The sequence below is a fragment of the Alkalimonas mucilaginosa genome (assembly GCF_036327005.1).
GTDB lineage: Bacteria > Pseudomonadota > Gammaproteobacteria > Enterobacterales > Alteromonadaceae > Alkalimonas > Alkalimonas mucilaginosa.
Map to the genome: position 1 here is coordinate 1 of NZ_JAUGZK010000003.1, position 57,671 is coordinate 57,671.

Genomic DNA, 57,671 nt, shown 5'->3' on the forward strand with positions numbered 1-57,671 from the left:
CAGTCATGCCAAACATGAGTAATAGATGGTGTATATTGAAAATTCAGACTTTATCTTGCTTGGTATTTTTGGAGTAGTATTGTTTTTTGCCGGACATCACGGGTTAAAAACTTATGCTCTCTTTTTCTATAAAGATCCGAAAGCAACAATGACGGCTGACTTGATTGTTACTTTGGCCAGCGGGCCGGGAGTTGTCCCTGTGTTTTTGTGTTTACTCGCAATGTTAACAGGCGCAATTTTTATATTGATACCGATGATTTTTCTTTTTTTTGTCGTCCAAGATTTCATTTTTTGAAATCTTAAAATGGAAGTAGCTCTGTGAAGACTGTTGTTTTAGTCAACCTTGGTGTAGCTGCTAACAAGCAAAGGCAGCCGACGCTAAACAGCAAGCGCAGCAGCTTTGAGCGTTAGGTACCTTTGAAGAATGATTCGAATTTGTTTTGCTTTACTAGTTTTATTGGTATCTGCTTGTGCTCCCAAAGATAATGGCGGCATTGTCTTATCTGTTTCTGATGGTGAGTACCAGGCGTTGACTTGGAGTGATTATTACGAAGCTGGAAATGAATCGTTCACTCTCGAGCTATTGGATTTAAAGCAAGGTTCCGTGTGGGCACCAGGAGCAGCGTGTGGATTAGAGAGTGCCTCTAATGATTTAGACGGGATTCAGGTATATCTTTTCCATGAAATGAAAGAATCAAGCACACTAAAGTTAATTGTTCGACACATTAAAGATGGACAGCCTAAATCAGAGAGCCTATTAAAAAATGGAATCGAGTTAGACTCGAGAATCAGCTTTGATGTAACTTGGCACAGCGGTATCGTAGATATTACATTCGATGATACCACGGAAAAAATAGATACAGATTTTCGCAACTTGAAGCCTTTTTGTTCGGTAAGCTCTGGAACTGCAAAGTTTGTAATCGGTAACTAACAAGTTGCTTAATTCCGTTCCGGCCCAAAATAGGTCATGGGGGGTCAAATCTTGACTATTGCGAATTCGCTTTGGCTTGTCTAAATTTTTACCAAGGTCATGGGGGGTCAAATCTTGACTATTGCGAATTCGCTTTGGCTTGTCTAAATTTTTACCATGACAAGACCGCTACGAATTGAATACGACAATGCTTACTACCATGTGATGAACCGTGGCAGGGGGCGGCAATGGATATTTCACGATAGCCGTTACTATCGGTCATGGGGGGTCAAATCTTGACTATTGCGAAGTCGCTTTGGCTGGTCTAAATTTTTATCATGACAAGACCGCTGCGAATTGAATACGACAATGCTTACTACCACGTGATGAACCGTGGCAGGGGGCGGCAATGGATATTTCACGATAGCCGTTACTATCAGGCATTTCTGGAATGCCTCGAACAGGCGTGCCGACGATTTAAAGTTGAAATCCATGCTTATTGCCTGATGGGGAATCATTATCACCTCCTTATCAAGACACCAAAAGGCAATCTGAGTCGAGCGATGCGCCATATTAATGGCGTTTACACGCAAAAGTACAATTATCTTAAGCAAACCGACGGTGCGTTATTTCGTGGGCGCTATAAAGCAATTTTGATTGAAGCTTCCAGCTATTTACTGGAAGTCAGTCGCTATATTCATCGTAACCCGGTAGAGAGCAAAAAGCCTTTGGTGGCAGATTTGCTGGACTATCCGTGGTCCAGCTATCCGGCCTATTTGAACAAAACACCTTGTCCGGAGTGGTTGGTAAAAGACACGGTATTCGGCGACTTGGGCGCTAAACCTTCCGAGCCAGCCTATCAAAGGTTTGTGGAGCAAGGGCTGGATGAGGAGACTCGTAAGTTCTATGACAAAGGCCATTGGCCCGCTGTGCGGGGTAGTGGCGAATTTGTTGAAGCCGCGCATGCTCAAGCTTTGAGTTATGGTCTGGAAATCGAGAAGCATCCGCTGAAGGATTATCTTGCTATGGATACTATTGTCCAAATCGTAGCCGATTATTACCAGCTTACGCCACAAAGCCTGTTAAAAGCCAAGCGAGGCATCAAATCAAAAAACCTTCCCCGCTGGATAGCGATGAAATTGTGCCAAGATCTATCAGGAGAGCGATTGCCAGCGATTGCTAAGTACTTCAATGTCGATCATTACAGTACGGTTTCAAGAACGGTGCGACGATTGAACGATGAGCTTGAAGTGAATGGAGCTTTGTTTGGGGAATTTGATGAGTTAAATGGTAAAAGTCAAGATTTGACCCCTTAGGCTAAATGGTAAAAGTCAAGATTTGACCCCTTAGGCTATAGGCTAAATGGTAAAAGTCAAGATTTGACCCCTTAGGCTAGATTTGACCTTAGGCTTCTTACGTCAAGTGCCCTAGCAAGACCAATCACAGCGATAGCTTTTTCGTAGCTTCGCTGTCAATTTAAAGCTGTGCGTTGACAGGTTTTATGCAGTTTAAGGAATTCCGATATGGCATTCAGTGAATCAGAAAAAGCAGCGTTGCTCCAAGTGAAGGGGGTAGGGCCTACGGTGGTAAAACGCTTTGAGGAAATCGGTATACATTCATTTGCTGAGTTAGCGCGCTATGAGCCCAAAGACATTGCGGAAAGAGTGGCGTCTATGCTCAGAACTACCTGCTGGAAGAATAGTCCTCAGGCCTTGTCGGCAGTACAGTCGGCAATAGACAGGGCAAGGCAAGGCTTGTAAAGGCAGGGTACCGCTTGGTTTATGGTAACCAGATAACACTTAGGCTATACTGCGTCCCCAAAATTCAGGATGAGGAACAGAGCAGTGGAGTTGTTCGGGGTTATCAAGTTAGTACTCATAATTATTATTTTGGTCGCATCTTTTTCCAGCTACCTGGTGTATCAGGGGCGCCGCAGGGACTCAGTTAGAACCTTATCCGCCATCCGTAATGAGCTCTCGCCTGAACGACGGCTGACGCCGCAGGAAAGAGAGACTCTTTCCCCGCTGTTGATAGACCCCCACAAGCACGAAAAGGCACTGCACCTTGAGGATGATGGTGTCTATGTGTTGGAAGGGGAGTACGCCCGACACGGATTGGATACTAATGGAGCGACCACCTGGCACGATACCATTGCCGGTGTGGAAGTCATTTTGCCTTTTGATGCGGAGCTTTTTCTGGAGCTGCAGAACCGGGCCGAAGTCGTCTTTGCCGGGCAATATGCGATTGTGTTGCGACTCAACAATGCATTTGAGCTGCAGGCCGGCCTGGAGCGGGATAAACAGCGGCAAAAAGAGAACGCAGCCTGGGAAGGTGGCGTGCGGGGCACCTTGCACAACAGTACCGCTGATGAAAATCTGCCAACAAAAGAGTCGTCGTCAACTCAGGAGTCGGCATCGGACCGTGTCACCATACTGAGCCAACGGGATGAAACCCCCGCTGAAATTGAATCCCGGGAAGGCCGTGGTATCGGCATTTTGTCTGCTCTTTGCTGGACTCTGGGCTTTATCGCTCTGGCTATCGCTACTATCTATGATCTGCAATCATCACGCTATATCTGGATGGCTGTGGCGGCACTTTTCATTGGCCTGGGGCTGTGGCAGTTCTGGCGGCGCTGGCGTCTTCCTCCACCACAAAAAGTCAACCAAGTCGTGGGCCCTTTTCACCTTCATGCTCTTGTGACCGAAGCACAGCCTGATAAAGTGACTGTCCAACCTATGTTGGGGGATAAACTGGCCTTTACCATGCCCGAACCCTGGCAGTTCGCTCTGGAAATGCCGCAAGGAACCCGCATTGAAGCAGAGTTGCGGGTAGCGGATTGCAGCGCAGTTCGCTTTGGTAAGCAGCTGTCAATCGATGAGGAAGTACGTCGTTTTCCTTTAGTGTGGTGGGGGCGTCATTTTACCCTGGCGCTGGTGGGAGCGGTGGCTTTGATGTTTGCCTTGTACGCTTCCCCAGGCGTGCGGGCGGACTTAACGCTGGCAATGCATTGGCTCACCAATACCACCCCAGTGCTGTATACGGACCCCGACGCGCTGGCGGCAGAGCTGCCAACAAAAGGCGCGCTTATCACCCTTCAGGGGGAGGGCCGTTGTCAGGTTCAGCCACCTGAGTGGGACCGCAGCAGCATTAGCTGCCAACACCTGCGTTGGGGCGGTGCTATGCCTGTAGCACAAAACACTGTTCTGGAGACGGCTGTCACAACGCTTAGCAAAGGTGATTTCATAAAGACCCGCCGCGACATACGTTTGGAAATGATGATGACGTTGCAAAGCGGGGGCGCGGGGCGAGGCACAAACCAGCCCCGGGTGGTGACCAATATTGAAGACATCGTAGCTATGGTCAATGCTGTTTGCCACCAGGTAAATGGTGAGGACAACCTGCAGGCATTTGGTAACTCCAGGCTACGGGATATTCCGTACCAGTGCCAGCAGTTACGTGATGGCCTGCTCGAAAGTATGCATCTGCCGGTGGATACGGAACCTGCCGACTGGGAAGCTATGCTAGGTATATTGGCTGAACCTTATGCTGATGGGGATGCCTGGGAGGCGGTGATTCTGGCTAATCAGGTGAATCGACTGCACCAACGTGGGAGAGGTTTGGCCAGCACGATAATAGCACACCGGGCAGAAATTCTGGCCAGCGAGATCATGGCCAGTCAGCAGGGTGGCATCCTGCTGGAAATAACCGATAGCAGCCCAACCGCTGAAACTCCTGGCCGGTCCAGAAGAAATCAGCCCGAACTCTGGTATGAGCTGCTTGCGCTGCTGGAACCTGCGAAGGTCGAGTCCTTTCAGATCACTGGCCTTGTGCTGGAGCAGGCAGTGGACTACAGCGATGCTCCGGTGCTGGTGATCGATAGAGCGCGTCAGTTGGACCACCCCTGGCCAGCGACACTTCGAGCGCTGTGGCTGTTATTGGCTATGATGTTGCTGCTGATTCACGGCCCTTTATGTCTGCGTAACTACCTGGCAAAACGGGCGCGCACCCAAGCGATACAACAGCGTTATCAGCGCACCTGATTGGCCTGTTTGCAGCCCCGGCTGGTGATGCCGGGGCTTCTCAACGTTACTTTGTTTACTTCCTGAAAAATTTAGGTATGGGTACGAATGGTGGGTACAGCATGAATGGCTGTGCGAAATAGCACCTTCTGACAGAATTTTATCCGGGTAGTTGTTATACTTAGTATTTTCGAATTGGCTTTGCTTATGCTGCGCTTATCTTTTGTTCTCTGGTATTTTCTTGCTGGCAGCCTTGTTGCCTCGCAGCCGATACAGTTGATGCTGCCGTCTTCCAGCCATGCTGGTTCGGTGCAAAACCTTTACATAGAAAGTCTGTTACGTGAGTCCTTTGCCAGTTTGGGGCTGATGATTGAGATTAGTTATAGCCAGCAAGAAATGAACAGCTCCCGCATTCGTCAATCGTTACAAACCGGGCGGTACATCAACCTGGCCTGGCTGGGGGCACGCCATCAGTCCGATCCTGAGCTTATCGCTATACCTATTGCCCTGTACAACAATGTGCATGGCCATCGTATTTTGCTGATCCAGCAGCAGCGGCAGGACGAGTTTAGCCAGATCACCAGCCTTGACCAACTGGCAGCTTTTGTTGGTTTGCAGCACCACAGCTGGTCTGACTACGAAATCATGATCAAGAATGGTTTAACCGTGGAGGGGGAGCTCAGTTACCCGGCGATGTACAAAGCGCTGGCAGAGGGGCTGGCTGATTACTTTCCTCGCTCTGCCATGACCATAGTGGCAGAGCACAGTCGTCATGCTGCTGAACATGTAGTGATTGAGCAAAGTCTGGTGCTGCGCTATCCAAATGAGTTTTATTTTTATACCCACAAAGCCGATATCGAACTGGCCAAACAGCTGGAGATTGGCTTACGTCACTTGCAGCAAAGTGGTCGTTTTCAGCAGTTATTTGAACAATTTTATGGCGACAGGCTGGATGCACTGGCGCTGGAGCAGCGTCGGGTGCTGGAGTTGCACCCCTAACTTTTTGGCCGAAATGGCTTGATCACATCTTCGTTGCACTCCAGGTAAGGCCCTTCCATTAAATCAATGCAGTAAGGCACGGCCGGAAACACCGCATCCAGGCACTGACGAATGGCTTTGGGCTTGCCGGGCAGGTTGATAATGAGGCAGCTGCCAAGCAGACCGGCCGTCTGGCGCGATAAAATGGCGGTGGGTACGTATTTCAGTGATTCTTGCCGCATCAACTCGCCAAAACCAGGCATTATCCGATCACATACCGCTTCGGTAGCCTCTGGCGTGACATCGCGTTTGGCCGGGCCGGTGCCACCTGTGGTAACGATTAGGCAGCAACCTTCACTTACCAAATCTTTCAGGGTTTGCTCAATCTGCGGCTGTTCATCCGGGACCAGCCTGTACTCGGCCTGCCAGTCGCTGACAAGGTAGTCTCTTAAGGTGTCACGAATCGCCTGGCCGGAAATATCTTCATAAACCCCGGCACTGGCCCGGTCACTCACAGTAACAATACCAATCTTTGCTTGCTGTCCCATCAAATCTCCAAACTAATCATTCAACACTCAACACTCAACACTCAACACTCACCCCGCCACCATCCCAGCCAACTGCAACCAGTAGCCATTGCAATCACGGCCAGGCAACGGCTGCGGCGCCTCACCATGCAAATTGGCTTTAAATTTAGCCAGCCAGTCAAAGGTTCCTTCATGCTGTGGGCTTAACCGCACAATGTCAACCAGACCCTGCATCTGTGGTAACTGGTTGATCAGGTTGTAACGCTCACCGGACTGGGTTTGAATGCCATTGAGTACAAACACCTGCTTGCCATCCTGGCTGGTGACGGTACGTCCCTCGGGGTACTTGATGCAGCAGAGCTCGCACTGATCCTTGCTACGATTTTCCGAGCGGGCGGTAAAACAGCGACCCGACCAGGCCAGTGGCAAATGACCAAAAGCCAGTAGCTCGGTCTGAAAACAATCACGGATATCCTGAATGCAGCTTTGGCCAAGCAAGTCGCGTAGCCACTGTTCGGATAACTCCACTGGCAGCACCCACCGCTGCAGCCCCATGCCAACCAAACGGCGCAGCGCATGCTGGTTGTAGCAGGAAATGGCTGGGCCACAGACAAAGGTGATGCCTTGCTCCTGCAGCATCTGAATGGCGCCGACATCGTTGGCCTCCACCAGAAAATCACCGTTTTCGCAGTAACGGCGCAGTTCTCGCAGCTCCGACGGGGCTTCCAGCAGCGTCATGGTGGACAGGCAAACCTGCTTGCCTGCTTCACGCAGCATATGGGCCAGTTGCAGGTAATCATCCAGTTTCAGTTCACGCCGCTTGCTGCAGACGGTTTCCCCCAGATAGACGATATCAATCGCGGAGTCCGCCGCCTGACGGTAAAACTGCTGCACTTGCGCTTTGGGCCAAAAATATTGGATGGGGCCAAGGGAAAACTTCATCAATAGACTCCTTATTTCCTAAGCTTTTATTTCCAGGAGCGGTGGTAAGCACCGAGCGTGGTCTGGCTGCCTTCGGATAAACCAGCCAGCACCTGTTGCCAGTTGGCCGCGACTTCAAAATGCGCTGGATCCTGCAGCAGTGTATCAATGGCCTGGCGCCAGACTTTGGTCAGCTGGGCAACGTACGCCGGGCTGCGCTGACGGCCTTCAATCTTCAGCGAGACAATGCCTTCTTTGTAAAGCTCTGGCAGCAGGCTCAGGGTATTTAAGCTGGTCGGCTCCTCCAGCACATGGTAACGCTCGCCGGCCACATCGAAGCGGCCTTTGCACAGGGTGGGGTAGCCGGCGGTTTCATCTGGCGCAAAACGATCAATCAACACGCCGTTTAAACGCGATTCCAGCTGGCCGTCGTGTTCATCCCAGCGCACATAGGCCGCAGGTGAGCAGGCCCCGGCGGTATTGGGCGAATCGCCGGTGAAATAAGAGCTTAAATAGCAGCGGCCTTCCGCCATAATGCACAGGCTGCCAAAGGCGAAGACTTCCAGGTCGATGTTGCAGGTACGCGCCAGCGCCCGCACCTGCTGCAGCGACAGCACCCGCGGCAGCACCACCCGGGATACCCCGTACTGGCGGTAAAACTCAATGGCGGCAGCATTGGTGGCCGAGGCCTGCACCGACAAATGCCGCTCAACTTTGGGGTAGCGCTCGGCCGCATAGCCCAGCACCGCCATATCGGCCAGAATTAAGGCATCGGCACCGGCTTTGACCGCACTGTCTACGGCTTCCTGCCAGCGCTGCCAGCTGTTGGGGTGAGCGAAGGTATTAATAGCGACATGCAATTTGCGGCCATGGCGGTGCACATAGTCGGCGGCCTCTTTCAGTTTCAGCTGATCGAGGTTTAAGCCGGCAAAGTGCCGGGCATTGGTTTCGTCTTTCAAACCAACATAGACCGCATCGGCACCATGTTCAATGGCGGCTTTTAAGGCTGGCACGCTGCCAGCCGGGCAGAGTAATTCCATAACAGTTCCTGCATCGTGGGAGCATTAGTTTGGCAGTGATAAAGGCGGCAAACTTTGATGTAGATTAAACAAGCGCCGCTTGTTTTCAGTATGATGAGTGTATCGGATCTGTGCTTTGGAAGTTATTGAATGATAAATAAAAAATGGGTTACTCAGCAGGTGGTAGCGCGCGGGCCTTTGTGGGTAGGCACTGCATTAAAGTATGTGCCGAAGCCAATTAGTAGCTTTGGGCTGGGCCGGCAGCTGAACTGGTTTTTTCGCCAGGAGCTGCAGCAGGGCGAACTGGATTTTCTTGCCGGGAAAACGGTGAAGGTGGAAGTACCTGATGTCAGCTATCAGTTTTACCTGGAAATGCAGCAGAGCCGGTTCAAAGTAAGCAGCGAGCTGGCTTCTGAGGATGTAGTGTTCCGTGCCAACAGCCAGTACTTACTGCAGCTGATCACTCAGCAGGCTGATCCAGATACGCTTTTTTTCCGCCGTAAACTGGCACTGCTCGGTGATACTGAGCTGGCGTTGTCGATAAAAAACTTGTTAGATAGCATTGAGCTTAATAAGCGATTGCCCAAATCCTTGGTAAGGGTGCTCACGCAATTGGCAACAGCTGTACCGGCGATGGAGAAGGGCCATTTAGCAGAAAAACCGGGCTAATTTTTGCACTGTATACCACTGGCCTCTTGCTCTGCGTGCTCCAGGATCACAGGGCCGGTGCCAGATGCACCCAGAGTATCGTCCGGGTTATACAGCGGGCATTGGCTCATACTTAAGCAGCCACAGCCGATGCAGCCGGTCAGGTTATTGCGCAGTGTTTGCAGGTACGCAATGCGGCCATCCAGCATGCGTTGCCAGTTTTTGGAAAGCAACTGCCAATCTTCCAACGTTGGGGTACGGTTATTGGGCAAGGATAAGAAAGCCTGCTTAATTTCTTCCAGGCTAACGCCGACTTTCTGTGCAGCTTTGATCACCGAAATCCGTCGCAACACTTCTGGCTTGAAACGTCGTTGATTGCCGGCATTTCGCCAGCTTTGGATCAAGCCTTGTTGCTCGTAAAAATGCAGGGTACTGACTTTTACCCCGCAACGCTTTGCTACCACACCAACACTTAACACCGCTTCAGCCATCGGTTGCTCCTGAGTCTATTTACTATTTCTTTGCAAAAAAAGCTTTACCTCAACCTTTATTGAGGTTTTATCCTGTTGGTCGACTTAATGCAAGGAGACTTTAATGCAATTAAATGCTGAAAGCTGGCAGAAGGAGATAATGGGATGAAGCTGGCAGTTGTGTTTCACTCTGCATCAGGTACCACCCGGCAGTTGGCACAGGCGGTAGCGGCAGGAGCGGCTGAGGTAGCTGGCGTTGATGTTGTGACGGCAGACATTGTGGGAGCTGATATTGTACAAGGGCGCTTTTGCAACAGTGCTCTGCTGCAGCAATTAAGCAGTGTCGATGCCATTGTTTTTGGTTCACCGACCTATATGGGCTCTGTATCCGCACAGTTTAAGGCGTTTGCCGATGCCACCGGTGAGCTTTGGGCTGAACAAGCCTGGGCGAATAAGCTGGCCGCAGGTTTTACCATAGGGGCGAACCTGAGTGGCGATCAGCTTAATACCATTCAGTATCTGCAAGTTTTTGCCGGACAGCATGGCATGCTGTGGGTTGGTCTGGATATTCCTGGGGCAGGTTCTGCCAAGACTAGTGATCCGACAAAGTGGAACCGGCTAGGTGCTCAATCAGGCCTGATTGCGCATTCAGCGGATGGCAGTGTCCATAAAACCGATCTGATTACAGCGCAGTATCTGGGACAACGTGTAGCACAGCTTGCTACGTCCTGATAACGGCGTGAGAACAGTGTGCTAACTCTGGTGTTTTCCAGCTGGATCCAGTAGGGTACGCTTTTAGCCGTGGTGGCTTGCAAGAGCAATTCTTTACTCAAGAAGATTGGTTTATGGCGTATGAGGCGTTACAGCTGGAGCTGGCGAAGGAAACTGAGTTGGGGATTTTGATGTCTTGGTTTCATGACCTGCAAAGTTGCCGGGACTGGGGTGGGCCAGATTTTCGTTTTCCTTTTAGCAAACAAAGCTTCCAAGCCGATCTTCGCTGGGAACTGTATCGTGGCTATGTGCTGAAAGGCCGGAGCAATACGCTGCTTGGTTTTGGTCAGTTTTATCAGCGCAACGGGCGCTGCCACCTGGCCCGGCTGGTGGTAGCGCCGGATAAACGAGGTCAGGGGCTTGGCAAAGTGCTGGTTAAGGCCTTGATGGCCGAGGGCTACAAGCAATTGCAATTGTCCGGCTGCTCGTTGTTTGTGCTTAAACACAATGCCGCAGCAAAGGCATGTTACCAAGGTCTTGGCTTTCAACCTGCAGAGTATCCGGAACCCATATCTGAGTTGGCGGGTTGTGACTATCTTATCTGCAATTAATCGATCAGCCGCCTGATAGGCTGTTGTAAAAAGGAGAGAGTGATGTACCAGGGCAGTTGTCTGTGTGGGGAAGTCACCTTAGAAGTACTGGGGCCTATTGAGTCCATTATTCATTGCCATTGCAGTAAATGCCGTAAAAACAGTGGCACCGCCTATGCCACCAATGGCTTTGTCGCGACCAAGGATTTAGAGATTCACAGCGGGCAAGCGCATATTCGCTATTATGAAACCTCGCCGGGTAAAAAACGCCATTTTTGCGGCATCTGTGCCTCACCCATCTACAGCAGCAACGACCAGGTACCCGACAAAGTGCGGCTTCGGCTGGGTATTCTGGACTCAGATATTAGCGAGCGGCCCGGCTCGCACAACTTTGTTTCCTCCCGTGCCAATTGGGATGATTTGGATGCCGACTTACCTCGCTACGATGGCCATGAGCCAGGACGTTAAATAAAAGGGTTACCATTGCTATGGAAAGGAATCAACAGGAAACAGCCAACCAACAACCGGCCAGCATGATGGCACTGCTGACACTCATTGCATTGTTGCAGGGGCTGGCTTTACTTTATTTGCATCAGGCCATCGAACTGCATTATTGGCCACACAATCAGCCACCCTGGTTGTTTGCCTGTTACAGTGTGGCTTTTATCTGGCCAACCATGTTGCTGCTGGGGCTTGATGACAGCAACATCGGTACTTTAGTAAAACTCACTTTGCCTTTTGCGCTGCTCAGTGCATTGCTGGGTTACTACGTCGGTCTTCAGGTCGTTCCCCTTGAACACATTCGCTTTAACGCCTTGCTGTTCAGCTTCATAGTCACTATGGCCATCGCTACCTTTAAAGCCTTGATGTATAGCCAGCTGTGGGCCAGTGGTGAGCGCTTCAGCTACAGCGCTTTGTTTCTTTGGTCCTGGCGCAATTTTCTTACTTTGTCGTTGGCGCTGCTCTTTGCTGGCTGCTTCTGGCTGGTGCTGGTGTTGTGGGGGGCCTTGTTTCAGTCCATTGGGATCGACTTCTTCAAGGAGCTGTTTCAGCAGCGCTGGTTTTATTATCCTGCCATTGCGCTGGCGAATGGCTTCGGTGTTATTATCTTTCGCAATCTTAGCCGCATTATCGATACCATCGCACGGCTGCAACAGGCGTTGATGAAGTTTCTTCTGGTGGTATTGTCCCTGGTATCCCTGTTATTTCTCGGAGCCTTACCTTTTACTGGACTAAGCCCTTTGTGGGAGAGTGGTGGCAGCAGCCTGATTTTATGGATGCAGGCATTGATGTTGTTTTTCGTCAATGCGGTTTATCAGAGTGACGCAGACAACAGGCCTTACCCGCTGTGGTTGCACCGTTTTATTTATATTGGTGTTGCGTTGCTGCCTGTCTACAGCCTGATCAGCTTCTATGGCCTGAGTCTGCGTATTGACCAATATGGTTGGAGCCTCAGCCGGTACTGGGCTTACCTGATCTGGTTTTTGCTGGCGTTGTTTCCCCTTGGTTATTGGTGGGGTATTGTTAAATTCCGGGATCGCTGGACACAGCAACTGAGCCGTACCAACGTTGCTGTTGGGCTGGTTGTGCTGGCTGCAATGCTGCTGGTCAATTCACCATTACTGGATTTCAGAAAAATGGTGGTGGAAAATCAACTGCAGCGGCTGGCGGACAACAAGGTGAGCGTTGACGAATTTGATATTCACTATTTCCGTCACCACCTGGCTCGTCCGGGGTACGAAGGTTTGCAAACTCTTAAGGCGCAGTATGGTGAAACTCATCCCAACCTGCTGTTAAGAATTAACGCCTTGTATGCCGATAGAGTCAATGACTTACCCAGCTCCAGCCGTGACGAGTTTATTGCTGCGATTACACTGTTAACCGATAACCCGCCAGATGAGTTGCTGACCGTGATTTATAAGCAGGAAACCAGGTCACACTGGAGCATGCAGCATACACAGCGCTATTTCTTGCATGCCTTGGATCTAAACCAGAATGGTGAGCTGGAGTACCTCTGGATCGAAAAGCGTCGTAGCTACACTGAGATAAAACTGTTTTTCCAGCAAGATAACCAATGGCAATCAGCCTACATCGGTGGCTTTCGAACCGATCAGGATAATGCTGACAAGATGCATCAAGCGATCCTAGCCGGTGAGATCGAGATTGTGCCATCACGCTGGCATGATCTTGTGATAGGTGAACAGCGCTTTCAGGTGAGACAGAATGATTAGTTGGTAGCTTGATGATAACCATTCAACAGCGACAAGACTCAACCCGGTTGCGCCGCCTTGCCTTTAGCGGGTGAGCCTGACAGAAGTGTACCCACAACAGTTGGGGCAGCGTGTACGTAGTGCGTTAGCACAATAAAAGTGATGTTGTTCAGGCTGTTAAGCTGTGAAACTTTTGCACTGAGATAGCAGCCACCTTGGTGATGTTTAGATTGCTGATAACAGTAAGTGTGACAAGCGAATTACGATGCGTAAGCGCTGAAGCAGCGGCTTTGCTGGCAAAACACCAACCACCTCAACACTTGATAGCACATCAACTTGAACTAAGTAGATTCATCTATGAAACACTATGGCTTCTAATGAGCCATAGATGGAGCAAAATTGGCGAAATCGATGGTAAGAAGCTATTCGCGCTTTTAATGCGGCTGTCTTAACGATAAAACGCTTCCACCGTGCCTTTGATTTTCATCAGCAGTGGTTGGCCGCGGCGGTCGACAGCTTTGCCGGCAGCGACTTTTACCCAGCCTTCACTGATGCAGTATTCTTCCACATCAAAACGCTCTTTACCGTTTACGCGGATGCCAATGTCATGCTCGAATATTTCTTTTACATAATGCGGGCTGCGTGGATTGACGGAAAGGCAATCTGGCAATTCCGGGCGTATTGGGGTATCTGACATGGTTTGGCTCTGCTGCAAATTAAAAGTGCGTTATTGTAGGTAAATCAGCTGTGTTGCTCAAGCACTTCGATAGAGCCGTTATATCAGCAGCACCTGAATAATTCGCCCTTGGTCGAATACTTGCCATCTGCTGGCTGCTGTATCATGCTTGGTTAAACGTAACGCCCTGAAACAAGAGGTGCTGGCATGAGTGCGGTCTTTTTAATGCTGATGGGGCTTGGCGCAATGGCGCTGGGTTATTTTATTTATTCGAAGTTTATTTGCGAAAAGATCTTTCAGGTCGACCCTAACTTTCGCACCCCGGCGCACCAACTGCAGGATGGGGTCGATTATGTGCCGACCAACAAATACATTCTGTGGGGCCATCATTTTACCTCAGTAGCTGGCGCTGCGCCGATCCTGGGCCCGGCCATTGCTGTGATTTGGGGCTGGGTGCCAGCTTTTCTTTGGGTGGTGTTTGGCACCATTTTCTTTGCCGGCGTGCACGATGCCGGTGCCATCTGGGCCAGTAGCCGCAACAAAGCCCGTTCGATTGGTGCTTTAACCGGTGAAATTGTCGGTAACCGCGCCCGCAGTATTTTTATGATTGTGATTTTTCTGGTGCTGTTGATGGTTAATGCCGTCTTTGCGGTGGTGATTGCCAATCAGTTGATCAATTTCCCCAGTGCCACCTTGCCGGTGTGGGGCGCAATTGTGGTCGCGCTGATTATTGGTCAACTAATTTACCGCAAAATAATAGGTTTGCTGATGGTGACCATCCTGGGTGTCACCGCGCTTTACGGCATGATCTACCTTGGCCCTATGCTGCCGTTTTCGCTGCCGACAGAAACCGTGCTGGGCTTGACGGATCGCCAAAGCTGGATCGTGCTGCTGTTTGTCTACGCCGCCATTGCATCGTTATTGCCGGTCTGGGCCTTGCTGCAGCCGCGCGATTACATCAATGGCATTCAACTCTTTATTGGGCTGGGATTATTGTATGGCGCTGTGCTGCTGGCCAGTCCGGACGTAGTAGCGCCAGCGTTTAATAGTGACGTGCCAGAGGGCACTCCGTCCATTATTCCTTTGCTGTTTGTCACCATTGCCTGCGGCGCGATTTCAGGCTTTCATGGTCTGGTGGCCAGCGGTACCACCTCTAAACAACTGGATAAAGAGCCGGACCTACGTTTTGTGGGGTATTTTGGCGCCGTGGGTGAAGGGGCATTGGCACTGGCGGCTATTATTGCGGTGAGTGCTGGCTTTGCTACCCTGGCCGACTGGCAAGCCATTTACCATAATTTTGGTGAAGGTGGTGTTGCTGCCTTTACCCGTGGTGGTGCCAACATTTTGGAGCAGGGACTGGGGCTGGATACCGTGATGGCGCAGACGTTGCTTACCGTGATGGTGGTGCTTTTTGCCGGTACCACCATGGATACTGGCTTGCGCTTGCAGCGCTATATTTTTCAGGAGTGGGGCAGTATATACCGTATCGGCTGGATGCAGAAAACACTGCCAGCCACCTTACTGGCGGTGGGCTGTTGTTTGTTGCTGGCCTTTGGGGCCGGCGGTGATGGGGCCGGAGGCATGCTGATTTGGCCGTTATTCGGTACCACCAATCAGCTGCTGGCTGGCTTAACCCTGCTGGTGATTACTGTGATGCTGGTGAAACTGGGGCGGCCGATGTGGTACACCCTGGCACCGCTGCTGTTTTTGCTGTGCATGACCACCCTTGGTCTTTTGATCCAGCTAAAAAGTTTTTATGACAAAGGCGACTGGTTCCTGTTCACGCTGGATTTGGTGATCCTGGCTGCTGCTATCCTGGTAATTTTGGAGGCCAGCTCGGCTTTAACCAAGCAGATCAAGGCCAATAAAGCGGCGGTCAGCAAGCCATGAAACTGGATGCCATCAAAGCCTGGTTTCGCCAGGCCAGCTTTTATGCCGAAGAAGCCTACAACGCGCCTTACCGCTCAGCCATTGCCCGGGCGAAGCGCGAGCAGGATGATCTCTTTATGCTGCTGGTATTCTCGGAAATGATGGGCGTGCCGAATCCGGCCAGTTATTACACCCTGGAGCTGCAACCTTTGTTGCTGGAGCGCTTTCATGACTGGCATCAGCGTATGGGGATGGAGCACTCACCATTGGATCAATTCCGATGCTGTTAACTGGCCAGCGCTTGCTGCTGATAGGCGGCAAAGGCGGGGTGGGTAAAACCACCGTCTCAGCGGCCTTGGCGGTGCTGGCCAGTCAGCGCGGCCAGAAGGTATTGCTGGTTTCGACCGATCCGGCGCACAGTCTGGCCGATGCCTTTGGCCGGGCGCCGATAGGCGATAGCATGACCCGGCTCGCCCCCAATCTGGATGGACTGGAGTTGGATCCGGATCGTGAGGTCGAGCAGCATTTGGCCAAAGTCAGCGCCCAGCTAAAGCGCTTTACCCGCCCTGAGATGTTCGTCGAAATTGAACGGCAGATGCGTCTGACCCGTCAGTCGCCTGGGGCTCAGGAAGCGGCGATGCTGGAGCGGATTGCTAACACCATCGAGCTTGGTTTAAGCGATTACGATCTGCTGATTTTTGATACCGCCCCAACCGGCCATACGCTGCGACTGCTCAGCCTGCCGGAAGCCATGGCCGCCTGGACGCAGGGACTATTGCAAGCCAATCAACGCTCCCAAAAGCTGGGCGATGTGCTGGATCACCTAACTCCCAAAGCCGGCCGTGATCTGGATAACCCCATGGGCGATCCCAGCCAGCATGCCACCGCCGGGATGGATGAGCGCAATAAAGCCATCACCGAAACCTTGCTGGCGCGTCAGCGCTTGCTGCAGCGTACCCGTGAGATCTTACTGGATCATCAGCAAACGGCGCTGTTGTTTGTGCTGACACCAGAAAAACTGCCTATCTTAGAAACCATGCGAGCGGTCAGCAGTTTGCAGCAAGAGCAGCTGCCACTAGCCGGCCTGGTGGTGAACCGGGTATTGCCTGAAGACGCCGATGGCCATTTTCTGGCGCAGCGGCGTCAAACCGAGCAACAGCATCTGGCGCAGATCAACACTGAATTTGCCAAACTGCCGCGTTATCAGCTGCCGTTGCAAGCCAGTGATATTCAGGGGCTTGAGGCATTGCAGCAGATGGCGGCTTTATTGAGCGAAGCCGGGTTTTAGTTGCACTCTTTCTGGTATACCATAGCCATACTTAGCTGAAACCCATAAGGATCTCCATGGAATACTATGTGCCGATCAAGCATTTGCATATGCTGTTTGCCTATTTAACGGCGTTGCTGTTTACCTTGCGCTTAGTGCTGGATGCGGTGGGCAAGCCAGGCTGGCGTCAGACACCGCTGCGCTTTATTCCACACATCAACGATACCTTGTTGCTGACATTTGCTGTGGCGCTTTGGCTGCTTGGTCCCTGGCAGTTGATGGCACACGGTTGGCTAGGGCTGAAAATTGTGCTGCTTTTCGGCTATATTGGCGCAGGTCTGGTGGCGCTGAAACCCAGCAAGCCTAAAGGTTTGCGGATTGGCTTTGCCGTGCTGGCGCTTGGCTTACTGGCGGCGATTTTCCACCTGGCCAAGGCCAAACCAATGCTGTTTGGTTAGGTATCGGCTATCAACTGATTGCGAATTAAGTTGCGCTCGACGCTTTGGCATAGTTTGCCAAAGCGTCGTAACTCATCAAACCTTGGCGCACGGCCTTGCCGGATGGCGCTTTCCCAAAAACACAGCTCCGAATCCACCATTTCCAGCAGCTTTTTCGGGCAACCCTGACAGTCGGTGTTGCGAATACCGCAGACATAAGTGTCAGGCTCGTACAGCGGAAAGCGGTTTTTGACCTCATCGATCAGCTGCAGCATGGCGGTTGCCAAATCAGGTTTTTTGCTCATGACTGTATCTGCATCGCTGCTCTGCGCGAACTGCAAGGCTTACTGAAACTGCAGCAATTCACCTTGCTTATTCACCGCCAGAAAATTCGCCACCTGGCCGGCTTCAATCCGTTGCACCATCAGTTTTAGTGGCTGAACCGCTTCGTCGGAGTTAGGTGCAAAGCCAGCGCGGCCTTCCATGCTGGAAATAAAGGCCAGATCCCAGTCGAGCTCGGTTTTTTTCGACTCATCAACAAAAGCCGCTAAATCCCGCACTTCTTCCGGCAGTTTATCGACACAAAGTACCGACTCCAGATAACCACCTTCGCCTTGCTCAAAGCGTGCTTTTTGCGCCAGGGTTGCGTCTTTGGGCAGTTGGACTTTTGCCAGCACAAACAACAATCGCTGCGGCTCGGCCTGATGGCAGGCCATGTCGATAAACTGAGAATAGGTTGAAAACATAGGGCACCTGATATCGGTTAACTTACTGTCGAGCAGTGTAGCAGCCAAAGCGCGGCTGGCCGATCAGGCAAAAGAGGCAGTGGCTACCCCGAATGGGGTAGCCGTTTGGTGATTAAGCTTCTGCGGCAACGGCCTGAGGTATTGTGGGCTGAGCGCGGAGCGGCTGAGGCGTCCTGTGATAGTGCCGCAGCCCATGCTCTTTTCGCCGGCCGCTGCTAAAGGCCGAGACCCGTTTTAAATAGCCAATCACCCGGGTGCCGTGATCTACATCCAGGCTGCCGCAGTGGCTGCAATGGTGCAGGGTGCGCTTATCGATGGCTTCGCACTGATTGCAGATGGTGATTTTGACATTGACGCAGAAGTAATTGCAGCCGGTATGGGCGGCTATGTTCAGCATTGCCAGGTAGCCGTCTTCATCCAGCTTTTCATCTAAGTTAAGATGCAGCGCCGAGCCGCCATCCAGGTAATCCAGCAGCTCTTTGCCATGCAGCTGAAATTTATCCAGCGCATTGGTCTGCTCGTCTTCCACCACATAGAAGTAGGAGTTGTAGCAATCGCGTGGTACCTGATAGCCATCCTCCCGGTCCCATTTGGCGTTTTTAATCCCCAAGTTTTCAGCCGGCACAAACTCAGTGTTAAACAGATAGCCATATTTGGCTTTGGCGGCTTTGTTGGCGTCAAAAATGGTTTTTAGCTGCTCCCGTACAAAGGCGATGTAGGCCGGGTTGTTGCTGGCCACCAGGCCTTGCGATTCGGCTGCTTCCACCATGCCATTGATGCCGATGGTTAGAAACTGCTTATCCAGCGTGATAAAGCCAGCGTCGTATACGGTGAGCAGACCTGCGGCCAGATACTCTTCCATCAGCTTGCGGTAGGCCACCTGGTACTTGTGGATCTTATCGACTTCGGTGGCCAGATCGCGGCCATCCTGCACCAGCCGGTTCATATTGATGGTAATCACATTGATGGAGCCGGTGGCGACGCCGCCTGCGCCCAGTGAGTAAGAAAAGGTGTTGTCGCTGATTTCGCTGCGCAGCCGACAGCACGAGGCCAGCGAGTCGGCATTGTCCGACAGATAAACAAAAAAGGAGCTGTCGTTGGCCAGTTGTTTGGCCATACTTTGAGCAAAGTGCTGATCTTTGCACTGGCCCTGTTCGGTCAGCATGGCAACGGTAACCACCGGAAAGGTCAGGATGGTTTTTTTTCGCTCTTCATTAAACCAATCGAGGAAAAAATGCTGCAGGGCATTCACCGACGACCAGTTGGGTTTGGTCAAGTCGTCATCCGGAAAAACAAAGTTGCCAAACATGCTGTCGAAGTAGTGCTGATCGTACACCGAAATGTTCCAGAACACGCTTTGATAACCGCGGGCGGCGGCGGGCTGGTTCAGCGCATAGACCACATGCTGCAAGTGATTGGCAATCAGCTTGGGGTGGGTTTGCAGGTAGTTGTCGCCGTAGTCTTTGCGGGCAAAGTAGTCGAAGTAGGTGAGGAACTCGACGGTGGCGACAGCGCCGGCAAATTGGCTGCTGATGGCAAAGACAAAGTTGACGAAACAGCCGCAGAACGACTCCAGATGCTGGGGCGCTTTTGACTCACCGCCGAGCTTGGTCAGGCCATCGCGCAGGAAGGGGTAAAGGGTCACCGAGACGCAGTAAGGCTTTAAGCTGGTTTCATCGTGCACATAGATCTCATGCTGCTCGATTTGGCGGCCATACTCTTTTGCCAGCTCAGGGCCAAACAGTTCAGCAATCTTCTGGCTGACTTTGCCACGATTGACCTGAATAAAGATGTCTTTCATCATTTCGGCTTCTAAGGTGGCGATGTTTTTCTGGGTGACATTGGCGTTGGCATCCATTTTCGAGCCATCGGCGGCATTTTGGGCGCTTAAGTAATGGTCGATAAAATCCAGTTTTTGCTGCAGTTGGTCAGGTTGTAAACGTAACATAGTCAAGCTCCTTGCTTAGCGGATAAAACGGTGGTTCAGGGTTTGGCCTGTGCGTAAATCCACCAGTCGTTGGTTGGTAGTAAGGCTGTCCAGGCCGCCGCGCTCAGGCAGCCAGCGGCCGGTTTTTAAATAGGTCAGTTCAGCTTTTAGCTTGGGATCGATATCATCCAGCCCGGTGTAGAGGCAGGTGCGAAGGCCGTGCCGGCGCGCCAGCTTCAGCTTGCGTTGTAGTTCAGTGCTGTGCCATTCACCGCCCAAAAACAGCACACAGCTGATCAGGCCCCGGTACTGGTTCAGACGTTGCTCAAAGTAGTCATCGGTCAGCAGGGTGCCCTGGCTTGCATCCCAGGTCTCGGTGCTGTGGCAGCCTTTGCAGCCAAGTGTGCAGCCGGTGATGGTGTAGGCCAGCGAGACCTCCCCTGGAACCTCCTGCCAAACTACCTGTTCGATACTAAAATGCAGCATAAAAACCTATATATAGTGTTGTTGATTGTTTTTGTGTCTATATCTTGTGTTTTAGGGTAGGTGTTCTGTGGATGGGAAGCTTGATCTGGATCAAGGTTTCGCTGCTGTCCAGGCTTGCCATTCCCTCAGAGCCGCATGCTTGCTGGATCCTGTACCCCTTCATGGATAGTGCTGCTGTAAGTTAAAAAAAACCGCCCGCTGAAAACCAGGGGCGGTGCAGAGGAGCCAGGAAAACTGGCTGTGGAGTTGGTAAGAAATACTTTGTGTTGCTTTACAACTACACCCGAGGCTCTAGCGATCGGGTTTGGTGTTGAGAACAGTGACCGGGTAACACACGCAGACACGCCGTGAACCCATCCCTGGGGGCTCTGTTTTGTGAACTGCGTCCATGCAGTTCACCCTGCGGGCCAGCGGAGCTGTCCAAATCCGCTCCCTGCGAATTTGTGTCCATCCATGGCAAAAAAGGTCTGCTTAGCGTACCCGATCACTGTCCTCCGAGAGCTTTGTTGTTACATCAAACACTTAAATCGAATAACTCAGCATCAGCCAGAGTTTCCGGCTATCGACGGCAAAGTTACTGGCCTGATAATCCGCCAGCTTTAGCATGCCCTGCAGCTGATTGCTGAAACGGTAACTGGCCGTCAGGTTCCACTCGCTGCCATAGCGCCGGCCATCGGTATCGCTGTGGTAGCGGTGGTAGTTCAGTGCCACCTGTACCGGGCCGGCAGGATGACGTACCCCCAGCCACTGATCGCGCAAACCATCGTTTGGTGTCACTAAAAACAAATCGGCAAAGCCCTGAAAGGCATGCAGGGTAGCCAGCGGCGTTTGAAAAGCACTGCTGCCATCACCGGCCAGCCGCTCGGTGCCGGCTATCAATTGCAGTTTTTGCTGTTGCCAGCTCAGTTGCAGCCGGTGGTAATGGTGTTGGTAACTCAGCGGTGCATCATGGCGGTCTTGCTGTCTGGCTGCTGCTAACTGCAGGCTAAAGCTTTGTTGCTCGCCCAAGGCCCATTTGCCCTGGTAGTCCAGGCCAAAGGTCAGGCTGCTGCGCACGGCCCAGTCGTTAAAGTCCAGATCGTAGCCATAGGCTGCCAGTTGCTGATTAGGGTTGAGTTGCCAGCTTAAAAGACCGGTATAAAACTCACCACGCTGATTGGCCGCCGGGCCTTTGGGGCCAAACACCCGGTTGACGTTGTGCAAACGGGCCAGATCCAGTGTGATGGCCGGTGTAAAACTGTGCTGTAGCCGGTAACCATCATAGGTTTGTTCGTTCTGCCGCCAGCCGACACCGCCTAAAAAGCGCTGATTCAGATGGTTAACGCGCTGGCGTCCCATCGTAAAACTGGTGTCTTCACTCAGTTGGTACTTAAGGGCAGCCTGGTTGATATCGGTGCCTTTCGGATCGGCCACCACGCTGTACTGGCTGTTGCCATTGACGGTGCTGTGGTAGGTTTGGCCACCCAGCACACTGACATTGTCCACTTCCAGCAAACCAGACAAGCCATAAGCCTTGCCGGTGGTCAGGGTTAAACGGCTGCGCAGAGTGGATGCCAGGGCGTCTTTTAATGCATTGTCTTGTCCCACATGCTCGATGCGGTAGCGAAAATTGGTATTGATCTGGCTATCATTCAGCGCAGCGCTCAGGGTATTGGCGCTGCTATCTGCAGCGGCAAGTGCCAGGCTGGGAACCAAGGCGAGGCAAGGTAGGGCGAACAGTGGTGATTTCATGGCAATCTCCTGATGTGATTGCCGTTATCTTAGGTAAGCTGCTGATGGAACCATTGATGAAGATCAATAAAATCATTCAGTTACCAATAGCTGGGTACTAGAGGTTACCTGCTCCGGGGGGCAAGTTGAGTCTGTGTTTACCTGTTTGGGTAGACTGACTGGATTAAACAGTCACCACCTGATTACGACCATTTTGCTTGGCCTGGTACAGGGCTTTGTCGGCTCTGGCAAAGACTTCATCAAAAAACTCTTCATGGGCTGAGCTCAGGCTGGTGACACCGATGCTGACGCTGGTCGCAATGCCTTCCGGTTGTAGCTGGTACAACAGCTGGCAGAGCTGGTACGCTTTGTCGGTGGCCATGGCGAGATCTTGCTGATGTAGCAGTATCACAAACTCCTCGCCACCAAAGCGGGCAATGCAGTCGTGCTCGGCAAACTGTTGGCGCAAGGCTTCGGCAATCCGTTTTAACACCTTGTCACCAATATGGTGGCCGTGTTGATCGTTCACTTGTTTAAAATGATCGATATCTATCACCAGCAAGGACAGCGGTAACTCTTGTTTGCGGGCTTCGGCAAAGCGGCGCTTAGCCACTTCGCCCATAAAATGACGGTTGTACAGACCGGTGAGGTGGTCTTTGGTGGCAAGCTCCAGCAGCCGCTGTCGTTCCCGGGTTAATTGATCCACCAGCCGGTTGGCGGAAATCAGGTTGTTGATGCGGGCAAAGAGTTCTTCATCCAATACCGGCTTGGAAATGTAATCATTGGCACCGGATTGCAACGCCAGAATACGGCGATTGATGCTTTCCAGGCTGGTTACCGCCAGAATGGGGGTTTGTAGAAAGCGAGGCTCTGAGCGCAGTTGTTGGATAAAATCGATACCGGTTTCATTATCTTGCAGCACGATATCGGTCATAATAAGATCGTACTTATTGTGCTGCAACAGCTCCAGCGCCTGTTTGATGGAAAAAGCATGGTCCATCGAAAGGCCCAATCGCTTGAGCTTGGCATCGGTGGCTTTGGCAACGGTCAGGCTGTCTTCCAGATACAGGGCTTTGCCACTAATGTTGTAACGAAATGGGCCAAGCGGGATCAGGCTATGCAACGCCTCTTCCAGTCGTGGTAAGTCGTCTTTACGGATGATATCGGTAGCACCTGCGGCCAGGGCAGAGGACAAAAGCTCAGGGTTGGACTCGGACGTTACGATAAAAATCGGCAAGTGTTTGGCCTGATCGTCGGCGCGAACTTGCTGGCAAAACTCGATGCCGGTTAGATCTGCCAGGTACATGGCGACACAGATAAACTGAAAGTGGTGAGCACTCATGGCACGAAAGCCAGCCGTGGCAGTATCAACAAAAGTAATATCGAAGTCGTAGCTTTCCAGCATTCGGGACAAAATGCGCTGATAGGTTGGGCTGGGTTCAATGATCAAAGCGCGCATGCTATTCCTTTCTTAAAGAGCTTGCTATTAAGTCTAACCCACTGCCTCCCAATGGTAAAAATAAAGTTGTCGCTTTTTTGTGATACCAAGGCACCCGGCCGGTGCTTTAGGTCGGGTGCTTTGGTCTATTGCATTAAAGGAGAGTCTGATAAATTAAAATCGTAACCCTCAATAGTGGCCTGTACCACTAAGGTATGGATGTACTGGGCGATGGCTTTGCGCCGTACTTTTTCATTCAGGTAATCGGCAATTTTCTGCTCTACAGCTGCAAGGGGCAGCGGCTGGCCGGCGATTTTTTGCTGAATAAAGACCAGATGAAAGCCATAGCGGCTTTCAACCGGCGCGGGCATCAGGCCCGCCTCAGCTGCGAACAGTTGGCGCTCAAATTCCGGCACGGTCTGGCCTTTGCTGATTTGGCCTAAGCTGCCACCGGTCTGGCTGGAAGGGCAGGCGGAGTATTTGCGCGCCAGTTCAGCAAAAGCCTGGCCTTGCTGCAGTTGTTGCAGCAATTCTTCGGCCAGTGCTTTGGCGTGCACCCGCTCTTGGTCATCATCCGGCGCTGCGGCCAGCAGAATGTGTTGCACTTCGAGCAAGGGAGAGCTGGTAAAACGCTGTGGGTTTTGCTGGTAGTAGTGCTCGCATTCTTGCCGGCTGGCGGTCGGAATGGGCACTTCGCGTTCAATCAGCTGTTCCAGGTAATCGTGTTCGCTGGTGCTGCTTTGATTGGTGGCTACTTCCAACCCAAGCTGCTGGGCGCGTTGGCGCAGTAGCTCGGCAATCACCAGTGACTCGGCAGCTTTTAGCATGGCAGCGCGCTGCGAGTCGGCAGGGTGGTACTGCATTTCTGCCAGGATGGCCTGTTCAGAAATTTGGGTTTGGTTGACTTGGATCATTTGAAATTTCCTATGGACCAAAAGGTGTTTGTTTATACCGCGATCTGGCAGAGCTGGATGGTGGAGCAAAAATCAGGGCCTGACCAGCATCCATGCTGTTCAGGTCCCCTTTATTGCTTCCCCCAGCATCGCCTTCAGACATTGGTGTTTAAGCCTTACGGCCACCAAAGCGACGGCGTACCACCTGATAGTTGCGGCCGAAGTAACCAACCGGCACGCTCCAGATATGCACCAGGCGGCTGAACGGGAACAGCACGAACAAGGTCACACCCCAGAAGATATGGGCTTTGTAAATCCAGTGCAGATCCGCGACAAAACCAATGGCTTCAGCCGGACGGAAGGTCAGCAGGTAACGCGACCAGCTCATCAGATCTTTCATCACATAGCCGTCCATATGACCGGTGGAGACAAAGATGGTCAGAATGCCCAGGATCAGCTGCCAGTAAATCAGCAGCAAAATCAGCGTATCCATGGTCGAGCTGCTGGCGCGTACCCGTGGATTGAACAAGCGGCGGTACACCAGCATGGTCATGCCGATAAAACAGATCAGACCGAAGAAGCCACCGACGCCCATGGCAATCAGCTGTTTGCCTGCCAGAGTAATGCCAAGGAAATCCCAGACTTCGTAGGGGATCACCAGGCCAGCAAAGTGACCGGCAAAGATCATAATGATGCCGACATGGAAAAACACACTGGCCACGCGGAAGTACTTTTTATCCAGCATCTGACTGGACTGGGCTTTCCAGCTGTACTGCTCGCGATCATAGCGCAGCAGGCTGCCCAGAAAGAAAATCACCGAAGCAATGTAAGGGTAGATCCCAAACAACAACATATCTGTAAAGTTCATGACGCAACTCCTGAGCGGACAGTGTTTCCGGGTGCCTGGCTGGCATCGGTCCATTGCAGTGGTACGTGGTGATCGCGCCGCTGCTTTTCAGAGGGTTTGTGGCTGCTGCCGCAGCCATCCTGTTCTGAGCCCGGGCCAAAGGTCACCATTTCTTCTTCCCAGACTTTATCCAGCGCTTCTTTGGTATCGTCGCGCTGCTCGTTTTTCAGCTGCTCGCGCACCGAGTCCAGTTCCACATCGACCCCAGACAGTTCCAGCAAAGCACTGAACAGCACCTGATAATTGCAGTTGCGCTGCTCCAGCCGGCACAGCAGCACCGACAGAATATGCGCCACTTCAGCCAGGCCCAGAGCGGCATTCTCGTCGCCCTGAGTGCTTAAGAACTCCAGGTATAGCGGCAGATGATCCGGCAGCTCGCGCACATCAATCTGCAGGCCAGCCGACTTGTACTGATTCATCAAATCGACCATGGCCTGACCACGGTCACGCGACTCGCCATGCAGGTGCTCAAACAGCAGCAAGGACAAGGAGCGGCCGCGCTCAAACAGGCCGTCGTAATCGGACTGCCAGTCCATCAAATCGCCGCTAAAGCGTTGCTCGATAAAATCGAGCAGGCCTTGTTGCTGCGCTTCAGACAGCGGCGACTCCGCCACCAGTTGTCTGGCGTCGGCTTTGGCTGCCAACAGCGCTTCGGTTGGGTATTCCAGCAACAGGGAAATCAGTTGTAGTATGCGCATGCCTTACTCCTTTACCGTGACCGGGATCACTTTGCGGACCCCTTTGCTGCTGCCACCAAAGATGTTCAGCTTGCTGTCACCACCGCCACAGCCATTGCCGAAGCTAAAGCCACATTCGCCTTTTAAATCGTAGGCATTTTCGGCGTAAGCCCGGTGGCTGGTTGGGATAACAAAACGATCTTCAAAGTTGGCCAGCGCCATGTAGCGGTACATTTCCTCGACCCTATCTTTGCTCAGGCCGACCTGCTTCAGCACTTCCAGATCTTCCACGCCATCCACCTGCTGCGAGCGTTTATAGGCCCGCATCGCGATCATCCGCTCCAGCGCCCGAACGACCGGTGCTTCGTCGCCTGCGGTCAGCATATTGGCCAGGTAACGCAGCGGAATGCGCAGCGATTTCAGATCCGGGATTTCACCGTTCATCCCGACATGGCCGGCTTCGGCCGCGCTCTGAATGGGCGACAGTGGCGGTACGTACCAGACCATCGGCAAAGTGCGGTACTCCGGGTGCAGTGGCAGCGCCACTTTCCAGTCCATCGCCATCATGTAGACCGGTGAGCGCTGGGCGGCTTTTAACCAGTTATCCGGAATGCCTTCCTTGCGTGCCGCCTCTATCACCTTGGGATCGTGCGGGTCGAGGAACAGGTCCAGCTGCGCCTGATACAAGTCTTTCTCGTTGGCAACGCTGGCCGCGGCTTCAATTTTGTCGGCGTCGTACAGCAGCACGCCAAGGTAGCGGATGCGGCCGACGCAGGTTTCTGAACAGGTGGTGGGCTGGCCGGCTTCAATCCGTGGGTAGCAGAAGGTGCATTTTTCCGACTTGCCGGTTTTCCAGTTGAAGTAGATTTTTTTGTACGGGCAGCCGGACACACACATCCGCCAGCCGCGGCACTTGTCTTGGTCAATCAGCACAATGCCGTCTTCTTCGCGCTTGTAAATGGCACCACTCGGGCAAGAGGCAACACAGGTCGGGTTCAGACAGTGTTCGCACAGCCGTGGCAGGTACATCATAAAGGTCTTTTCAAACTGACCGTAGATGTCTTTTTGCACCACTTCGTTGAAGTTCTGGTCTTTTTTGCGTTTTTCGAACTCGGTACCAAGAATTTCTTCCCAGTTTGGGCCCCACTCAATTTTTTCCATCCGCTGGCCGCTGATCAGCGAGCGGGGCCGGGCGACCGGCTGGTGCTTGCTGTCTTTGGCGTTGTGCAGATGCTGGTAATCAAAATCGAACGGCTCGTAGTAGTCGTCGATTTCCGGTAGGTCCGGGTTGGCAAATAAATTCGCCAGCACCCGCAGTTTGCCACCGATTTTGGGCACCAGCTTGCCGTTGCTTTTTCGCTGCCAGCCGCCTTTCCACTTGTCCTGGTTTTCCCATTCTTTTGGAAAGCCAATGCCCGGCTTGGTTTCAACGTTGTTGAACCAGGCGTACTCCACGCCTTCGCGCGAGGTCCAGACGTTCTTGCAGGTGATGGAGCAGGTGTGACAGCCAATGCATTTGTCCAGATTCAGCACCATGCCGATTTGTGCTCTGATTTTCATGATAACTCCTTACTCCAACCTTATTCGGTATCCAGCCAATCGACCTTGTTCATTTTGCGAACAATGACGAACTCGTCGCGGTTGCAACCGACGGTGCCGTAGTAGTTAAAGCCATAGGCCTGCTGGGCGTAGCCACCAATCATATGGGTTGGCTTCATCACGGCCCGGGTCACCGAGTTGTGAATGCCGCCGCGGCTGCCGGTCATTTCCGAGCCCGGTACGTTCACAATCCGCTCCTGAGCGTGGTACATCATGCTCATGCCTTCCGGCACCCGCTGCGACACCACAGCCCGGGCTGAAATAGAACCATTGACGTTGAAGATTTCGATCCAGTCGTTGTCTTCAATGCCGGCGGCTTTGGCGTCGATTTCACTTAACCAGACAATGGGGCCACCGCGGGATAAGGTCAGCATCAACAGGTTGTCGGAGTAGGTGCTGTGAATGCCCCATTTCTGGTGCGGGGTGATCCAGTTCAGCACAATTTCCTTGTTGCCATTGGGCTTCTGGTTCAGCACCGGCTGCACCGTTTTCAGGTTGATTGGCGGCTTGTAACTGCACAGCTGCTCGCCAAAGTCACGCATCCACTCGTGATCCTGATAGAACTGCTGGCGGCCGGTGATGGTGCGCCATGGGATCAACTCGTGCACATTGGTGTAGCCGGCGTTGTAGGACACATGCTCATCTTCTAAACCCGACCAGGTGGGGGAGGAGATGATTTTGCGCGGCTGCGCCACGATGTCGTTGAAGCGGATCTTTTCCTCTTCTTTTGGTTTGGCCAGGTGGGTGTGATCGCGGCCGGTAATTTTGCTCAGCGCGCCCCAGGCTTTTACCGCCACATGGCCGTTGGTTTCCGGTGCCAGCGATAAAATCACTTCGCAGGCATCGACTGCCGACTCAATCTTGGCCAGGCCTTGATTGATGCCTTCGCCGGTGTGGGTGCGGTTCAGTTTACGCAGGAACTCGACTTCTTCTTTGGTATCCCAGCCAATGCCTTTGCCGCCATTGCCGATGTTTTCCATCAGCGGGCCAAGCGAGGTAAAGCGGGCGTAGGTGTTGGGGTAATCACGCTCCACCACATTGATGTGCGGCATGGTTTTCCCCGGAATGGCTTCGCATTCGCCTTTCCACCAGGCTTTGACACCATACGGCTGGGCCAGCTCGGCCGGGGTATCGTGGTGCATCGGGGTGGTGACCACATCGGTTTCTTTGCCCAGATGGCCCACGCAGACGCGGGAGAATTCTTTGGCAATGCCTTTAAAGATGTCCCAGTCACTGCGCGCTTCCCACACCGGATCTATGGCGGCGGTCAGCGGGTGAATAAAGGGGTGCATGTCCGAGGTATTCATGTCGTCTTTTTCGTACCAGGTGGCCGTTGGCAACACGATGTCGGAATACAGACAGGTAGTGGACATCCGAAAATCCAGCGTCACGAACAAATCGACCTTGCCTTCGGCCGGCTGGTCGGTCCATTCCACATCTTCCGGTTTTTTGCCGCCAAACTCGCCCAAGTCTTTACCGAGCAAACCATGCTTGGTGCCAAGCAGATGGCGCAGCATGTATTCATGGCCTTTGCCACTGGAACCCAGCAGGTTCGAGCGCCAGATGAACATATTGCGTGGGAAGTTTTGTGGGTTTTCCGGCTGCTCGCAGGCAAACTTGACTTTGCGCTCTTTCAGTTGCTGCAGCACATAGTCTTTTAGCTCCACCCCGGCGGCTTTGGCTTCGGCTGCCAGGCCCAGTGGGTTCACACCAAGCTGCGGTGCGGAAGGCAGCCAGCCCATGCGCTCGGCGCGGCTGTTGAAGTCGATAATGCTGCCAGACCACTTGTCTTTGTTGGCCAGTGGCGAAATCACTTCGCTCATGTCCAGTTTTTCATAGCGCCACTGGCTGGAGTGGTTGTAGAAAAAGGAGGTACCGTTCATATGGCGTGGCGGACGTTGCCAATCCAGCGCAAAGGCCAGTGGGGCCCAGCCGGTTTGCGGCCGCAGTTTTTCCTGGCCGACATAATGCGCCCAGCCGCCGCCGCTTTGGCCCACACAGCCACACAGCATCAGCATGTTAATAAGGCCCCGGTAGTTCATGTCCATGTGGTACCAGTGGTTCAGTGCCGCACCGACAATCACCATGGAGCGACCACGGGTTTTATCGGCGGTGCGGGCGAACTCGCGGGCAATGCGAATGACATCGGCACGTTTGACGCCGGTAATGGCTTCTTGCCAGGCTGGGGTGTACGGTACATTATCGTCAAAGCTTTTGGCGCGACTGTCATCGCCCAGGCCGTTGTCGACGCCGTAGTGCGCCAGCATCATATCAAACACAGTGGCGACTAACGCGATGCTGCCATCGGCCAGTTGCACCCGTTTGGCTGGAATTTTACGCAGCTGAAGGTCGCTGTGCTCAGTGTGCTGGAAGTACTGGTACTCGTGCGGCGCGCCGCCAAAGTAGGGGAAGGCGACCTCGACCAGTTCGTCGTGCTGATCTTTTAAGCTCAGCATTAAATCAACCTCACCCTGGCGGTCTTTTTGCTCCAGGTTCCACTTGGCGGCATCTTCGCCCCAGCGGTAGCCAATGGCGCCATTTGGGCTGGTCAGACGCTGATCTGCCGCATTGATGGCAATGGTTTTCCAGTCCGGGTTGTTGCTTTCACCCAGCTGATCAACCAAATCGGCCGCCCGCAGGAAGCGCCCCTGGGTTTTGTGGTCGCCGGCCTCGTCCAGCATCACCAGCATTGGCATGTCGGTGTAGCGTTTGATGTAGTCGGTAAAATAAGTGCTTGGGTTATCGACGTGGAACTCTTTTAAAATCACATGGCTAAAGGCCATGGCAAGAGCCGCATCGGTGCCCTGACGCGGGGCCAGCCAGGTGTCACCAAACTTGGAGGCTTCCGAGTAATCTGAAGTGATGACACAAGTTTTGGTGCCTTTGTAACGCACTTCGGTTAAAAAGTGCGCATCCGGGGTGCGGGTTTGAGGTACGTTCGAGCCCCAGACAATGATGTAGTTGGAGTTGTACCAGTCGGCCGACTCCGGCACGTCGGTTTGCTCTCCCCAGATTTGCGGCGAAGCCGGCGGCAGGTCGCAGTACCAGTCGTAGAAGCTTAAGCAGTTACCGCCAATCAAGGATAAGTAACGGGCACCGGCGGCGTAGGACACCATCGACATCGCCGGAATGGGCGAGAAGCCGGTGATGCGATCCGGGCCATAGGTTTTGGCGGTGTAGGTGTTGGAGGCGGCAATCAGCTCGTTCACTTCATCCCAGCTGGCGCGGACAAAACCACCCAGGCCGCGGCGCTCTTTGTAGCTTTTGGCTTTGACCGGATCGCTGATGATGGACTCCCAGGCTTTCACCGGATCGCTGTGCTGCGCTTTGGCTTCGCGCCATAGCTTCATCAGCTGGCCGCGCATCTTGGGGTACTTTAAGCGGTTGGCACTGTAGATGTACCAGGAGTAACTGGCACCCCGCGGACAGCCACGTGGCTCATGGTTTGGTAAGTCCGGCCGGGTGCGTGGGTAATCGGTCTGCTGGGTTTCCCAGGTGACCAGGCCATCTTTGACGTAGATTTTCCAGCTGCACGAGCCGGTGCAGTTGACGCCATGGGTCGAGCGAACCACTTTGTCGTGCTGCCAGCGCTGGCGGTAGCCTTGCTCCCAGCTGCGGTCCTGATCGGTGGTAACGCCATGCCCGTCGGAGAAGGGCTCTTTGCGCGCAGTAAAATAGCGCAGTTTGTCGAGTAGGTGACTCATCGTACACTCCTGGTCTTGTCCTGCATGAACAGACGGTTTTTACTTATTCAGTAGGCACATCATAGAAAGAACCGCTTAATGATGCTTGATTTGGATCAAGGCTGCCACTTAGCTAACTTACTGATTAAGAAGGGTAATACCTACTAAGTGGTAGTGTGTTTTGGGGCTAAATGCCTGAAAATGCTGGGGCTGAAATCACGGAACTACCCCCTTGGTGTGGTGTGCTAAGTGGGGTGGGGCAAAGGGGGTAGCTCGATTGTGCCGGCTGCAGGAACAATCGCGGCTGCATGCTGCTGCTTTTCAGGTTATGCTTAGATGAATTCGCATTGGAGATACTATGCGCCCTTTTTCCGTCGTTACCCGTATTAACATTGCGCTGGCTTGCATCGTGACGCTGGCGCTGACCACCATGATGGTGTCGTACTGGTTGTCGGATAAAGCCGACAGCGATGCCCATGCGGTCAATGTGGCGGGCTCCTTGCGGATGCAAAGTTACCGGCTGGCCTGGCTGAAATTGCAGCAAGAACCTGAACGCTTAGCCGGGGCAAAACAGCAGTTAAACAGCAGTTGGCAGCATCCGGTATTTAAACGTTTTTTGCACCAGCCAGAGATCCAGGCCAAGTACGATACTGCTTATCAGCATTGGGTGACGGTGGCACCGTTGCTGGCGGCCGAACAAACCGATATTGCTGAGCTGGAGTCCGTATTGACCGAGCAAGTCCGATTGCTGGATGAGCTGGTACTGGCCATTCAGCAGGATGCTGAGCAAAAAGTACGGGCCTTTCGCACCGTCCAGGTAGTGGCGGTGCTGGCGACCATTTTGCTGTCCATTGTTGTGATGTACTGGCTGAGGGTGATGGTGCAGGAGCCATTGCAGGACTTGATAAAAGGCGCCAGACGCATTGCGCAGGGCGATTTTACCCATCGTATTACAGTGCAGCAGCAGGATGAACTGGGCACTTTGGCGCACAGCTTTAATAAAATGAACAGTGCCATTGGTTACATGTACGGCAATCTGGAAAAGCGGGTGCAGCAGCAAACCGAAGCGCTACAGCACAGCAACACCCGTTTGCAGTTTTTGTTTGATATTGCCCGCAGCATCAGCGAGCACAGTCTGCACTCGGCCGATTTTTCCGAGCTGGTGACCGAGCTGCAGACCATTTTAAGTACCGATGAGCTGGAGCTGTGCCTGTTAACAGAGCAGGGCTCCAGCCCCTACTTACAAGTGCAACCGGAACAAAATCCACACATGCACTGCGTTAAAACCAGTTGTCAGGATTGTGTGTCGCAAGGGCAGGATATCCGTACCGAGCAAGCGCAGCTGGTGTATCGCTATCCTCTGGACAGAGAGCAGCACCACTTTGGCGTGCTGGTGGTTCGGCAGGCTAAGGATAAGCCTTTGCACGACTGGCAGCAGCAATTACTGCAATCGGTGGCTGATTTGCTGGCACTGGCGCTAAGTTTAAAAGGCGAAGAGGAGCAGGTACGACGTTTGGCCCTGATGCAGGAGCGCTCGGTGATTGCCCGTGAGCTGCACGACTCTCTGGCCCAATCCTTATCCTACTTAAAAATCCAGGTAACCCGGCTGAATAAAGGCCTGGCCAGTGACAACAAAGCCATGCTGCAGGATGTAGCCGATGAACTGAAAGAAGGTTTAAGTTCGGCCTACCGGCAGCTGCGAGAACTGCTCACCACTTTCCGGCTTAAGGTGGATGGGGCAGGGTTGCACCAGGCTTTGCAAACCACCGTCAAACAACTGACTGAACAATCCAGCCTGCGGATCCGCCTGGATTATCAACTGGAGCACTTGCCACTGACGCCGACCGAAGAAATACATTTGCTGCAGATCATTCGCGAAGCCAGCCAAAATGCCGTGCATCACAGCCAGGGCTCAGAGCTGTCGATAGAGCTGCGTCAGGGCAAAGACAAAGCGATAGAGTTACGACTGGAGGATAATGGCGTGGGCCTGCCGGCGCAGCCGGAAAAGCTCAATCACTATGGTCTGGCCATTATGCAGGAGCGCAGCCGGCAGCTTGGTGGCGATTTACAACTAAAAAACCGGCCTGAAGGAGGCACCGGTCTTTATTTCCGCTTTATACCTGAGTGCATGGCGCAACTGGCCAGCGCTTAATCAATCGTAAAAGTACCGGGCCCTGATTTGAGCCAGTTCACCACTGGCATAGATATGCTCCAGTGCTTGCTGCAAACGCTGTCGGGCTTCTATGGGTAAAGCTTTGGCTACTACCAGATACTGTGGCTCTTCTTTTAGCACCAGAGGTAGAAAATGGATCTGCTGCTCGATCCCCATGGCTCGGGCCGTATGCAGCACCCCCAGATCGGTGGAATAGTAAAAGCGACCGCGTTCAGACAGCAGCTTTAACAGGTTTTGTTCTCGGGTATTGGCACCACCATCGATACGCAAACCTGGTATGCTCTGCAACCAGTTATGGTGAGCCGTACCTCGATCTACCAATATCACAGCATCACGCCCCATTGCCACCACATCCTTCAGACTTCCAATCACTAAGCTGGCATCCTGTTGCCGTACCAATAGACGGTTTTGTGTGGAGTAGAGGGCTGGCTCCAGGTAATCGAACAACTCTGCCCGTTCATCCGTGTAGATGGCACCAACAAAGGCATCAATTCTGTTATGCTGCAGTTCATGCACAATACGGGGAAATGGCGTATTCAAGCGGTCAAACTGGAATGCCAAAGTGCCGTCGGCACGTTCTAGCGCTTGCATAATGTCTATGGCGAGGCCGGTATAGCTGCCATCCGCTTGCTCGATGTACTTCGGTGCACTGTCTTGCAGCATGGTTTTGATGATAAGTTCAGAAGCTTCATTGCCGGCTACTGCATAATTGCCAATGACCAGGCAGGGTAAGGCAAACAGCAAGGTTAAGATACTCATCGAATAATGCCTTTATTTTCCATAGCGTTAACCATAGGCTGAGTTGCTAACAAAGACAAGTCGAAGCGTTGGATACGCTGTTTTGGTGCAACCAGAACAGTAATTCAGGTATTGCCAATGCAGGTGCATACAAATAACCCTGCGCTATGCTGCAGCCCGCTTCTAATAGAAAATCCTGCTGTTGCGGGTGCTCCACACCTTCGGCGATCACATCCAGACCCAATGCTTTGGCCATGGCGATAATGGCCTGAGCAATTTGGGCGTCTTCGCTGTTGTCGGGCAGTTCATCAACAAAGCTGCGGTCAATCTTCAGACAATCGATCGGTAGTCGGCGCAAATAGGACAGTGAGGAATAGCCGGTACCAAAATCATCGATGGAAATACGAAAGCCTTGTTGTCGCAGGTGAGTGAGCAGGGCCAGAGTGGCATCAGCCTGCTCCGGGATCAGGCAGCTCTCAGTGAGCTCCAGTTCAATGCACTGAGGTGCAATCTGGGCTTGCTTTAACTGATGTTGCAAGCGGTGGCTAAATGTTGGATCCAGCAGTTGCATGGCCGAAATATTGACGGCAACCGGCATGGTCAGTTGGTAATGGCGAATATCACGGCAGACTTGAGTGATTACCTGATCACTGAGCAGGGAAATAAGCCCAAGCTTTTCCGCCAGCGGAATAAAACTGGCCGGGGAAATAAAACCATGCTCACGATGCTGCCAGCGTACCAGGGCTTCCAGACCGGTAACTGTGCCTGTTTTCAGGCAGACCTTAGGTTGGTAATAAACCTCCAGATGTTGCTGCTGCAGAGCCTGACGAAGTGCTTGCTCCAGTTTCAGCTCATTCTGTGTTTGTTGGCCTATGCTTTCCTGATAAAAACAAAACTGATTGCGGCCGGCATTTTTTGCTTGATACATCGCCACATCAGCATGCTTGATCAAGTGATCGGCGCTTTGCGCATCATCAGGGTAGACACTGATGCCAATGCTGGTGGTAAGAAAAAAATCCTGCTCCAATAAACGAAAGGGGTGTTCAAACTGACTAACCAGCCGTTTTGCCAGGCTGCTCAGCGAGTCGACGCTCTCTACTTCAGGCAATAAAATGGTGAATTCATCACCTCCCAACCGGGCGACAGATTCCCCCTCCCGAACCGTGGTCTGCAATCGTTTAGCCACTTCTTGTAAGGCATCATCACCGGCCTGATGTCCTAGTGTGTCATTAATACGCTTGAACAGATCCAAATCCAGAAACAGCACCGCCATCTGGTGTTGATGGCGATGGGCATTGGCCAGTGCCAGCTTAAGACGGTCCATAAACATCCGGCGATTGGCCAGACCGGTCAATTCATCCAGGTAGGCCAACTGATGAATCTTATTTTCCTGATATTTGCGTTCGCTGATATCGCTAAAAATAGCCGCAAATTGGCAAATATCACCATGTTCGCCCCGAATGGCGGTAATGGACAGCCACTCCGGGTAAATTTCGCCATTCTTGCGCTTGTTCCAGATCTCCCCTTGCCAGTGGCCTTGTTCCAGCAAGGTGGTCCAGAGTTTTTTATAAAAATCTTTATTGTGTAAACCGGAACTCAGCAGAGCAGGGGTTTGACCAATGGCTTCTTTGGCGCTGTAGCCGGTGAGCTGGCTGAAGCTGGGGTTGACGGATTCAATCACGCCATGCAGGTTGGTAATCATGATGCCATCCAGCGATGCATCAATCACTTTTTGTGCCAGTCGCAGGTAATCGGCCGAGGTGCGTAGCGCCTGATCGCGCATTTGCAGTGCCTGCTTCAGTTGCTCCACATAGGCGTACTCCACGTTAATCAGAATATCGCTGAACGACAGCAAACCGCAAATTTGCTTCTGTGGATTGCTCACAGCGATATGACGGAAGTTTTTTTCTTTCAGTAAGTCGACCGCTTGCAGCAAGCTGCAATCTGCCGTTACGGTTAGTACCGGACGTTTCGCCAGTTGCCACAACTCAGCATTGAAGTTGCCATCGGCAATCAGCCGGATTAAATCGCGTTCGGTAATAATGCCTGCACAACCATCCGGGTAGTCGACGATGGCCGCTTCGGCATTGTGCTGATGCATCATTTTAACCGCCTGATTCAGTGGCATACTGCTGGGTAAACAGAGTGGCGGTTTAGAGATGCTGGAGCCGACATCGCGCAATTTCAGGTAGTGCTCAATGCGCTGTTGGCGAATGATATCGCTTTGTGTCAGCATGCCAAGCGGTTGCTGCCGTTCATCCACTACCAACAAGCGGCGGATACGTTTTTGTAGCATCAGGCTGGCTGCCTGATTGAGGGGGGTATCCGCCTGCACATGAATGACCGGGCTGGTCATTAACTGCCAAATCGGCTGTTGGTAAGCATCGATTTGTTGGCAGTTCAGCCGCTTCGCATCGGCTTCAGTCCATATCCCCAGCACTTTACGATGCTCGGTCACCAAAATGCAGCTGACCTGATTCTGATGCATCAGACGGGCGGCTTGTTGCACCGGCGTATCGGGTGGGCAGCTAATCAGTTGCTTGCTGATCAGCTTAGAGACACAAGGCTCAGGCTCCTGAGCCTTGACAAACAATTCGGTCAGATGAGCTACCACAAATCACCTTGGCTGAGTAAAAAACAGCCGGCAGTATAAGAGTGGGTGAACAGTTACTGTTTGATCCAGCGCAAAGCACTATCCCAAAATGGGTAAATTACGACCAGGTTGCCTGGGCAGCAGCCTAACGGCTGCTGCCAGCTTGAGATCAGGGGTTGTAAAACTCACCGGATTTACGCAGGTAGTAAAACCAGTTCAGTACCAGGCATAGTGCGTAGAACACGGCAAAACCGATCATTGCGTACTCTGGCGTTGCCGCTTTAATTTGCTCGCCAAAGACCTGCGGGATGTAGAAGGCCCCATAAGCGGCCACTGCTGAGGTCCAGCCCAGTACCGGGCCGGCTTGCTCTTTCGGGAACACCACAGCGATGGTTTTAAAAGTTGAGGCATTGCCAATACCACTGGCCGCAAACAGCAGCAAGAACAGCAAGAAGAAGGGCATAAAGTACTGCTCTGGGGTAGCTGATTGATAGGCCTGCTGCATAAAATAGGCAGCACCCAGCGCTGCAATTACCATTACCACAGCACAGACCTGAGTCACCAGGGCTCCACCTAAACGGTCAGAAATCCAGCCACCGACCGGGCGTATCAAGGCGCCGATAAAAGGGGCTATCCAGGCATAGGTCAGCGCACTTGGCCCATTCGGGTTGGGCGTGTTGTGCGTCATCACGCCATCCACCATGATGTGGCTGTAGCCAAAAATCACCTGAATCGACAGCGGCAGGGCAGCGGCAAAGCCAATAAAGGAGCCAAAGGTCATCACGTACAGTACGCTCATCACCCAGGTGTGCTTGTTATTGAAGATACGGTATTGTCGCTCCAGGCTGGTGCGAATAGCTCCGGGCAGGAATTTCAATGCCATAACGGTGGCCAAAGGCACCAATACCAGCACCAGCTCTTTTGGAATACTAAAACCAGAGCCATTGGCCGACTCAGGTAAAATCAGCCACAAACCAAGCACCGAGGTGACTAAACCAATACCATACATCGCCAGTTGAATAGAGAAAGAGCCAACCGCACTCGGCAGTTTGGGGGTTACTTCCTCGGTGTGAATGTTGTTCATACCAAACCAGATAGCAAACGCCAAAGGAATCAGCAGCAACAGCCATAAAAAGCCGGCATTTTGCACCCAGGTCTCGCTGCCTGCGGGGATACTGCCAATCAGGGTGCCACTGGCCTTTTGCAGTACCATGGGTTCACCACCACCCAGCAAAGTAAAGGCACCGAAGGTCATAAAGAGAGGGATCAGGATCTGCATGGTGGTGACGCCGAAGTTGCCAAGGCCGGCATTCATGCCAAGGGCCAGGCCCTGTTTTTTCTTCGGGTAAAAAAAGCTGATGTTGGACATCGAGGCAGCAAAGTTACCGCCCCCAATACCGGACAGCAAGGCCATTAGTTGGAACACCCAGAGTGGGGTATTGGGATCCTGCAGCGCCATGCCCGTGCCAAAGGCCGGGATCATCAGCAAACTGGTGGTTAAAAAGATGGTGTAACGCCCGCCGCACAGCCGGACGAAAAAGCTGGCCGGAATACGCAGGGTTGCCCCGCTAAGACCGGCAATGGCGGCCAGAGTAAAGAGTTCGGATGCCGAATAGGGAAACCCTAAATTAAGCATCTGCACACTGATAATGCTCCACATCATCCAGACCGCGAAACCACAGAGTAAACTTGGAATGGAAATCCAAAGGTTGCGGGTGGCGATGCGGTTGCCTTCTTGCTGCCAGAAGGTGTCGTTTTCCGGCTCCCATCGTTTTAGATCAGACATAGTCAGACTCCTGTTTGCTGATGTGCTAACTATGCGTGCAGTGGCCTTGAACAACAATGTAACTCTGGGGTTAGCTCCAATGCGCCATCAACTATACCTGGGTACCCACAAGTAGGTATCTACCTGCAAACTAAAAAAAATTAAATTTCAAAATCATATGGTTAAGATGCTCCTTTATTCTTTGTTTTGCTGCCATCCATGCTTGTTACCTGAGGGTAAATAGACCAAACTATGACTTGAATCAAAGAATCCAAGCCATAAATCGCGGCTAATAGCCGGATTAGAAAGCACCGATGGAGTAACCCATGAATTCTGAAGCGGCCAGCGTCATGCTGATTGATGATCATCCTTTATTGCGCAAAGGGCTCAGACAATTGCTGGAATATGAGGATGATCTGGATGTGGTGGCGGAAGCCAGCAGTGGTAAAGACGCTATCCCTATTGCCGTAGAGCTGGATCCGGATTTGATTATCCTGGATTTAAATATGCAGGGCATGGATGGACTGGCCACCTTGCAGGCGCTGCGTAAAGAAGGGGTGACTTCACGCATTGTGATGCTGACGGTATCGGATGCTGATGAAGATGTGGTGCAGGCCATTACACTGGGTGCTGATGGTTACCTGCTAAAAGATATGGAACCTGAACAGCTGCTGGAACAGATTCGCCGCGCTGTGACCGGCAAAATGGTGCTCAGCGAGTCGGTCGCCGCGGTACTGGCTACGGCGCTTAGAAAACCCGGCCCCAAACCCAATGCTGAGCTGAATAGCCTGACCAACCGTGAGTATGAAATTCTAAGTTTGATAGCCAAAGGCATGAGCAATAAGGTGATTGCCCGTGAACTGGATATCTCCGATGGCACCGTGAAGGTGCATGTGAAGCATTTGCTGAAAAAGCTGGGGCTGCGCTCGCGGGTCGAAGCTGCGGTCTGGATGGTGAATCAGCAAGGAGCTAAGGCATGAGCATGATGCCGGTGCAAGATGCGATTGATGCCATGCTTAGCCAGGTAATGCCACTTGCTGACACCGAAACTGTGGGCTTAACCCGCGCACTGGATCGGGTATTGGCGCAGGATATTCGGGCGGACATCACAGTGCCAGCCTTTGATAATTCGGCGATGGATGGTTACGCGTTTCGATTTGCCGAGGCAGCAACGGGCAAATCATTGCCATTGGCTGGCATTGCACTGGCAGGCCATGCCTTTGAAGGAGAGATCCCTGCCGGCTACTGCGTGCGGATTACCACGGGTGCCGTTCTACCCGATGGGCTGGATACGGTGGTGATGCAAGAGCAGGTAGAGCAAACCAATGCAGGCATTCGGCTGCTGGATACCCCCAAAGCTGGTGAGCATGTGCGACGGGCCGGCGAGGATATTGCACCTGGTCAGTTATTGTTTGCCCAAGGGCATCGGTTAAACACTGTGGATATTGGTTTGTTGGCCTCGATTGGCCTGGCGGAAATTGTTGTGCTGCGCCGGCTGAAAGTGGCGGTGTTTTCCACGGGTGACGAGCTGGTCGCGCCAGGGCAGTCGTTGCCGGCGGGGCATTTGTACGATAGCAACCGTTATGTGCTGCAGGCGATGTTGCAGCGTTTAGGAGTGGCGGTGCTGGATTTAGGTTTGCTGCCGGACAAGCCCGAGCCCATTCGTCAGGCGATTTTGCGCGCCAGTGATGAAGCCGATGTGCTGATCACCAGTGCCGGGGTGTCGGTCGGCGAAGCCGATTACACCCGTCAGCTGCTGTCTGAGCTGGGCGATATTGGCTTTTGGAAGGTAGCGATGAAACCAGGCAAACCTTTTGCCTTTGGTACCCTGGGTAGCTGCTGGTTTTTTGGTTTACCCGGCAATCCGGTTGCCACGGTAGCCACTATGGATCTGCTGGTGCAACCGGTACTGCGCCGTTTGGCCGGTGAAAAGCGGTCGCAACCTGAAAGCTTGCAGGCCATCGCTTCTGAGCCTTTGAAAAAGTCCCCCGGCAGAGCAGACTTTCAACGCGGTTTTTACCAACAGCAGGATGGACAGTTGCAGGTGAAAGCCATTGGCAAGCAAAGCTCTGCCGTGCTTAGTGGCACCGCCAGAGCCAATTGCTACATAGCACTGGAGCAAGAGCAGGGGCCAGTGGCTGCTGGCGAAAAAGTCAGTATCCTGCCGTTTTATCAGATGTTGCGTTAGTCTTACTGCTTCGAGCCAGCCTGGAAAATGATTGGTGTTGAATGACCGCATCCTGGTCGCAGCAGGCGGCTCTTTGACAGCAGCTGGCTTGCGAAAAAAGCAGTGACTAACCATACTTGGCGCATCGTTTTGGGACGAAAGAGGACCTCGTTTATGCTGCGCTCAGGCTTTTGTTACTGCCTACTACTGCTGGTGATCACATCCTTGTCTGCTTGGGCTGACAACAGGTCGGAGCCAGAAGCATCGGTTACGGTGTTTGACCAGGTGCAGGTGTTGCCAATGGACTCGGACCAGGTGCTCTCCAATCAGCGGGTGCTGGTTAAAGACGATCGCATTGTAGCGGTAGCAGCTGCGGCGGAGCTGGAAATCCCGCAAGGGGCGACGGTCATTGACGGCCAGGGCCGATACTTGCTGCCCGGACTGGCAGAAATGCATGGCCATGTGCCTCCTACCGTTGATTTCAGTGGCATGCCCACCCGTTATCTGGATGATGTGTTGCTACTCTATGTCGCCGGTGGGGTTACTACCGTGCGTGGCATGCTGGGTCATGAACATCAGCTGCGATTAAAAGATGATATTGCCACCGGCAAGCGGCTGGGACCAACCTTGTATCTGGCAGGCCCCAGCTTTAATCAGCATACGGTGACCTCACCAGAGCAAGCCCGCGAGCGCGTGCGCCAGCACAAAAGTGAGGGCTGGGACTTACTAAAAATTCACCCAGGCCTGAGCCTGGAGCAGTATCAGGCCATTGCCGATGAAGCCAAAATGCAAGGCATTGACTTTGCCGGCCATGTGCCGGAAGCCGTTGGGGTGGAGCAAGCGATTCAGCTTGGTAGTCGCACCATTGATCATCTGGATGGTTATATGGCGGCGCTGGGTGGTTTTGATACGCCTTTAACCGAGCAGGATATGGCGGAGCTGGTGGCCCTGACCAAAGCGCATCAGGTGGCGGTAGTGCCTACCCAGGCGTTATGGGAAACCATTATCGGCGCTGCTGATCGTGAGCTGCTGGAAAGTTTTGACGAGCTGAAATACATGCCAGCCCGGGTGCTAAGCGGTTGGCGGCGCTATCTGGACGCGGCCAGTGGGGCCTATTACACCGGTGAAACAGCCGCTATTCATGCTGAAAACCGCCAGCGCTTGCTAAGTGCACTGTATCAGGCTGGGGTGACCATCCTGATGGGCACCGATGCACCGCAGCTGTTCAGTGTGCCGGGTTTATCCTTGCGCCGTGAGCTGCCATTGATGGCGGCTGCGGGCATGAGCCATTACGATATCCTGCGCAGTGGCACTGTGCTGGTGGGGGAGTATTTTGCCGAGCAGGATACTTTTGGCCTGGTAAAAGCCGGTCACCGGGCCGATCTGCTGCTGGTGGATGTGAATCCGCTGGATGACTTGTCGGCGCTGTACCAGCCAGCCGGTGTGATGGTGCGTGGGCAGTGGCTAAGCCGGGCAGAGCTGGATGCGAAACTGGCTGAAATAGCCGCCGCCCGCAGTGCCGAACAGCGAGGGCGTTAAGATGCTGTACTTTGCTTATGGCTCCAATCTATCGCTGGCCCGGCTGCGCCAGCGGGTACCGAGCGCTGAACGGCTTGGCGTGTACCGGCTACCTGGCTATCAACTGCGTTTTCATAAAGCCAGTACCGATGGTTCGGCCAAGTGCGATGCCTTTTTTACCGGTGATAGCAGCCATCAGGTGTTTGGTGCCGTCTATAAGATGGATCCGGCCGAGCGGCCGGTGTTGGATCAGGCAGAAAGCTTAGGCACCGGTTACAACGCCAAACAGGTTTGGGTGCAACACAGCGACGGTCACAGCCTGGAAGCGTTAATCTATTATGCCATCCGTATTCGGGATGATGTGATCCCATACGACTGGTACAAACATCATGTGCTGGTGGGGGCGCAGGAGGTGCAGTTGCCGGGCTATTACCTGCAAAGCATCGAAGCAGTGATGGCAGTGCCGGACCCGGATTGTCGCCGTGCTGCCCAAGAATGGGCGATTCATGGTATGTAATGGTATAGAATACAGTTATCACAATAATGGTTGCGTCGGCCAATAACATCCAGGCGCTCCACCGAACTCACTTCCGGGGTAGTCATGGTAGCGCCAGGGTTGGTCGCTGTACCTACCAATGCTGCAGCCATTCCTGTGGCAAGCAGAGAAAGTGTTATCATGCTGTTTCTCCTTGTTTTGATGCTGCTATTATCAATGCTTATCAACAGTTGATCTGTGCCGACTTTGTGGCTGAAATGTCAGATTGTGTAGAGGAACCATGGTGTGAAGTGAGCAGATTGAGGCGTTCGTCAGGCTTTTTTTCGAATTTTAGAGGGGCGTGCTAAATGCATGAATTTGATGATTTAAAAATCTTGTTTCAGGCGCGTAGCCCACTGATCCTCATTGAAACCTATGAAGAATTACGGGCTTTGCAACTGATCCGGCGGTTGGCGGTAAATTTATTCCGGCCCTTGTTTCAGTGGACTTGCACGGAAGGTTTAAGGCGGCTGGATGTACCTTCAGAAGCGCAGAGCTTTAATAGTGAGCCCCATCAAGTGTTGTCGCAGATCAAGGGGACGAAGAGTCCGGGTATTTATGTGCTCTGTGATTTTCATCCATTTTTATCTGAACCCAGGCATATCCGTTTTTTAAAAGAAATTGCTTTATTGCATGATACGGTTGGTCATACGGTGGTACTGCTAAGTCACTCACTTAGCGTGCCGCCAGAGCTTGCGCGCTTGAGTTATCGTTTTGAGCTGCATTTACCCAGTGATCAGCAAATCCGGCAACTGGTGTTGGAGGCTGCGGAGCTGTACCAGCAAAAAAGTGGTGAGCTGGCCGATCTGGAACCCGTGTCAGTGCAACAACTGGTGCAGAACCTGCGAGGCCTGACGTTTGAAGAGGCCAAACGACTGGCCTATAAAGCCATCGCTAATGATGGTGCCATCACTGCGGCGGATGTCAGCCGTGTCAATAGCGCCAAGTTTCGCCTGTTACAAACCGATGGCGTGCTCAGCCAGGTGTATGATACCCGCTCATTGGATGATGTGGTGGGGCTTAGCAACCTGAAAAACTGGTTGCTGCAGCGTCGTCACGCTTTTATTGAACAGCAGCGTGATACCCCCAAAGGTGTGTTGTTAACCGGAGTACAAGGTACTGGTAAAAGTCTTGCAGCCAAAGCGATTGCCGGTGCTTTTGGTGTGCCTTTGCTCTGTCTGGATATGGCCAGCCTGTACAATAAGTACATTGGTGAAACTGAAAAGAATCTGCGTCAGGCGTTGCAACTGGCGGATGCCATGGCACCATCCGTGTTGTGGATTGATGAAATCGAAAAAGGCCTTAGCTCAGGTCAGGGCGATCAAGGGGTAGGCCGCCGCTTACTAGGTACTTTACTCACCTGGATGGCAGAGCGTAAAGCTCAGGTTTTTCTGGTAGCTACCGCTAACAACATTCATGAGCTGGCACCGGAATTACTGCGCAAGGGCCGTTTTGATGAACTGTTTTTTGTTGACTTACCTGAAGAAACAGAGCGTTTGGCTTTGCTGCAGTTGCATCTGACCAGACGCAATACGGAACTTGAGCCAGCAGCCTTGCAAGCTTGTTTGGCGTTGACCGAAGGCTTTTCGGGTGCCGAATTAGAGCAAGCTGTAGTGGGGGCTACCTTTCGAGCTCACAGCGCCGGTGAAGAGCTCGCTGCCAGCCATCTGGCGCAAGAGCTCAGCCAAACCCAACCCTTATCGGTAGTCATGGCTGAATCTGTTATGGCGCTGCGGCATTGGGCCAGCTCGCGCTGTGTTCGGGCTTGAGGGTGACGGCATGATGTACAAGCACCAGTTGCGAAACTTTTATATCCCGGAAGAGCAATCGTTTTATCTGCTGAACGCGAACGATGCCCGTAAATTAAAAGAGTGGGTAGCGCTCTGTATATCTGAGTTGGAAAAGCTAGGCTATCAGCAGATCGAACTGATTGGCAAAGGGGCTTATGGCTTTGCGTTTGCCGGGGTCAGCTTGCAGGGGGAACAGTGCGTCTTTAAATTCTCCCGTATAACCTTGCCACTTCACATTCAGGAACGTTTAGCGGATGAGGCCTATATGTTGTCGCAGGTGCAGCATCCGGCCGTCCCTCGTTACATTACCTATCAGTTGATTAAAAAGCAGGGCATTCTGATGATGGGGCGAGCCAGGGGCATTGATCTGGAACAGTACAGCCTGAAGCATGGGCGTTTGTCAGCTCGCTTGCTGGTAAAATTGGCGGTGCAGTTGGCAGAATTGCTGCAGTTGCTGCGCCAGCATAAAAAAGATGGCTTGTCTGCGCCAATAGTGCACGGTGATATCAAACCCTCCAATCTGGTGTTCGACAGTGAGACTGAGCAAATCAGCCTGGTGGATTGGGGCTCATCGGTGTTTGCGCAAACGGATGAGCAGGGCCAGTTTATCAGCAACGATGTGATGGGCCTGATGTCCGCTGATTTACAACACTCCAATGCCCGCTTGGGGGATGTCTATTTTATTGGGCCAGAGCAGCGTAGCGGCGCCTTATCCAGCCCTCGTTTTGATGAGCAAGGAGCTGCCAGTACACTCTATGCATTGGCCTCAGGACAGTCCTGCCGTTTTGGTTACAAAGCCATTCCAGCCAGAAGTCTTGGTTTGCCACAGGCCTTCGCTACCATGCTCGATTCCCTCTTGTCTGAAGATGTGCAATTACGGAATCAGGCCGGGGATTACTTTTTGCAGCAGATGCCTTTTATGCAGCAGTTGGTGCTGCCTGAGCTGCCACTGTTTGACGACAAGCCATTGTTGCCTGTCTGGGTGAGCCCAATCCGGCATGATCTGGATACCGTGGTCTACTCCTCACGCAAGTCTTTTTTACGTGAACACAGTGTCGAGGATGGTATTGGTTTTGTGGATGATGCCCAATTGGAGCGTTACTACAAAAATTATTTAGAAGGTATGGGCGATACGGAAAAAGCCTTTATTGCTGCTGTCAGCCGCTTGGCCCGCTATCCTGTAGTGGGCGGTTTGGCTATCCATTGGCAGCCAAAGGGGGTGTACATTGATTCGAGCCTGAATTTATACGATGACAGCTTACTAACGGCTTTTGCACTGGCGGTGAATAATGTGGTGCAACTGGCTCAGGCTATCGGACGGGTAGGTATTTTCAAAGCCTGTTTATTCAATGCCAGAAATACGATCCATATTAGCCGGGAAGCAATGGCTCATCCGTTTATAGCGCCTGAAGGGGCTAAAATCCCGTACCGCATTGCGCCGGTATTAAGCAGTGATGCATCCAGCAAGCAACATTCGTATTTTGAAGATGGCAAAGATCCGGATGAACAGTTGATTCTGCCAGATTGTATTATGGATGATATTGCCCGTTTGAATTTAATACGCCATACCGGCTGTCTGATATTTGAAGTGACCCCCTTGTATATGAAAATCCACAGTTATTATCGTCTGCTGGATGTAACTGCGGAAACTGAGTTTGCCAGGTTACTGGCCAGCATCTTACAAAAAGTACCGCAAATTACCGGGGAAGGCGTTGGAGGCTTTATGAAGCTGCCACACAAAGATACCCGCTTTTTTCAGCATCAGTTGATGCAGGTTACGCGTTATTATCCGGTGAATCCAAAAGGCTGGACAGCTGCTGATGCGACCTAACTGTTTATTTTATCTTCATCAACCAGAGCAATTGCGGCTTTTGGTAAAGAAATGGTTTAATTTTTCGGCCAAACCAAGTAATGTTAGGCCTTTGAAGCCTTGTTAGATTTGAAGTATGAGCACACCGGATACTGAGCTTTACCCACTTCTGTTGCAGCAGGCCGCTGCACTTATTCAGGATGAACCCGATCTGATCGCTAAAATGGCCAATCTGAGTGCATTAATTTATCACAGCTTGCCCGAGTTAAACTGGGCTGGTTTTTACATTATGCGTGACGGAGAACTGGTGCTGGGGCCATTCCAGGGCAAAGTTGCCTGTGTGCGGATCCCGGTTGGCAAAGGTGTTTGTGGCACGGCAGTAGCCACTGGAGAAACCCAGCGCATTGCAGATGTGCATGCCTTTCCCGGGCACATTGCCTGTGATGCGGCCAGTGAGTCTGAGTTGGTTATTCCTGTTCGGGACAGGGCAGGTATCGTTGCCGTACTGGATATCGATAGTCCTGTTTTAAACCGGTTTAGTGCTATGGATCAGCAGATGTTAGAGCAATTAGTCAGCTTGTTGGAGCATAGCCTGGTATGAAAGCTTTGATGCTGGTACAGGATTATTTGTTCAGTCCGCGGGATGTCGGAGACTGGGATGGTGAAGAAGAGTTGGTCGCTGATCAGATGAATGCCATTTATCATGCCGTTTGGTCGCTCATTCCGGATGATACTGCAACCAGCCAGGTCGAAAGTTTGTTAAGTCAGCTGTGGCAACAGTTATCAGCAGATTCTTTATTGCTTGAAGCAAGTGAAGATGAGCTGATTGACTGGTCCACAGCCTTTGTAGAGAGTCAACTGACAGCCGAAATTGATCAGTTGGATGAGGATGATGAAGAGTAATTTTGCATGACTACCCCCAATACTGATAGAGAGCCACAAGCAACGCCAGTGAAACTTAGCACGGTGAAAGAAGTGATTGCGTATTTAGCAACCCAGTATCCTCAGTGCTTTTCGATTGAAGGACCTGCCAAGCCATTAAAGGTTGGAATTTTTCAGGATCTGGCAACAGGGATCGCTGAAGATAGTCCCATCAGCAAAACACAGCTGCGCCAGGCCCTGCGTGTTTATACCTCCAGTTGGCGCTACCTTGAGTCCATTCAGCCAGACATTGCTCGGGTCGATTTGCAAGGTGCAGAAGTTGCTAAGATTGATTCGCAACAAGCTGAGCACGCTGCGAAGACACTAGCCGAAAGCAAAGCCAGAGCTGCGGAATTACGGAAACAGCGCGCCAAAGTTGCTCAGGCTGAAAAAGCAGACAAGAAAACGACCAATACCCCAAATAAAAAGACTGTGAACAAAAAGCCCTCTGGCCGTTCTAACCAACAGGTTCTAAAATCTAAAGTAAACCAACCGCAACCTTCGAAGGTACAACATTCTGTCCAGGCAAATTTAGCGGTAGTTTCTGAAGCAGAACTAAAAGCAGGTGTGCATGTGTTGGTGCGTTTAGGTCAAGCACCGATGCCAGCTACTGTAGTTGAAGTGACCCGCAACGATGTGACTGTACAATTGCAATCAGGTATGGTGATAAAAACCAACCGTGACAGCTTGTTCCAGCAGGAATAAAAAGTCACGGCCAAGTAGATGAGAGTATTATGAGACAAACTTTTGCTTTATTGATGGTGTTGGTTCTGTGGCAATCCAGTGTCTGGTCGACAGAACAGGAGGAACAGCAGAGTACTGAGCTCCCTGTGCTGGTACAAGAGTCCCAACATGCCACGGCCAGCAAACGTATCTCAACTCTTTTTACGCGTGGTCATTATGCACCTGTCCAGTTGGACGAGGCTTTTTCTGAACGGGTATTTGAACGCTTCTTAAAAAGCCTCGATTACAATAAGACGATCTTACAGCAAGCCGATATTGAGCGCTTTGAACGTCATCGCCTTCAGTTTGCCGATGCGTTGAATAAAGGCAACCTGACGTTCGCTTTTGATATGTTCAACCTTAGTCTGCAGCGTCGTTATGAGCGTTTTGGCTTTGCCTTAGAGCTGCTGGAAACTGAATTTGATTTTGAAGAGGCCGATCACTACGTCTACGACCGTGAAGAAGCTGATTGGGCAGCAAACTCGGCTGAACTTGATGAGCTGTGGCGGCAACGAGTTAAATTTGACACCCTTAATCTGAAACTCACCGGCAAAACCCAGGAGGAGGCAAAAGAGTTGCTGGAGCGTCGCTATTCCAATGCTCAGAAACGTTTGCTGCAAACCAACAATGAAGATGTGTTTCAGTTGATTATGAATGCCTACGGTCGCAGCATCGAAGCGCATACCTCTTATCTGTCGCCACGCAATGCCGAGCGCTTCCAGCAGGATATGAATTTATCGTTGGAAGGTATTGGCGCGGTGCTGCGGGCAGAAGATGATTACACCGTCATTCAGAGTCTGGTGCCCGGAGGCCCGGCCGATTTAACTCAGCAGCTCAAGCCTAAAGATCGCATTATCGGTGTTGCACAGGCTGATGAAGAGTTTGTGGATGTGATTGGTTGGCGCTTGGACGATGTGGTGGAACTGATTAAAGGCCCCAAGGGAAGTACTGTGCGCTTGCAAGTACTGAGTGGTGGTTCGGTTGTATCTGGAAATACCGAAGTGGTTTCCATTACGCGGGATAAAATCCGGCTGGAAGACCGAGCTGCCAAAGGTGAAGTCTTTGAGCCGCTATTATCCGAGCTGGATAAGCGCATCGGTGTTATCACCATTCCTGGATTTTACAACAACTTGTCTGAGGATGTGAAAAAAGAGCTGGCGAAACTGCAGGAAGCCAAGGTAGATGCCATTATCATCGATTTACGTGGCAATGGCGGTGGCTCCTTGCAAGAAGCAACCTTGCTCACGGGGCTTTTTATTGATCGTGGTCCGGTGGTGCAAATTCGTGAAGGCTCTGGCCGGATCTCTGTCAGCCAGGATCGGGATGGTGTCAGTTACTACGATGGTCCATTGACGGTGTTGGTTGATCGTTTCAGTGCTTCGGCCTCAGAGATATTTGCAGCCGCGATGCAAGACTATGGCCGCGCCCTTGTCGTAGGTGAGCAAACCTTTGGCAAAGGGACAGTGCAGCAACATCGTGGGCTTGGGCGTATTTACGATATGTTTGAAAACTCACTGGGCAGTGTGCAATACACCATTGCCAAGTTTTACCGCATTGATGGTGGCAGTACCCAGCACCGAGGCGTGATCCCGGATATTGCTTTCCCATCAGCGATTGACCCGGAAGACTGGGGAGAAAGCCGTGAAGAAAATGCGCTGCCATGGGATTCAATACCTGCTGCACGTTATCAGCAACTGGACTCATTGCAACCATACCTGCCGGTGCTACTGCAACGGCATCAGGGGCGGATAGCGACCAATCCAGAGTTTGCCTATCTGGCCGATGATATTGAGGAGTATCGTCGTCAACGGGATGAAAAATCAGTTTCTTTGGTCAAAGCAGAGCGGGTGCAGCAGCGTGAGGAGCGTGAGCAACGGCAGTTGGCGCGCACTAATGCCCGTCTTGCTTTGCTAGGCAAGGAGCCTGTTGAAAACCTGGATGACTTGCCGGAAATATTGAATGAGTTGGATCCATTGTTGGAAGAAACTGTGTTGATTACCGCAGACTTTCTGCAACTGGGACGTTACGCGAAACAATAAAACAACTGAAAAAGCTGGCGACCAGGGTCGCCAGCTTTTTCTATATAACGATTACAATAAATAATAATAGGGTTGGTGGTATGTCGGGAGCACGTGAATCCGTTCATGGCATGTGGTCTGGTCGTTTTGCTTTTATTCTTGCAGCGACAGGCGCAGCTGTTGGTCTGGGTAATATTTGGAAATTTCCATACATTATGGGGGAAAATGGTGGCGGCGCTTTCGTGCTGGTCTACCTGCTATGCATTGTATTGATTGGCATACCTGTGATGATGTCGGAAGTACTGATAGGTCGGCGCGGCCGCCAAAGCCCTGGATTGTCAGTTAAAACCCTGGCGCAAGAAGCCAGTAGCAGTACCCGCTGGCAAATAGCGGGTTGGAGTGGCCTGGTTGCCAGTTACCTTATTTTGTCATTCTATGCGGTAGTGGCAGGTTGGGCTTTGGCCTATGTCATAAAAACTGCACGAGGGGATTTTCAAGGCGTAACGGCCGAAGCTATTGGTGGGCAATTTGATGCTCATTTGGCCAATCCCTGGGCATTAATGGCCTGGTCCGCGGTGATTTTATTTGTCACCGTGTATGTGGTTGGTCGTGGTGTGCATAAAGGCCTTGAAAAGGCCGTGAATTTTTTAATGCCGAGTCTGTTCGTGTTACTTGGCATCATGGCAATTTATTCTGCTAGCAACGGTGCCTTCAGTGAAGCCGTGCAGTTTATGTTTACGCCGGATTTTTCCAAGCTAACCATTAATGGTGTATTACTGGCGTTAGGGCATGCCTTTTTTACACTCAGCCTGGCTTCCGGTGCCATGATTATTTATGGCGCGTATTTACCATCCAATGTGTCTATTGCTAAAACCTCAGTTTTAATTGCGCTGGTTGATACTGCTGTTGCTATGTTAGCTGGTATTGCCATCTACCCTTTGGTGTTTCAGTATGGTTTGACGCCCGCAGAAGGCCCTGGCCTTATCTTTGTTACTTTGCCCATTGCCTTTGGTTCAATGCCTTTTGGTACCTTCTTTGGCACGATGTTTTTCGTGATGCTGGTGTTTGCTGCTTTTACTTCTGCGATAGCCATGATTGAGTCAACAGTTGCCTGGTTGGTGGAGCGCAAAGGGCTGAATCGGCTGGTTGCTACGGCTGCAACAGGTGGCTCTTTGTGGCTTATTGGCTTACTCACCGTATTCTCCTTTGCCAAAGCCGATTGGGCAACCTTTGAACTCAATGTTTTTGGCAAGCCTATCACCAACTTCTTTGAGGTAGTTGATTATTTAACCTCTGCTATCATGCTGCCCTTAGGCGGTTTGGTGATCGCCATTTTTGTAGGTTGGGTGATGAAGAGGAAAATCACCGAAGAAGAGCTGCAGACGTCAGCTGCTGTGTATGCGATATGGAGATTTGCTATTCGCTGGTTTACACCCATAGCAGTGATCATTGTGTTTTTACACTTGATCGGTGTGCTTGATCTACTGCTTCGCTTGCTTGGTGTATAGGATTATTCATGACAACAAAGATAAAAGAACCCAGCTTTTTTGATGCTTCATTGCCAATTCTGGTTTTGATCACGCTGTTATCCAGCTCCGTATTGTTATTTGGTGATGACTCCTCCTATGGTCCGAACCAAATCGCGCTTTTTATTGCTTCTGCCGTTGCCGTTGTGATTGGCCTTAAAAATGGTTTGCGCTGGCATGAGATAGAACAGGCGATGACAAAAGGCATTGCTTTGTCCTTAGGGGCGGTACTGATTTTGCTGGCTGTAGGTGCCCTGATTGGTACCTGGTTGCTGGCTGGTACGGTACCAACACTCATTTATTATGGCATGCTGCTGTTAAGCCCAAGCTGGTTTTATGCTGCCAGCTGTATTTTGTGTGGCATAGTGGCCATGAGTATCGGTAGCTCCTGGACCACCGCTGCAACCATTGGTGTGGCTTTGATTGGTGTAGCTGCAGGCTTGGGTTTGTCACCGGCAATTACGGCAGGAGCCATTATTTCCGGCGCTTATTTTGGCGATAAAATATCCCCCTTAAGTGAAACCACCAACCTGGCACCTGCAGTAGCCGGAGCCGAACTCTTTGCTCATATCCGGCATATGCTGTGGACGACAGTACCCAGTATTGTCATTGCCTTGTTGCTGTTTTTAGTCATAGGGCTGAACAGCACAACGTCAGCCGATGCGGTCCATATTGATCTGATCAGTGCGACTTTGCAGCAGCACTTTGCCATCAGTTTCTGGACCCTGATCCCGCTTTTCGTCTTACTGGCCATGGCCGTTAAAAAAGTGCCGGCATTTCCAACCGTGTTTATCGGAGCCTTACTTGGTGGCGTTTGGGCTTTGCTGTTTCAGCGTGAACTGATCCAGAGCTTGATGGATCAGGATTTGGGAACCAGCCTGGGCAGCCTGAAGCTGGTTTGGGCCACTTTGTTTGATGGCTTTGCTGTGGAAACGGGGTCAGATGATTTAAACAGCCTGCTTAGTGGTGGTGGTATGTCCAGCATGCTGAATACTGTCTGGTTGATTTTTTCGGCGATGATGTTTGGGGCGGTGATAGAAAAAGTCGGCTTGTTGCGTAAGTTTGTACAGTCGATTCTAAAAGCAGCACATAGCACCGGCTCTTTGATCACCAGTACCATTGCCACCTGTATTGCGACCAATATTCTTACGGCTGATCAGTACATGGCAATTGTGATGCCAGGACGCATGTACAAAGAAGAGTATGAACGACGTGGTCTTGCTCCGGTGAATTTGTCACGTACACTGGAAGATGGCGGTACTATTACCAGTCCATTGATCCCCTGGAATACCTGCGGCGCTTACATGCACGGTGTGTTGAATGTGAATCCACTGGATTATTTTATCTACGCCTTCTTTAATTTGATCAATCCTGTGTTGGCAGTGATCTACGCCTATTGCGGGATTAAGATCCTAAAGTTATCCCCGCCAGAAAGTGTGCAGCAAGAACTGCATCTAAAATCTTAATAGCACCAGCCTGATCCTGCCGATCAGGCTGTTTCGCGTTATACTGAATAAAACCAGCCTTTTAGCTACTGCAATCGGAGTTGTTATGTCTGCAGACACCAACAGTCGTCAGGTAAAGCGCCTGGCGGATTACCAGGCACCGGACTTTTTCATTGAAACCACAGATCTAACTTTTGAGTTAGCTGCGGATAAAACACTGGTCACTGCGGTCCTGCAGTTTCGGCGAGCCAACCCAAATGCTTTGGAGCTTCGGTTAGACGGCCAACAGCTTTTGCTATTAGCGGTCCATTACAATGAACGTTTGTTACAGCCTTCTGAGTATCAGTGCGATGCTCAGCAATTGCGTCTGTCGGTGACAGACGATGATTTTAAGCTCACCATTAAGACAGAGATTTGTCCCCAGGCCAATACGGCGCTGGAGGGGTTGTATTTTGCCAATGGCAGTTTTTGCACCCAGTGTGAGGCGGAAGGTTTTCGCCGTATTACTTACTACCTGGACAGGCCTGATGTGCTGTCGGTCTTTAGTACCACCATCATTGCCGACGCCAACCAATATCCTTACCTGCTATCCAATGGCAACAAAGTGGCTGACCGTTTGCTTGCTGGTGGTCAACGGCTGGTTCGCTGGCAGGATCCCTTTCCAAAGCCCTGTTACTTATTTGCACTGGTAGCGGGTGATTTTGAACTGCGACAAGATCAGTATACGACCAAATCTGGCAGAGTGGTTGAGTTGGCTTTTTACGTCGAGAAAGGTCAGGGCAATAAGGCCCTTTTTGCACTGGAGGCCTTGAAGCGCTCTATGCGTTGGGATGAAGAGCGTTTTGGTCTGGAATACGATTTGGATACCTATATGGTGGTTGCTGTCGACTTCTTTAATATGGGGGCAATGGAAAATAAAGGTCTGAATGTATTTAATAGCAAGTATGTGTTGGTGAGCAACAATACCGCTACGGATACCGACTTTTTTAATGTTGAGTCGATTATCGGACATGAGTATTTTCATAACTGGACTGGTAACCGAGTCACTTGCCGTGACTGGTTCCAGCTTAGCTTGAAAGAAGGCTTGACGGTGTTTCGTGACCAAGAATTTAGCCGTGATATGGGGTCTGCTACAGTTAACCGCATTCATGCTGTGCAGGTGATCCGCACCGCTCAGTTTGCGGAAGATGCCAGCCCGATGGCGCACCCAATTCAGCCGCAGCAAGTAATGGAAATGAATAATTTCTACACGGTCACTGTGTACGATAAAGGGGCTGAAGTGATCCGGATGCTGCATACTTTGCTTGGTGAAGATGGTTTCCAGGCAGGGATGCGTTTGTATGTGCAGCGCCACGATGGTCAGGCAGTGACTTGCGAGCACTTTGTGCAAGCGATGCAGGATGCAAATCACTACGATCTCAGCGCTTTTCGCCGTTGGTATCAGCAATCAGGGACACCGGAATTGCGTGTTCAGCGCTCCTACGACGTACACAAACAGCAGCTGACGCTTACCTTGCGGCAGCACACCCCGGCGACAGCTGATCAGGCAACGAAATTACCACTGGTCTTACCGATACGTTATCAATTAGTGGATGGAGAACGCTCAGAGTCGGGGCTTTTTGTCATGCAATTGCAAGAAGAGTCACTGGTCTTTACCGATGTTTCGGCAACCGCTTTACCTGTATTGCTGGAAGACTTCTCTGCTCCGGTGCGCTTACTGCATGATTACAGCGAACAAGAGTTGCTTCGGATAGCCAAAGCCGCCAGTAACGGTTTTGCCCGCTGGGATGCTTTGCAGTCGTGCTGGATGTTATGGCTGCAGCAGTATATTCAGCAGGGGGGAGCTTTTCATTTGCCGGAGGCTTTATTTGAGCTCTATGCCACTTTACTTAACCAGCCACTGCCTGATAAGTCCCTTACAGCCGAGTTACTGAAAGTACCGGATTATGGCACTTTTGCCGAGAGCTTTCCGCAAATCCCTGTGGACTCCATTCTGGCAGCCAGTGCTGCTTTTCGTCTGCAAATCTCAGAGCACCTGAGTAAAGCATTGCTGCAATGCTATCAGCAGCACAGTCAAGCCGCTGCCGAGTACAACGAAGAGGCGGTTGGTCAAAGAGCATTAAAAAATCGTTGTCTGGACTATTTAAGCATGCATCATGGCGATAGCCAGACCCTGCTAGAGCAGCAGTATCATACGGCTAGTGGCATGACCGATAAATTAGCTGTGCTAAAAGCCAGTTTGCACAGCGAACATCCGGTGTTTGAATCGTTGATGCAGCATTTTGCCAATGAGTGGCAGCAGGATGTGCTGGTGCTGGACAAGTGGTTTAGTCTGCACGCGGCCAACCCAACTGAGCAAGTATTCGATACCATTGCTGCTCTATGTCAGCACCCGAAATTTAGTTGGCAAAATCCAAACCGGGTACGAGCGCTGTTTCATGCCTTTGCCATGCAGAACCCAGGGCAGTTTCATCGGTTGGATGGACGTGGGTATCAGTTGCTGACTCAGACTTTGTTATTGCTTGATCCGATCAATCCCCAGGTGGCTGCCCGGCTGGTGACACCTTTATTGTCCTGGCATCGCTATGATTCAGAGCGACAGATTTTAATAAAGCAAGCTTTGCGTCAGTTGCTGGAGAAAGATGGGATTAGCAATGACTTGTATGAAAAAGTCAGTAAAGCGCTCGCTGGTTAGTGGAAATCAAACGTGGTTGTCTATCATTTTTCGCTGCATCTGTCTGCCCGGGAGTGCCTGGGCTATTACCAGGGCCAGTATCGCAATTTTATTGTAACGGCACAGAGTGGTGAGCGTATTCAAATTGCCGTGAAGCACTTCCATCGCTTTATTCAAAAGGATGGTATCCACGGTATTTTCACCATTTGGCTGGATACCAATGGCAAGCTCATCAAATTAATAAAAAATAGTTAGAGCTATTGCTTTAAACGATGAATTAAAACGGCCGATCAATTTTGCCGGGTATTTCAGTCGATTTTTCATTATGTTAGTTAGAAGATTGGGGTTTTTTCAAAAGCTGATTAAACTAATAGAGTGCCATTCAGTGCGCAAATCGTTTCATTAAACAAAAAACAAATACAAATCAACAGATTTAGCCGCTGAGAAGCCTTGCGAAGCTACCGAAATGATGTAATTATTTTATCATGTGCGCTGAGCTCCGATGAGTTCAAGTGTATGCCTACAAAAATAACAATGACCTGTGGGGACAGGGGGGAGAAACCAACATGAAGAAAAGGACTACCTTTTTTCAGAAAAAGCCACTGGCGCTTGGCATTGCCTCAGCGTTAATGGCGATGTCCGCAAGTTCAATACAGGCTGCCAGCTTTAACTGGGGTGGGGTTGATATTCAATTTGATTCAACCTTTTCCTACGGTGCCAGTTGGCGGGCTGAAGATCGTAACTGGGATACCATCAGTAAAGCAAATCATCCGCGTTTTAACTGGGATGATTATGGTTATTACTTTACGGCGGCTGGTACGCCCAATGTCAACAGTGTGTATGCCAATACCGAAATCTGGGCTGAGCCTGGTGCGTACTCCAGCAACGGTGATGCCGGTAATCTTAATTTTGACCGTGGCGATATGTTCAGCAGCATGCTGAAGGGCACTCATGATCTCTCGATCCGTAAAGACAATCTCGGCTTCTTCGGTCGTTTCATGTATTTTTACGATTTTGCTCAGCGCAAAAGCAATTATGCCTACACCAACCCAATTTCAGGCCAGCATGTTGACCCTTGTGCTGACAGAGATTCGCGTAAACTGAGCTGCCGCGATTTCCGCTTGCTTGACGCTTATGTCTATGGCAACTTTAGTTTTAATGATGGCATGAACCCATTGACGGTTCGACTGGGACAGCAGGTGCTGAGCTGGGGGGAAAGTACTTTCTTACCGCACGGCATCAATATTACACCAATCGATGTGGGTATTCTCCGCTCTCCGGGCGCTGACTTAAAAGAAGCTTATATCCCCGTTGGTATGCTCAGTCTGGCTGTTGGTCTGACCGATAATTTATCGGCTGAGTTTTTCTACCAGTACGATTGGGAAAACAGCTATCTGCCATCGCCAGGTACTTATTTCTCAACCAATGACTTTGCTGGCAAAGGGGGGCATGCGCAGAATATTCAGTTAGGTTTTGCTGGCAACCCGGACATTGATCTGGATTTCCTGGTTGATGAAATGAATACCTTGTCGCTATTCGCTCCGGCTTTGCTGCAAGTGATTGAAAACCCAAATGCCAGTCGGCAGGATAAAATCAACGCCATTAACCTGGCCCGGGTATACGCTACCCGTGTTGCATTGCGTCCGGCAGGTTCGGAAGGTGAGCTAAAACCCAAAAATGGTGGTCAGTATGGCGCGAAGCTGGAGTATTTTGCTCCTAATCTGAATGACACTGAGTTCGCCGTTTATTTCATGAATTATCACAGTCGTGTTCCTGTTATCTCAGGTATTGCGGCAGACTTCAGCGTTGATGGGGGGCGTGAGGTCGGATTGCTGCAGTCCCTGGTGTATCTGAGTGAAAATCAGCAGCAGATCACCGCAGACAACATCGGCAACCTTAGCATGTTCTCTAAAGGCCTGCTGGAATACCCGGAAGACATCAAACTTTATGGCTTCAG

The 57,671-nt window shown here is 51.6% G+C and carries 51 protein-coding genes (1 of these 51 running past the window's edge); 31 read left to right on the forward strand and 20 right to left on the reverse strand.

What is annotated here, in order from left to right:
- Positions 1-25: 25 nt before the first annotated feature.
- The 6 genes from QWF21_RS04420 to QWF21_RS04445 all read left to right on the forward strand — a co-directional run bounded on the left by QWF21_RS04420 (position 26) and on the right by QWF21_RS04445 (position 5,928).
- Entirely contained in the window at positions 26-295 is a 270-nt protein-coding gene (locus tag QWF21_RS04420) for a hypothetical protein (RefSeq protein WP_330086839.1), read from the forward strand.
- 129 nt (positions 296-424) lie between these two features.
- Positions 425-931 (forward strand): hypothetical protein, encoded by a 507-nt coding sequence (locus QWF21_RS04425; protein ID WP_330086840.1) that lies wholly within the window; start codon positions 425-427, stop codon positions 929-931.
- 317 nt (positions 932-1,248) lie between these two features.
- A complete protein-coding gene (locus QWF21_RS04430) occupies positions 1,249-2,226 on the forward strand; it encodes a transposase (RefSeq protein WP_330086841.1) in 978 nt (325 codons plus the stop codon).
- A gap of 207 nt (positions 2,227-2,433) precedes the next feature.
- Complete coding sequence (locus QWF21_RS04435; protein ID WP_330086842.1) at positions 2,434-2,670, forward strand: helix-hairpin-helix domain-containing protein; 237 nt, start codon at positions 2,434-2,436, stop codon at positions 2,668-2,670.
- 84 nt (positions 2,671-2,754) lie between these two features.
- Entirely contained in the window at positions 2,755-4,950 is a 2,196-nt protein-coding gene (locus QWF21_RS04440; protein WP_330086843.1) for an IgaA/UmoB family intracellular growth attenuator, read from the forward strand.
- Between the two features lie 186 nt (positions 4,951-5,136).
- A complete protein-coding gene (locus tag QWF21_RS04445; RefSeq protein WP_330086844.1) occupies positions 5,137-5,928 on the forward strand; it encodes a hypothetical protein in 792 nt (263 codons plus the stop codon).
- Here the strand turns inward: QWF21_RS04445 and mog are convergent.
- Genes mog through ubiU form a run of 3 tightly spaced genes read right to left on the reverse strand, consistent with a single transcriptional unit; the run spans position 5,925 to position 8,395 of the window.
- Positions 5,925-6,455 (reverse strand): molybdopterin adenylyltransferase, encoded by a 531-nt coding sequence (gene mog / locus QWF21_RS04450; protein WP_330086845.1) that lies wholly within the window; start codon positions 6,453-6,455, stop codon positions 5,925-5,927. The genes QWF21_RS04445 and mog overlap by 4 nt on opposite strands.
- A 48-nt stretch (positions 6,456-6,503) precedes the next feature.
- Positions 6,504-7,376 carry a U32 family peptidase gene (locus QWF21_RS04455; protein WP_330086846.1) on the reverse strand — a complete coding sequence of 291 codons (873 nt, stop codon included), beginning with the start codon at positions 7,374-7,376 and terminating at the stop codon, positions 6,504-6,506.
- 26 nt (positions 7,377-7,402) lie between these two features.
- Positions 7,403-8,395, reverse strand: coding sequence for a ubiquinone anaerobic biosynthesis protein UbiU (gene ubiU / locus QWF21_RS04460; RefSeq protein WP_330086847.1), 993 nt, complete (start codon positions 8,393-8,395; stop codon positions 7,403-7,405).
- Positions 8,396-8,524: 129 nt separating this feature from the next.
- Here ubiU and ubiT point away from each other — a divergent pair, with 129 nt between their 5' ends.
- Complete coding sequence (gene ubiT / locus QWF21_RS04465; RefSeq protein ID WP_330086848.1) at positions 8,525-9,043, forward strand: ubiquinone anaerobic biosynthesis accessory factor UbiT; 519 nt, start codon at positions 8,525-8,527, stop codon at positions 9,041-9,043.
- Here the strand turns inward: ubiT and soxR are convergent.
- On the reverse strand, positions 9,040-9,513 hold the full coding sequence (gene soxR, locus QWF21_RS04470) for a redox-sensitive transcriptional activator SoxR (RefSeq protein WP_330086849.1): 474 nt from the start codon (positions 9,511-9,513) through the stop codon (positions 9,040-9,042). The two genes, ubiT and soxR, sit on opposite strands and share 4 nt — an antisense overlap.
- Positions 9,514-9,657: 144 nt before the next feature.
- Between soxR and QWF21_RS04475 the strand changes: the two genes are divergently transcribed.
- The 4 genes from QWF21_RS04475 (at position 9,658) to QWF21_RS04490 (ending at position 13,024) form a co-directional block, all read left to right on the forward strand.
- Complete coding sequence (locus tag QWF21_RS04475) at positions 9,658-10,224, forward strand: flavodoxin family protein (RefSeq protein WP_330086850.1); 567 nt, start codon at positions 9,658-9,660, stop codon at positions 10,222-10,224.
- A gap of 113 nt (positions 10,225-10,337) precedes the next feature.
- Positions 10,338-10,814, forward strand: a complete 477-nt coding sequence (locus QWF21_RS04480; protein ID WP_330086851.1) for a GNAT family N-acetyltransferase — start codon at positions 10,338-10,340, stop codon at positions 10,812-10,814.
- 42 nt (positions 10,815-10,856) lie between these two features.
- On the forward strand, positions 10,857-11,261 hold the full coding sequence (locus QWF21_RS04485) for a GFA family protein (RefSeq protein WP_330086852.1): 405 nt from the start codon (positions 10,857-10,859) through the stop codon (positions 11,259-11,261).
- Between the two features lie 20 nt (positions 11,262-11,281).
- A complete protein-coding gene (locus QWF21_RS04490; RefSeq protein ID WP_330086853.1) occupies positions 11,282-13,024 on the forward strand; it encodes a DUF4153 domain-containing protein in 1,743 nt (580 codons plus the stop codon).
- A gap of 427 nt (positions 13,025-13,451) precedes the next feature.
- Here the strand turns inward: QWF21_RS04490 and QWF21_RS04495 are convergent, their stop codons facing one another.
- A complete protein-coding gene (locus tag QWF21_RS04495) occupies positions 13,452-13,700 on the reverse strand; it encodes a DUF3297 family protein (protein WP_330086854.1) in 249 nt (82 codons plus the stop codon).
- Between the two features lie 186 nt (positions 13,701-13,886).
- Between QWF21_RS04495 and QWF21_RS04500 the strand changes: the two genes are divergently transcribed.
- The 4 genes from QWF21_RS04500 to QWF21_RS04515 are packed head-to-tail and all read left to right on the forward strand — an operon-like array spanning position 13,887 to position 17,273.
- Positions 13,887-15,569 (forward strand): carbon starvation CstA family protein, encoded by a 1,683-nt coding sequence (locus QWF21_RS04500; RefSeq protein WP_330086855.1) that lies wholly within the window; start codon positions 13,887-13,889, stop codon positions 15,567-15,569.
- Positions 15,566-15,838 (forward strand): cory-CC-star protein, encoded by a 273-nt coding sequence (locus QWF21_RS04505; RefSeq protein ID WP_305944576.1) that lies wholly within the window; start codon positions 15,566-15,568, stop codon positions 15,836-15,838. Before QWF21_RS04500 ends, QWF21_RS04505 begins: the two co-directional genes overlap by 4 nt.
- On the forward strand, positions 15,829-16,836 hold the full coding sequence (locus QWF21_RS04510; protein ID WP_330086856.1) for an ArsA family ATPase: 1,008 nt from the start codon (positions 15,829-15,831) through the stop codon (positions 16,834-16,836). Before QWF21_RS04505 ends, QWF21_RS04510 begins: the two co-directional genes overlap by 10 nt.
- A 56-nt stretch (positions 16,837-16,892) precedes the next feature.
- Positions 16,893-17,273, forward strand: a complete 381-nt coding sequence (locus tag QWF21_RS04515) for a SirB2 family protein (RefSeq protein ID WP_330086857.1) — start codon at positions 16,893-16,895, stop codon at positions 17,271-17,273.
- Here the strand turns inward: QWF21_RS04515 and QWF21_RS04520 are convergent.
- The 11 genes from QWF21_RS04520 to QWF21_RS04570 form a co-directional block, all read right to left on the reverse strand.
- The gene (locus QWF21_RS04520) at positions 17,270-17,557 is read right to left on the reverse strand and encodes a hypothetical protein (protein WP_330086858.1); all 288 of its coding nucleotides are present in this window, start codon (positions 17,555-17,557) and stop codon (positions 17,270-17,272) included. The two genes, QWF21_RS04515 and QWF21_RS04520, sit on opposite strands and share 4 nt — an antisense overlap.
- Before the next feature lie 39 nt (positions 17,558-17,596).
- On the reverse strand, positions 17,597-17,998 hold the full coding sequence (locus QWF21_RS04525; RefSeq protein WP_330086859.1) for a ribonucleotide reductase subunit alpha: 402 nt from the start codon (positions 17,996-17,998) through the stop codon (positions 17,597-17,599).
- Positions 17,999-18,110: 112 nt separating this feature from the next.
- Complete coding sequence (gene nrdD / locus QWF21_RS04530) at positions 18,111-19,946, reverse strand: anaerobic ribonucleoside-triphosphate reductase (RefSeq protein WP_330086860.1); 1,836 nt, start codon at positions 19,944-19,946, stop codon at positions 18,111-18,113.
- A 15-nt stretch (positions 19,947-19,961) separates the two neighbouring features.
- A complete protein-coding gene (gene nrdG / locus QWF21_RS04535) occupies positions 19,962-20,411 on the reverse strand; it encodes an anaerobic ribonucleoside-triphosphate reductase activating protein (RefSeq protein WP_330086861.1) in 450 nt (149 codons plus the stop codon).
- 522 nt (positions 20,412-20,933) lie between these two features.
- Positions 20,934-22,142, reverse strand: a complete 1,209-nt coding sequence (locus QWF21_RS04540; protein WP_330086862.1) for an alginate export family protein — start codon at positions 22,140-22,142, stop codon at positions 20,934-20,936.
- 163 nt (positions 22,143-22,305) lie between these two features.
- Entirely contained in the window at positions 22,306-23,580 is a 1,275-nt protein-coding gene (locus QWF21_RS04545) for a diguanylate cyclase (protein WP_330086863.1), read from the reverse strand.
- A gap of 125 nt (positions 23,581-23,705) precedes the next feature.
- The gene (locus QWF21_RS04550; RefSeq protein WP_330086864.1) at positions 23,706-24,473 is read right to left on the reverse strand and encodes a peptidylprolyl isomerase; all 768 of its coding nucleotides are present in this window, start codon (positions 24,471-24,473) and stop codon (positions 23,706-23,708) included.
- 148 nt (positions 24,474-24,621) lie between these two features.
- Positions 24,622-25,320 (reverse strand): respiratory nitrate reductase subunit gamma, encoded by a 699-nt coding sequence (narI, locus tag QWF21_RS04555; protein WP_330086865.1) that lies wholly within the window; start codon positions 25,318-25,320, stop codon positions 24,622-24,624.
- Positions 25,317-26,057 (reverse strand): nitrate reductase molybdenum cofactor assembly chaperone, encoded by a 741-nt coding sequence (narJ, locus tag QWF21_RS04560; protein ID WP_330086866.1) that lies wholly within the window; start codon positions 26,055-26,057, stop codon positions 25,317-25,319. Before narJ ends, narI begins: the two co-directional genes overlap by 4 nt.
- Positions 26,058-26,060: 3 nt before the next feature.
- The gene (gene narH, locus QWF21_RS04565) at positions 26,061-27,596 is read right to left on the reverse strand and encodes a nitrate reductase subunit beta (RefSeq protein ID WP_228591709.1); all 1,536 of its coding nucleotides are present in this window, start codon (positions 27,594-27,596) and stop codon (positions 26,061-26,063) included.
- Positions 27,597-27,616: 20 nt separating this feature from the next.
- Positions 27,617-31,339, reverse strand: coding sequence for a nitrate reductase subunit alpha (locus QWF21_RS04570; protein ID WP_330086867.1), 3,723 nt, complete (start codon positions 31,337-31,339; stop codon positions 27,617-27,619).
- A 337-nt stretch (positions 31,340-31,676) separates the two neighbouring features.
- On the opposite strand from QWF21_RS04570, the gene QWF21_RS04575 reads away from it, so the two are divergent.
- Entirely contained in the window at positions 31,677-33,470 is a 1,794-nt protein-coding gene (locus tag QWF21_RS04575) for a histidine kinase (protein ID WP_330086868.1), read from the forward strand.
- On the opposite strand, the gene QWF21_RS04580 is transcribed toward QWF21_RS04575, so the two are convergent.
- The 3 genes from QWF21_RS04580 to QWF21_RS04590 all read right to left on the reverse strand — a co-directional run bounded on the left by QWF21_RS04580 (position 33,471) and on the right by QWF21_RS04590 (position 38,608).
- A complete protein-coding gene (locus QWF21_RS04580) occupies positions 33,471-34,250 on the reverse strand; it encodes a substrate-binding periplasmic protein (protein WP_330086869.1) in 780 nt (259 codons plus the stop codon).
- Positions 34,251-34,296: 46 nt separating this feature from the next.
- Entirely contained in the window at positions 34,297-36,843 is a 2,547-nt protein-coding gene (locus QWF21_RS04585; protein ID WP_330086870.1) for an EAL domain-containing protein, read from the reverse strand.
- A gap of 148 nt (positions 36,844-36,991) precedes the next feature.
- Positions 36,992-38,608, reverse strand: coding sequence for an MFS transporter (locus tag QWF21_RS04590; protein ID WP_330086871.1), 1,617 nt, complete (start codon positions 38,606-38,608; stop codon positions 36,992-36,994).
- A 305-nt stretch (positions 38,609-38,913) separates the two neighbouring features.
- Here QWF21_RS04590 and narL point away from each other — a divergent pair, with 305 nt between their 5' ends.
- The 4 genes from narL to QWF21_RS04610 all read left to right on the forward strand — a co-directional run bounded on the left by narL (position 38,914) and on the right by QWF21_RS04610 (position 42,789).
- Positions 38,914-39,567, forward strand: coding sequence for a two-component system response regulator NarL (gene narL, locus QWF21_RS04595; RefSeq protein ID WP_330086872.1), 654 nt, complete (start codon positions 38,914-38,916; stop codon positions 39,565-39,567).
- Positions 39,564-40,775, forward strand: coding sequence for a molybdopterin molybdotransferase MoeA (gene moeA, locus QWF21_RS04600; protein WP_330086873.1), 1,212 nt, complete (start codon positions 39,564-39,566; stop codon positions 40,773-40,775). Before narL ends, moeA begins: the two co-directional genes overlap by 4 nt.
- Positions 40,776-41,054: 279 nt before the next feature.
- Positions 41,055-42,293 carry an amidohydrolase family protein gene (locus tag QWF21_RS04605; protein ID WP_330086874.1) on the forward strand — a complete coding sequence of 413 codons (1,239 nt, stop codon included), beginning with the start codon at positions 41,055-41,057 and terminating at the stop codon, positions 42,291-42,293.
- Position 42,294: 1 nt separating this feature from the next.
- Positions 42,295-42,789 carry a gamma-glutamylcyclotransferase family protein gene (locus QWF21_RS04610; protein WP_330086875.1) on the forward strand — a complete coding sequence of 165 codons (495 nt, stop codon included), beginning with the start codon at positions 42,295-42,297 and terminating at the stop codon, positions 42,787-42,789.
- On the opposite strand, the gene QWF21_RS04615 is transcribed toward QWF21_RS04610, so the two are convergent.
- The gene (locus QWF21_RS04615) at positions 42,777-42,950 is read right to left on the reverse strand and encodes a hypothetical protein (RefSeq protein WP_330086876.1); all 174 of its coding nucleotides are present in this window, start codon (positions 42,948-42,950) and stop codon (positions 42,777-42,779) included. The genes QWF21_RS04610 and QWF21_RS04615 overlap by 13 nt on opposite strands.
- A gap of 165 nt (positions 42,951-43,115) precedes the next feature.
- Here QWF21_RS04615 and QWF21_RS04620 point away from each other — a divergent pair, with 165 nt between their 5' ends.
- The 11 genes from QWF21_RS04620 to QWF21_RS04670 form a co-directional block, all read left to right on the forward strand.
- A complete protein-coding gene (locus QWF21_RS04620; RefSeq protein ID WP_330086877.1) occupies positions 43,116-44,576 on the forward strand; it encodes an AAA family ATPase in 1,461 nt (486 codons plus the stop codon).
- Positions 44,577-44,586: 10 nt separating this feature from the next.
- Positions 44,587-46,428: a protein kinase domain-containing protein gene (locus QWF21_RS04625; RefSeq protein ID WP_407935259.1), complete on the forward strand. Its 1,842-nt coding sequence runs from the start codon at positions 44,587-44,589 to the stop codon at positions 46,426-46,428.
- A gap of 115 nt (positions 46,429-46,543) precedes the next feature.
- Positions 46,544-47,008, forward strand: coding sequence for a GAF domain-containing protein (locus QWF21_RS04630; protein WP_330086878.1), 465 nt, complete (start codon positions 46,544-46,546; stop codon positions 47,006-47,008).
- Entirely contained in the window at positions 47,005-47,310 is a 306-nt protein-coding gene (locus QWF21_RS04635; RefSeq protein ID WP_330086879.1) for a hypothetical protein, read from the forward strand. The genes QWF21_RS04630 and QWF21_RS04635 overlap by 4 nt, the downstream gene beginning before the upstream one ends.
- Before the next feature lie 6 nt (positions 47,311-47,316).
- On the forward strand, positions 47,317-48,033 hold the full coding sequence (gene proQ / locus QWF21_RS04640) for an RNA chaperone ProQ (protein ID WP_330086880.1): 717 nt from the start codon (positions 47,317-47,319) through the stop codon (positions 48,031-48,033).
- 29 nt (positions 48,034-48,062) lie between these two features.
- Positions 48,063-50,090, forward strand: a complete 2,028-nt coding sequence (gene prc / locus QWF21_RS04645) for a carboxy terminal-processing peptidase (RefSeq protein ID WP_330086881.1) — start codon at positions 48,063-48,065, stop codon at positions 50,088-50,090.
- 80 nt (positions 50,091-50,170) lie between these two features.
- Positions 50,171-51,577, forward strand: coding sequence for a sodium-dependent transporter (locus QWF21_RS04650; RefSeq protein WP_330086882.1), 1,407 nt, complete (start codon positions 50,171-50,173; stop codon positions 51,575-51,577).
- Positions 51,578-51,585: 8 nt separating this feature from the next.
- Positions 51,586-53,061: a Na+/H+ antiporter NhaC gene (nhaC, locus tag QWF21_RS04655; protein ID WP_330086883.1), complete on the forward strand. Its 1,476-nt coding sequence runs from the start codon at positions 51,586-51,588 to the stop codon at positions 53,059-53,061.
- A gap of 85 nt (positions 53,062-53,146) precedes the next feature.
- Positions 53,147-55,735, forward strand: a complete 2,589-nt coding sequence (gene pepN, locus QWF21_RS04660; RefSeq protein ID WP_330086884.1) for an aminopeptidase N — start codon at positions 53,147-53,149, stop codon at positions 55,733-55,735.
- A gap of 12 nt (positions 55,736-55,747) precedes the next feature.
- Positions 55,748-55,969 carry a DUF2835 family protein gene (locus QWF21_RS04665; protein WP_330086885.1) on the forward strand — a complete coding sequence of 74 codons (222 nt, stop codon included), beginning with the start codon at positions 55,748-55,750 and terminating at the stop codon, positions 55,967-55,969.
- Between the two features lie 311 nt (positions 55,970-56,280).
- Positions 56,281-57,671, forward strand: partial view of a DUF1302 domain-containing protein gene (locus QWF21_RS04670; RefSeq protein ID WP_330086886.1) — the 5' portion only. Its footprint extends 769 nt past the window's final position; only the first 1,391 of its 2,160 coding nucleotides appear in the window; it begins with the start codon at positions 56,281-56,283; its stop codon lies off the right edge, out of view.

Bases quoted from the DNA above. Each gene is read 5' to 3' on its own strand.
- QWF21_RS04420 (WP_330086839.1), top strand. From the start codon at position 26: ATGGTGTATATTGAAAATTCAGACTTTATCTTGCTTGGTATTTTTGGA.
- QWF21_RS04425 (WP_330086840.1), top strand. From the start codon at position 425: ATGATTCGAATTTGTTTTGCTTTACTAGTTTTATTGGTATCTGCTTGT.
- QWF21_RS04430 (WP_330086841.1), top strand. From the start codon at position 1,249: ATGACAAGACCGCTGCGAATTGAATACGACAATGCTTACTACCACGTG.
- QWF21_RS04435 (WP_330086842.1), top strand. From the start codon at position 2,434: ATGGCATTCAGTGAATCAGAAAAAGCAGCGTTGCTCCAAGTGAAGGGG.
- QWF21_RS04445 (WP_330086844.1), top strand. From the start codon at position 5,137: ATGCTGCGCTTATCTTTTGTTCTCTGGTATTTTCTTGCTGGCAGCCTT.
- mog (WP_330086845.1), bottom strand. From the start codon at position 6,455: ATGGGACAGCAAGCAAAGATTGGTATTGTTACTGTGAGTGACCGGGCC.
- QWF21_RS04455 (WP_330086846.1), bottom strand. From the start codon at position 7,376: ATGAAGTTTTCCCTTGGCCCCATCCAATATTTTTGGCCCAAAGCGCAA.
- ubiU (WP_330086847.1), bottom strand. From the start codon at position 8,395: ATGGAATTACTCTGCCCGGCTGGCAGCGTGCCAGCCTTAAAAGCCGCC.
- ubiT (WP_330086848.1), top strand. From the start codon at position 8,525: ATGATAAATAAAAAATGGGTTACTCAGCAGGTGGTAGCGCGCGGGCCT.
- soxR (WP_330086849.1), bottom strand. From the start codon at position 9,513: ATGGCTGAAGCGGTGTTAAGTGTTGGTGTGGTAGCAAAGCGTTGCGGG.
- QWF21_RS04475 (WP_330086850.1), top strand. From the start codon at position 9,658: ATGAAGCTGGCAGTTGTGTTTCACTCTGCATCAGGTACCACCCGGCAG.
- QWF21_RS04480 (WP_330086851.1), top strand. From the start codon at position 10,338: ATGGCGTATGAGGCGTTACAGCTGGAGCTGGCGAAGGAAACTGAGTTG.
- QWF21_RS04485 (WP_330086852.1), top strand. From the start codon at position 10,857: ATGTACCAGGGCAGTTGTCTGTGTGGGGAAGTCACCTTAGAAGTACTG.
- QWF21_RS04490 (WP_330086853.1), top strand. From the start codon at position 11,282: ATGGAAAGGAATCAACAGGAAACAGCCAACCAACAACCGGCCAGCATG.
- QWF21_RS04495 (WP_330086854.1), bottom strand. From the start codon at position 13,700: ATGTCAGATACCCCAATACGCCCGGAATTGCCAGATTGCCTTTCCGTC.
- QWF21_RS04500 (WP_330086855.1), top strand. From the start codon at position 13,887: ATGAGTGCGGTCTTTTTAATGCTGATGGGGCTTGGCGCAATGGCGCTG.
- QWF21_RS04505 (WP_305944576.1), top strand. From the start codon at position 15,566: ATGAAACTGGATGCCATCAAAGCCTGGTTTCGCCAGGCCAGCTTTTAT.
- QWF21_RS04510 (WP_330086856.1), top strand. From the start codon at position 15,829: ATGCTGTTAACTGGCCAGCGCTTGCTGCTGATAGGCGGCAAAGGCGGG.
- QWF21_RS04515 (WP_330086857.1), top strand. From the start codon at position 16,893: ATGGAATACTATGTGCCGATCAAGCATTTGCATATGCTGTTTGCCTAT.
- QWF21_RS04520 (WP_330086858.1), bottom strand. From the start codon at position 17,557: ATGAGCAAAAAACCTGATTTGGCAACCGCCATGCTGCAGCTGATCGAT.
- QWF21_RS04525 (WP_330086859.1), bottom strand. From the start codon at position 17,998: ATGTTTTCAACCTATTCTCAGTTTATCGACATGGCCTGCCATCAGGCC.
- nrdD (WP_330086860.1), bottom strand. From the start codon at position 19,946: ATGTTACGTTTACAACCTGACCAACTGCAGCAAAAACTGGATTTTATC.
- nrdG (WP_330086861.1), bottom strand. From the start codon at position 20,411: ATGCTGCATTTTAGTATCGAACAGGTAGTTTGGCAGGAGGTTCCAGGG.
- QWF21_RS04540 (WP_330086862.1), bottom strand. From the start codon at position 22,142: ATGAAATCACCACTGTTCGCCCTACCTTGCCTCGCCTTGGTTCCCAGC.
- QWF21_RS04545 (WP_330086863.1), bottom strand. From the start codon at position 23,580: ATGCGCGCTTTGATCATTGAACCCAGCCCAACCTATCAGCGCATTTTG.
- QWF21_RS04550 (WP_330086864.1), bottom strand. From the start codon at position 24,473: ATGATCCAAGTCAACCAAACCCAAATTTCTGAACAGGCCATCCTGGCA.
- narI (WP_330086865.1), bottom strand. From the start codon at position 25,320: ATGAACTTTACAGATATGTTGTTGTTTGGGATCTACCCTTACATTGCT.
- narJ (WP_330086866.1), bottom strand. From the start codon at position 26,057: ATGCGCATACTACAACTGATTTCCCTGTTGCTGGAATACCCAACCGAA.
- narH (WP_228591709.1), bottom strand. From the start codon at position 27,596: ATGAAAATCAGAGCACAAATCGGCATGGTGCTGAATCTGGACAAATGC.
- QWF21_RS04570 (WP_330086867.1), bottom strand. From the start codon at position 31,339: ATGAGTCACCTACTCGACAAACTGCGCTATTTTACTGCGCGCAAAGAG.
- QWF21_RS04575 (WP_330086868.1), top strand. From the start codon at position 31,677: ATGCGCCCTTTTTCCGTCGTTACCCGTATTAACATTGCGCTGGCTTGC.
- QWF21_RS04580 (WP_330086869.1), bottom strand. From the start codon at position 34,250: ATGAGTATCTTAACCTTGCTGTTTGCCTTACCCTGCCTGGTCATTGGC.
- QWF21_RS04590 (WP_330086871.1), bottom strand. From the start codon at position 38,608: ATGTCTGATCTAAAACGATGGGAGCCGGAAAACGACACCTTCTGGCAG.
- narL (WP_330086872.1), top strand. From the start codon at position 38,914: ATGAATTCTGAAGCGGCCAGCGTCATGCTGATTGATGATCATCCTTTA.
- moeA (WP_330086873.1), top strand. From the start codon at position 39,564: ATGAGCATGATGCCGGTGCAAGATGCGATTGATGCCATGCTTAGCCAG.
- QWF21_RS04605 (WP_330086874.1), top strand. From the start codon at position 41,055: ATGGACTCGGACCAGGTGCTCTCCAATCAGCGGGTGCTGGTTAAAGAC.
- QWF21_RS04610 (WP_330086875.1), top strand. From the start codon at position 42,295: ATGCTGTACTTTGCTTATGGCTCCAATCTATCGCTGGCCCGGCTGCGC.
- QWF21_RS04615 (WP_330086876.1), bottom strand. From the start codon at position 42,950: ATGATAACACTTTCTCTGCTTGCCACAGGAATGGCTGCAGCATTGGTA.
- QWF21_RS04620 (WP_330086877.1), top strand. From the start codon at position 43,116: ATGCATGAATTTGATGATTTAAAAATCTTGTTTCAGGCGCGTAGCCCA.
- QWF21_RS04625 (WP_407935259.1), top strand. From the start codon at position 44,587: ATGATGTACAAGCACCAGTTGCGAAACTTTTATATCCCGGAAGAGCAA.
- QWF21_RS04630 (WP_330086878.1), top strand. From the start codon at position 46,544: ATGAGCACACCGGATACTGAGCTTTACCCACTTCTGTTGCAGCAGGCC.
- QWF21_RS04635 (WP_330086879.1), top strand. From the start codon at position 47,005: ATGAAAGCTTTGATGCTGGTACAGGATTATTTGTTCAGTCCGCGGGAT.
- proQ (WP_330086880.1), top strand. From the start codon at position 47,317: ATGACTACCCCCAATACTGATAGAGAGCCACAAGCAACGCCAGTGAAA.
- prc (WP_330086881.1), top strand. From the start codon at position 48,063: ATGAGACAAACTTTTGCTTTATTGATGGTGTTGGTTCTGTGGCAATCC.
- QWF21_RS04650 (WP_330086882.1), top strand. From the start codon at position 50,171: ATGTCGGGAGCACGTGAATCCGTTCATGGCATGTGGTCTGGTCGTTTT.
- nhaC (WP_330086883.1), top strand. From the start codon at position 51,586: ATGACAACAAAGATAAAAGAACCCAGCTTTTTTGATGCTTCATTGCCA.
- pepN (WP_330086884.1), top strand. From the start codon at position 53,147: ATGTCTGCAGACACCAACAGTCGTCAGGTAAAGCGCCTGGCGGATTAC.